The organism is Streptomyces sp. NPDC029292 (genome assembly GCF_055569295.1).
This window is the reverse complement of sequence record NZ_JBVHXR010000002.1, coordinates 486,311-529,170: the sequence shown is the minus strand read 5'-3', so window position 1 is coordinate 529,170 and position 42,860 is coordinate 486,311. Positions and strand designations below refer to the sequence as shown.

Sequence of the window (42,860 nt, the reverse complement as noted above, 5' to 3'; positions counted from 1 at the left end):
TCGCCGCACCCGCAAGGCCGCCGTCGCCACCGTCGAAGCCGAGATCCCGGCCCAGGCCGCCGAGGAGCCCGAGGTCAAGCCGCGCCGTCGCACCCGCAAGGCTGCGGCTGCCGTGGAGTCCGCGGAGAGCTGATCCCCTGTCCGATGGCCCGGTCCCACCTGCTGGTGGGGCCGGGCCATCGGTTTTTCGCCCCCTCCGCCCCTGCCCGTCCCGTACCTGGGGGCTCCGCCCCCAGACCCCCGTATCGGCCTAACGGCCTCGTCCTCAAACGCCGGACGGGCTAGAAGATCTCCAGCACCGGAGAAATTCAGCCTCTCCGGCGTTTGAGGAGCGGTGTCTGGGGCGGAGCCCCAGGACGGGACGGGGGCAGGGGCGGCGGCGTCCACCCACCGGCAGAGCGAGCCTCAAGGGGGCCCTATAGCCTCGAGGGCATGAGCAGGCCCCCCTCCTTCGTCCCGCCCGCCGGTGTCCGTGCCCACCGGCTCCCCACCGCTCGCGGTGAGTTCGCCGTGCTCGACGCGGCAGCGCGCGGGCAGGAGAGAGGGACCGTGCTGCTGCTGCCGGGGTTCACCGGGAGCAAGGAGGACTTCATCGCGCTGCATGAGCCGTTGGCGATGGCGGGGTATCGGACGGTGGCCGTGGACGGGCGCGGGCAGTACCAGACCGAGGGCCCGGAGCACGACGAAACGGCGTACGGGCAGGGCGAGTTGGCGCGGGACGTGCTCGCGCAGGCCGACACCCTCGGCACCCCGGTACACCTCGTGGGGCACTCCCTCGGTGGACAGATCGCCCGCGCCGCGGTGCTGCTGGACCCGTCCTCGTTCATCTCGCTGACCCTCATGTCCTCGGGCCCGGCCCAGATCTCCGTGTCCCAGCAGCAGCGCGTCAAGCTGCTCCGGGACGCGCTCGCCGTGATGGGCATGGCCGAGGTGTGGGAGGCGATACAGGCGATGGAGGCGCCCGAGGACACCGACACGGGCGAGCTCGACTCGGGGCTCGACGACCGCGCCGACCTCCGGCGCCGCTGGCTCGGCAACAGCCCCGCCCAGCTCATCGCGACGGGCCGCCAGCTGTGCACCGAGCCCGACCGTGTCGCCGAGCTGGCCGCCCTCGCCCTGCCGAAGCACGTGCTCTCCGGCGACCGCGACGACACCTGGCCGGTTCCCCTCCTGGACGACATGGCCGCACGGCTCAAGGCCCACCGCACCGTCGTACGACGAGCCGAGCACTCCCCGAACACGGATCAGCCCCTGGAAACGGCCCGCGCCCTCGCCGACTTCTGGAACCGCGCCCAGTGAGTCAGTACTGCGCCTGCAGGTGCTCCCAGAAGCCGTCCCGCAGAGCGCGGCGCAGATCCGCCTGACCCCGCAGCGAGTACTGCAGCAGCCCCTCGGCCTCGACCAGCAGATCCTGGTCGACCGAGCCAGGCAGATAGGGATGTCCGGGCAGCAGCTCCACCAACGCCTCGCGCCCGCGCGCGGCCAGCCATTTCGCGGCGATCTGCGCGCCCACGAAGCGCACGTCCTCCCGCGCGGGACGGCTCGCCGCCGTCGCGTCGTACGTGGCGGCGGTACGCCGTGCGACGTACGGCTTGAAGAAGTCGAGGTCGAAGGTGCGCTGGCTGTCGACCTCCCAGAGGAGCGGCTCGGCCTGGTTGCGGCCCTCGGGGGCCTCGATTCCCCACAGGTGGACCCGCGCCCCGTACCCCTGCGCCGCCTCGACCGCCGACACCAGGTCCTCGTCGCCCCCGAGGAGCGCGGCGTCGCTGATGGCGCGGTGCCGGGCGAGAGACTCCAGGTCGGACCTGATGAGTGAATCGACGCCCTTCTGCTGGTTGTTGGCGTTGAGGTTGCCCAACCGCACCTTCACGTCCGGGAGTTCGGCGATCGTCTGTTGTTCCGCGGTGTGGATGCGGCGCCGCGCGCCGTCGTACCAGTAGACGCGCAACAGCCTGCTGTCCGCGAAGATCGTGCGGGCCTTGTCGATGAGTGCCTCGATCAGGCCTTCGGTGTCCAGGTCGAAGGAGCGGCGGTCCTCGGTCCCGGCGACGAGCCGTCCCGCGGCCGCGTACAGATATCCGGCGTCGACGAAGATCGCATGGGTCGAGGGCGTCTTCGCCACCTCGGCGAGCATGCGATGGAGCAGCTCGTTCGTGCGGTCGATGCGGGCGCCGAGCATCGCGAGGTCGTCGGGTCCCATGAGGTCGTCGTTCATTGCCTCCCATTGTCCCGGCCGTCACGCTGTGAATACAACCGGTCCCAATGAGCTCCCTGCCACCACCCCTACCCGCCAGTAATTAGGTTCTCGAAAAATTTCCTTAGCGTAGGGAATGTTTGTAACACGCACCCCGTTGAATACGAACGGAAGCGGGGACACTGTCGCCTCGCGCACCACACACCAGTAGTTCTCCTCAGGAGGATGACCAGACGAAGGGAGAAGCCCATGCGCTTCGAAATCATGCGACTCGACGATGTCAATGGCACGCCCGTGGACAGCACCGTTGTAGACGCCGCCTCCGTCAACCGGATCGTTCAGCAGGCCGCCGCCATCGGGCAGCGACTGTGGATCCGCCCGGCCGATTCGTCCGCCTCATAACACGCGGACGCTTTCTCACACTTCAGAGCCCCGTACGGTACCGACGCCGTACGGGGCTCTGCGCGTGCCCGGGGCCGCACCCGAAGGCGTCCCCGCAGGCGCTCAGCTGCTCTGGATCACCTGCGTGACCCCGTTGATGATCTGCTGCACCGCGATCGCGGAGAGCATCATGCCCGCGAGGCGGGTCACCAGCACGACACCGCCGTCCTTGATGACGCGGATGATCAGCAGCGAGTACCGCATGACCACCCACAGCACGACGTGGATCGCGAGGATCGCGGTCCACACGGACACCTGCGTGGCGACGCTGTCGGCCTTCTGCACCGCCAGGATCACCGAGACGATCGCGCCGGGGCCCGCGAGCAGCGGCATGCCCAGCGGTACGAGGGCGACGTTGACGTCCTTGGTCTGCTTCGGCTCGTCCGTCTTGCCGGTCAGCAGGTCGAGGGCGATCAGCAGAAGCAGCAGCCCGCCCGCGATCATCAGCGCGGGCACGGAGACATGCAGGTAGTTCAGGATCTGGTGCCCGAGCAGTCCGAAGACCGCGATCACTCCGCCCGCCACACAGACGGCCTGGAAGGCCATCCGCCTCTGCACCTTGGCGGGGCGTCCGGCGGTGAGCGCGAGGAAGATCGGGGTGATCCCGGGGGGATCCATGATCACGAAGAGAGTGAGGAAGAGGGAGCCGAAGACGGCGACGTCGAACACAGGTGAGACCTTGCAGGGGTGGTGAAAGCTGGACAGCGGTACCGCCGCTACCGCTGTGGGCAGGCGTTCCGCAGGGCGATGGGGTCCCCCGCTCGAGCGAGGCCGAGAGTGGGGGAAGGTGGGCACAGCGACCAGCGCCGGGTGCCTCGAAAACAGCGGGAGCCGAACAGGGGAACCGGGCTCACTCCCGTGTACTTACGGGCGCGAGCCGCCACCCGCGCCGGGCACCGGAAACGCCCCGGTCGCCCGCCGGGTGATCTCCCCGTAGATCTCGGGGTCAGTGGTGAACTCCCCCAGCACGCACGTCTTACGGCTGCCGTGGTAGTCGCTGGACCCCGTGGTGAGCAGCCCCAGCTCGGCGGCCAGGCCCCGCAGCCGCGCCCGGGTCGCCGGCTCGTGGTCCATGTGGTCGACCTCGATGCCGTCGAGGCCCGCGGAGGCGAGCTCCGCTATCGCCGACTCCGGCACGGTCCGGCCCCGCTTGGCGGCGGCCGGGTGCGCGAAGACGGCGACGCCGCCCGCACCCTTGATCAGCCGGATCGCATCGAACGGGTCGGTCTCGTGCTTGGGCACATAGGCGCGGCCGCCGTCGGCGAGCCACTCCTCGGTGAAGGCGTCGGAGACGCTGTCCACGACACCCAGCTCGACCAGAGCGGACGCGATGTGCGGCCGCCCCACGGATCCGTCGCCCGCGATGCGCGCCACCTGCTCCCAGCTGATCGGCACGCCGAGCTCCTGGAGCTTGGCGATCATGCCCTGAGCGCGCGGCACCCGGTCGTCCCGCACCAGCTCGCGCTCGGCGAACAGCTCAGGCTCCTCGGGGTCGAAGAGATAGGCCAGCATGTGCATGCTGATGCCGTCCAGGCGGCAGGAGAGTTCCGCCCCGGTGACGAGGGTGAGCCCCTCGGGCAGCGCGGCGATCGCCTCGGCATATCCGCGCGTCGTGTCGTGGTCGGTCAGCGCGACGACGTCCAGACCGGCGGCGGCAGCGTTGCGGACCAGCTGGGCCGGGGTGTCCGTACCGTCGGAAGCGGTGGAGTGGGTGTGCAGATCGATGCGCACGACGCGGACTCCAGACAAGGACGGGACGGAAGGGAACGCTCAAGGATAACGGGAATCCGACGCTCCCTTGTCACACCCTCAGCCATAGAGCGCCCCCTACAGGCCCCTACGGTTCAAGAATCCGCGGCGACAGCGCCCCGCACGGCAGCAGATCCACCTCCGCGCCCGCGTCCCGCAGATCGGTCAGCACCAGCTCGTCGTACATCAGCAGCCCCGACTGCTCGGGCCACACGACCGCCCACAGCCACAGCCCGAGCGCCTCGCCCGCGAAGACGGCGCGGTCGTCGGGGGTGCCGGAGACATGCCAGAGCGGGGTGGGGCGACCGGCCGCGAGGACCTTCGTCTGGGGCGGTTTTTCGACGCTCATGTACGGGCCGGGGTCGGGCCCGTCGAGGCCCGCGTACCGCGCACCCAGGCCTACACCGAGCTCCTCGGCGACGAGGATCAGCTCCCCTATGCCGCCGAGCGGTCCGGGGCCCGAGCAGGCGACGGCGGTCGCGCGCCCGCCGCTGCGGTCGTCACCGGCGAAGGTCGCACCGGTGAACAGCCAGCCGACGGGCAGCGGCCACGGCATCCACACCGGTACCCGGGCGTGATGCACGACCACACCGAGGGCCTCGACGCTGGGCGGGATCACGGGCTGCAGCGGATGCACGGTGCCGTGCACGTCGCACTGCCAGGAGTCGGCAAAGAGGCCGGGAGCCCTGACCCGGCCACCACACTTCGGGCAACTGGGTTCGCCCCTCATAGGGCCCAACGGTCCTCCCCGTCCTTCCCCGCGTCAAGGACGATCACCCGTTCGGCGTGTGCCTGTCACGTCCGAAAAGTAGATGGCACTTGCATTAATTAGGTCGGCTAACTTATTATGTGTATACGGCAACGATCTCGTCGAGGACTGCGAGGACCACGTATGCGCACCACCACAGGAGCCAGTACAGGAGGGCCGACCGAAGCCGACCCGTTCGACACAGGAGCCGGCGGCCTCCTGCGTCAGCCGAGGGCCGTCTGGGCGACCGCCGGGGCGTCCGTCGTCGCCTTCATGGGCATCGGGCTCGTCGACCCGATCCTGCCGTCCATCGCCAAGGGCCTGGAAGCCACACCGAGCCAGGTCTCGCTGCTCTTCACCTCATACTTCCTGATCACGGCCGTCGCGATGCTGCTGACCGGCTTCGTCTCCAGCCGCATCGGCGGCCGCAAGACGCTGCTGCTCGGTCTCGCGTTCGTCGTGGTCTTCGCGGCGCTCGCGGGCACGTCCGGGTCGGTCGGCGAACTCGTCGGGTTCCGGGCCGGCTGGGGCCTGGGCAACGCGCTCTTCGTCTCGACGGCCCTCGCCGTCATCGTCGGCGCGGCGAATCCAATGGGGGCATCGCGAAGCGATTCCGGCCGGGGCGGTGGCGGGCGACGGGCGGGAGGAAGCGCCGCGGCGATCCTGCTGTACGAGTCGGCGCTCGGCCTCGGCATGGCGTGCGGGCCGCTGCTCGGCGCACTGCTCGGCAACGCCAACTGGCGCTACCCGTTCTTCGGCACCGCGTTCCTGATGGCGGTCGGCTTCCTGTGCATCACGGCGTTCCTGAAGGAGCAGCCGAAGCCCGCCAGGAAGACCTCACTGCTCGACCCGATCAAGGCGCTCGGCCACGGCGGACTCGCCTCGGCCGCGGTCTCGTCGTTCTTCTACAACTACACGTTCTTCACCGTGCTGGCCTTCACGCCGTTCGTGCTGAACATGACCCCGTACAAGTCGGGTGCGGTCTTCTTCTGCTGGGGCGTGCTGCTCGCCGTCTTCTCGGTCTTCGTCGCCCCGCGCATGCAGGCCCGGTTCGGCTCCCTGAAGGTGCTCGGCGGCTCGCTGGTGCTGCTGGCCGCCGACGTGCTCGTGCTCGGCTACGGCAGCCACACCACCGCCGTCGTCTGCACGATCCTGTCCGGTGCCTTCATCGGAGTGAACAACACCGTCTACACGGAGCTGGCGCTGGGCGTCTCGGACGCGCCGCGTCCGGTGGCGAGCGCCGGGTACAACTTCGTGCGGTGGTTCGCGGCCGCCGCGGCGCCGTACTTCGCGCCGAAGATCGAGGAGTGGAGCAACATCCACATCCCGTTCGTGGTCGCCGCGGTCACGGCGGTTCTCGGCGCGGTGGTGGTCTTCGTACGACGGAACGCCCTGACTCACGAGGCCGAGGAACTGGAGCCGAAGCACTCCACAGAGGACAGTGTCACTGTCTTCGCCAACTGACCGATTCCGGCCGGGAACTGAACCGGCATCAAGTCGGCGGAAGGGACTACTCAGTCCAGCGGGACGGACTTGCGCAGTGGATCGCGCAGGTCCGTTCCGCCGTTCAGCCAGCGCTCCTGGAGGGCGCCCGCGCCGTGCACGCGCTTCCACGCGGCCTCGTTGGGCGTCATCGGGAGCAGCGGCAGGAAACGTACGGGATCGGCGGGCTCGTCCAGCTCCAGGTCCTCGACCAGGCCGCCGGACTCCGCGACCAGGACCGAGGTGAACGGCGCGCCGGGCCACAGGGGTTCACCGACGTCGAGCGAGGCGCCGGGGGCCACGATCAGCCCCTCGACCTGCGGGGACGCGGCGAGCACGGCGAGCGGGCGGAGCACCTTGTCGGTGTCGGCGCCGCTCGGGCGTACGGACAGGATCAGCTCGGCGCGCGGACCCTTCACCGGGTCGGCGAGGACCACCGTCGGGTCCGCCATCGGCTGGGCGGACATGCCGAGCGTCGCGTAGCGGACGATGTCGCCCTCTGTGAAGCGCAGCACTTCGACGCGGTCGGTGCCGAGGAAGGTGACCGCGGCCCGCGCGTCGGGTTCGCCCAGCGCAGAGCGCAAACGGGCCTCGACCAGAGGAAGAACATCAGCCATGCGCTGAGCATAGGCCGCGTCAATTCTGCCCGCGCGCCCCGGACCTCGCGGTCAACAACGGGCAAAGCGGCGCGTTGACGCTTCAGTGCGCTGATAGTCTTGGCCGCTGGTCGGGGCAGCACGCAGAAGCGTCGCTCTCGAGCTCCGACGCACTGACGCTGACTCCCCACGGGGAGCAGACTCCCCCACGGGGGATGGATCGTCCCTTACGGGGGACCGGCCGGAGGAGGTGGGGCTGCAATGGACCGAAGTCGACCGTGCAGTACTACCCGCTCTTCCGGCCGCTGATGTAGCTCTGGCTCTGCCCGCTGCCGCCTCTCGCACTTGCGTTTGTCTGTCTGGTGCACCGACGGAAGAGCACTTCGTTTCCACCTGATCCATCTGACAGATCCGTCTGATCTGAATCAGTAGCGAAGCTGCCACCGCGACGGTGCGGTGCTCCCCGCTTTGTGGACGTGCCAAACATCCGCAGTCAGGACGTCCCCATTCCGGGTAGTTTCAACCGTCGCCCGGCGGCCTCTGTTGCGAAGGAGCCTGCCATGTCGATGATCCGTGACCTGCGCGCCGCGGTCCGCCCCCGTCCCTCGCTGCGCAAGGACAGTGGCTCGTACGACACCACCCGTGACCCGGGGACCCCTTCCGCGGTAGTCGACTGCGCCGTCTACCGCGACGGTGCCCGCGTCGAGAGCAGCGAGCAGCTGACGCCGCACGAGGCGATGCGTCAGGTGCGCCGCGACGGCGGGTTCGTGTGGATCGGCCTGCACGAGCCCACCGAGGCCGAATTCGCCGGTATCGCCGGTGAGTTCGGGCTGCACCCGCTGGCCGTCGAGGACGCCGTACAGGCCCACCAGCGGCCCAAGCTGGAGCGGTACGACGACTCCCTCTTCACCGTCTTCAAGACCATCCACTACGTGGAGCACGACCAACTGACCGCCACCAGCGAGGTGGTGGAGACCGGCGAGGTCATGTGCTTCACCGGGCGGGACTTCTTCATCACCGTCCGGCACGGCGGGCAGGGCTCGCTGCGGGCGCTGCGGCACCGGCTGCAGGACGACCCGGAGCTGCTCACCAAGGGCCCCTCGGCCGTGCTGCACGCGATCGCCGACCATGTGGTGGACGGCTACATCGCGGTCGCGGACGCCGTGCAGGACGACATCGACGAGGTCGAGACCGAGGTGTTCTCGCCCGGCCGCAAGGGCACGCCGCGCGGTACGGACGCCGGTCAGATCTACCAACTCAAGCGTGAGGTGCTGGAGTTCAAGCGGGCGGTGTCGCCGCTGCTGCGCCCCATGCAGCTGCTGAGCGAGCGCCCGATGCGGCTGATCGACCCCGACATCCAGAAGTACTTCCGGGACGTCGCCGACCACCTCGCCCGGGTGCAGGAGCAGGTCCTCGGCTTCGACGAGCTGCTCAACTCGATCCTCCAGGCCAACCTCGCGCAGGCCTCCGTGGCGCAGAACGAGGACATGCGCAAGATCACCTCGTGGGCCGCGATCATCGCCGTACCGACGATGGTGTGCGGTGTCTACGGCATGAACTTCGAGTACATGCCGGAGCTGCACTGGCGGTACGGGTACCCGGTGATGATGGGCATCACGGTCGGCCTCTGCCTCTCGATCCACCGCATTCTCAAGCGCAACGGCTGGCTGTAGAGGCAGGCTGGATAGTCTTGGCCCCATGACGGAAGAGCTGCTCGACCAGGCCCTCGTCGAGGAGGCCACCAAGAAGTCCGGGCTGATCTGGGTGCGGGGCAACGACGCGCCGGCGCTGCACGTCCAGGGCCACGATGTGCCCTCCCGCGCGCTGTGGCACGTGTGGCACGACGGCGCGGCCTGTCTGGTCGGCGACGGGCCCGGTGAGCAGCCGCTGCCGGGCCTGGTCGACGGGGGCGACGCGATCGTCACCGTACGCAGCAAGGACAAGGGCGGGCGGCTCGTGGCCTGGTCCGCGAAGGTCGTGGAGCTGACGCCGGACTCCCCCGAGTGGGACGCGGCGGTCGCCGAGCTCAAGGGCAAGCGGCTGAACGCGCCCGACGGCGAGGAGATGCCCCGCCGCTGGGCCCGCGAGTGCCGGGTGCTCCGCCTGGAGCCCCAGAGCAGCACGCGGGAATTCCCCGAGGGTTCCCTCTCGGCTCCGCCGCTCCCGACGCCGGCGACGACCCGTCAGCCGATCCCGGCCGCCCTGCCCCGCCTCCTCAGGAAGCGCAAGCGCCGCTAGAGGCTTACGAGCCGTCAGGGCTCACGACGTGGGCAGCTGCTGCCCGTAGTCCACCGTCTCCTTCTTGGCGGGCTCCTCCAGGGCGAAGTCCTTGCCCCAGTCGGTGAGGCGGAGGGTGCCCGCGTTGCCCGCACGGACCAGCAGGAGGGGGTAGGGGGTTCCCTTCAGGGAGACGTCGAGGGAGCCGCCCGCGCCCTTGCCCGCGGTGATGCGGATGGTGCGCACGCCGGACTGCTTGTGATGGCCGTCCGTGGCGAGAGTGCCGTGCAGCGTGAGGAGGCCGTCGAGGAGGACGTCCTTGTCGGTGAAGCCGCTGAAGCGCTTGTAGGCGGGGTCACCGGTCGGGACCTTCACATACATGCCGTCGAGCTTCGCCGCGGCGGACGTGTCCGCCGCGGACGTGCCGCTCTTGCCGTTCTGCTGGCTCCAGAACTCGGTGTCCGCCTTCAGGAAGAGATGCTTGCCGACCCGCAGCAGCCGGAAGGTCGCCCCCTTCGAGGTGACCGACCCGGTGCCGCCGTCGGACTTGAGGCGCATGTCGAGCGTGTACGTGATCCCGTTGGTCACGACGGTTCCGGAGAGCCGTACGGCATCCGAGGAGTCGGCCGCCTTGCGCGTCTTCGCCTGGATCGTGGCGGCGGGCAGCTTGCCCACCCCGTTCGTGCCCGCGTCCGGGTCCTCGCTACTGCACCCCGTCAGCCCCGTCCCCGTCACGACCAGTGCGCTCATCGCGCTCACCAGCGCGGCCCGGCGGGTACGACCCTGGGGAATTGCAGTCACAGGTGGGGCGCCTCTCGTGCGGGAGTCCTCGGACACAGGCTCTCAACGGCGTACGGCAGCGTACCGGTGCCGCCCCCGCCGGGCGGAGGCAGTCCGTCCGGACCGCTCACCAGGGCGTATCCGACCGGGACGGGCTAGCCTGAAGCCCACCCGAGCGGACAGAGCAGGACATAACACGCGTACGCAGCGTGTGCACGGAGAGTCGGACAGGAGCGCCCACAAGAGCGCGTACGAGGAGAAGGAGGCGCGGGCATGGCCGCAGGCGCCCCCCGGATCTTCGTCTCGCACCTCGCCGGTGTCGCCGTCTTCGACCCGAACGGCGACCAGGTTGGCCGGGTGCGAGACCTGGTCGCCATGCTGCGCGTCGGACGGCGGCCGCCCCGGCTGCTCGGCCTCGTCGTCGAACTGTCCACGCGGCGGCGCATCTTCCTGCCCATGACCCGGGTGATCGGCATCGAGTCCGGCCAGGTCATCACCACCGGCGTCCTCAACGTGCGGCGCTTCGAACAGCGGCCCACCGAACGGCTCGTCTTCGGCGAGCTGCTCGACCGGGTGGTACGCCTCGTCGAGACCGACGAGGAAGTGACCGTGCTCGACGTGTCGATCGACAAGCTGCCCGCCCGCAGGGACTGGGAGATCGACCGGGTCTTCGTCCGCAAGGGGCGCAGCGGGGCCTTCCGGCGCACCAAGGGCGAGACGCTGACCGTCGAGTGGTCCGCCGTCACCGGGTTCTCGCTGGAGGAGCACGGACAGGGCGCCGAGAGCCTGCTCGCCACCTTCGAGCAGCTGCGCCCGGCCGACCTCGCCAATGTCCTGCACCACCTGTCCCCGAAGCGGCGCGGGGAGGTGGCCGCCGCGCTGGACGACGACCGCCTCGCCGACGTCCTCGAAGAGCTCCCCGAGGACGATCAGATCGAGATCCTCAGCAAGCTCAAGGAGGAGCGCGCGGCCGACGTCCTGGAGGCGATGGACCCGGACGACGCGGCCGACCTGCTCGCCGAACTGCCCACCGAGGACGTGGAGCGGCTGCTGAAACTGATGGAGCCGGACGAGGCGGCCGACGTGCGGCGGCTGATGGCGTACGAGGAGAAGACAGCCGGCGGGCTGATGACGACCGAGCCGATCGTGCTGCGGCCCGACGCGACGGTCGCCGACGCGCTCGCCCGGGTCCGCAACCCCGACCTCTCCCCCGCGCTCGCCGCCCAGGTGTACGTGTGCCGCCCGCCGGACGAGACGCCGACCGGCAAGTACCTCGGCACGGTCCACTTCCAGCGGCTCCTGCGCGACCCGCCGTTCACGCTGGTCGGCGCCCTCCTCGACAACGATCTGCAGCCGCTCGCGCCGGACGCCGCGCTGCCCGTCGTCGCCGGCTTCTTCGCAACGTACGACATGGTCGCGGCGCCCGTCGTCGACGAGAGCGGCTCGCTGCTCGGCGCGGTGACCGTGGACGACGTACTGGACCACATGCTGCCCGAGGACTGGCGCGAGACCGAGTTCCACCTCGCGGAGGAGGAACCCCATGGCGCCTGAGCGCGAGACCCGCGAACGGGTCGCCACCGGGGCCACCGCGGCCACCCGGCCGCGCACCCGGCTCGACCAGCCGAAGCCGCGCCGGCTCCGGCTGCTGCCAGAGTGGGACCCGGAAGCCTTCGGACGGCTGTCGGAGCGCATCGCCCGCTTCCTCGGCACCGGACGGTTCATCGTCTGGATGACGGTCGTCATCATCCTGTGGGTGCTGTGGAACGTCTTCGCTCCGCCCGACCTGCGCTGGGACAACTACCCCTTCATCTTCCTGACGCTGATGCTGTCGCTGCAGGCCTCGTACGCCGCCCCGCTGATCCTGCTCGCGCAGAACCGCCAGGACGACCGCGACCGGGTCAACCTCGAACAGGACCGCAAGCAGAACGAGCGGTCCATCGCGGACACCGAGTACCTCACCCGCGAGATCGCCGCACTGCGTGTGGGCCTCGGCGAGGTCGCCACCCGCGACTGGATCCGCTCCGAGCTTCAGGACCTCGTCAGGGAGCTGGAGGAACACCGATCCGACAGCCGCGTCCTATTCCCGGCAGAACGTCCGCACAGACGTGACGTAGACGACCGCTGACGGGGCTTTCCGGGGCCCCTGTGCGGCGCCGTACCATCGTCCTTATGGCTACGGAAGACGCGGTGCGCGAAGCACTGGCGACGGTGAACGACCCCGAGATCCAGCGACCCATCACCGAACTGGGGATGGTCAAATCGGTGGATATCAGTGCGGATGGTGCGGTCGCGGTCACCGTGTACCTGACCGTGTCCGGCTGCCCGATGCGCGAGACCATCACGAAGAACGTGACGGAGGCGGTCTCGGCGGTCGAGGGCGTCACGCGCGTCGACGTGACCCTGGACGTGATGAGCGACGAGCAGCGCCGCGAGCTGGCGTCCGCGCTGCGCGGCGGCCAGGCCGAGCGCGAGGTCCCCTTCGCCAAGCCGGGCTCCTTGACCCGTGTGTACGCGGTCGCCTCCGGCAAGGGCGGCGTCGGCAAGTCCTCGGTGACGGTGAACCTGGCGGCGGCGATGGCGGCCGACGGCCTCAAGGTCGGTGTCGTCGACGCCGACATCTACGGCCACTCCGTGCCCCGCATGCTGGGCGCCGACGGCCGCCCGACCCAGGTCGAGAACATGATCATGCCGCCGTCCGCGAACGGCGTGAAGGTCATCTCCATCGGCATGTTCACCCCGGGCAACGCGCCCGTGGTCTGGCGCGGCCCGATGCTCCACCGCGCCCTCCAGCAGTTCCTGGCGGACGTCTTCTGGGGCGACCTGGACGTGCTGCTGCTCGACCTTCCCCCGGGCACCGGCGACATCGCGATCTCGGTCGCGCAGCTCGTCCCGAACGCCGAGATCCTCGTCGTCACGACCCCGCAGCAGGCCGCCGCCGAGGTCGCCGAGCGCGCGGGCTCCATCGCCGTCCAGACGCACCAGAAGATCGTCGGCGTCGTCGAGAACATGTCGGGCCTGCCCTGCCCGCACTGCGGCGAGATGGTCGACGTCTTCGGCACGGGCGGCGGCCAGTCGGTCGCCGACGGCCTCACCCGCACCACCGGCGCCACCGTCCCGGTCCTCGGCTCCATCCCGATCGACGTCCGCCTCCGCGAGGGCGGCGACGAGGGCAAGCCGGTCGTCCTGACGGACCCGGACTCCCCGGCGGGCTCGGCCCTGCGCGCGATCGCGGGCAAGCTGGGCGGCCGCGCGCGGGGCCTGTCGGGCATGTCCCTGGGGATCACGCCCCGGAACAAGTTCTAGGAGTACCCGTGCCCCGAAGGGGCGCGGGGCTGTGACATATGCGGCTCCGCCGCGTGGGCGCGACCAGCCACGACGGACCCGCGGCTGCAAACGGTCCGCAGCACCCGATCTCGTACGGGGAAGGGGGCGCCGTCAGTCACGACGGCGCCCCCTTGCCCGTACGCCCGCCGGCTAGGCGTACGCCGAGATGTCCTTGATCATGGCGAAGCCCAACCCGTACGCACTCATCCCCCGCCCGTACGCGCCCACATAGACGCCCTCCTGGGTGGAACCCGCGAGGACCCAGCCGAACTCGGACTCGCGGTAGTGGAAGGACGTGGGAACGCCGTCCACGGGGAGGGACAGCGAGGACCAGTCGGGGCCGGACAGATCGTCGACCAGGACCCACGCGGCCTCGGTCTGCTGGTCCAGCCAGTCGTCCCGCAGGGTGTGGTCCATCTGCCCCGGCCAGGTGAAGGACAGCAGCCCCACACTGGCCAGCCAGGCCGCGGAGGAGACCGAGGTGGCCTCCAGCAGGCCCGAACCGTCCGCGCTGCGGCGTACGGGGTTGGCCGCGACCGTGACCACGACCGCGAAGCGCTCCTTGTCCCCGGTCGACTCGCCGCGCACCGTGGGCTCGTCGCCGTGCCCGATCGAACCGTGCTCGACGGCACCGTCCGCCGAGGTACCGACCTGCATCAGCCAGCGCGGTCCCGTGAAGGCCTCGTCGAGGCCGTACCAAGGGAAGGGCGCCAGCAGGTAGCCGTCGACCGTGCGCCGGGCGGAGGGGACCTGTTGTCCGCCCTCCGCGGCCGGCGCCTGCGCGCCTACCCGACTTGTCGTCTCCATCTGCCGGACGCCTCCTCGCTCTCGTCGGACCGGGCGGCCCGCCCCCCTCGGGCGTCCTTATCGGTCCGCACAACAACTGGGCAGCATAGCCACACCGCTCCGAGCAGCAGGGAAACCGCCCGCCGCGTGGGTCGCGCACGCGGCGGATTCAGGCCGCGAGGGGTACCTCTGATATGCGGGTACGCCAACGGCCGTGGGGATCAGGTGACGTCCGCCACGGCCATGCGGGGGGCGTACGGCCCGGACCGCGTACGCCCCGATCGCGTATGACCGGGATCGCGTACGGCTCAGGTGGCGTCCGCGTCGTAGGGCGGGCGCTCGTCCGGGTCGGGCTTCTCGGCCTTCTTCGTCATGTCGACGGAGCCGCCGGTGCTGCTGCCCGACGAGCTCGACGGCTCGGAGTCGCGGCCGTGGACCGCGTCCGTGACCTCGGCCATCTCCTTCTTCAGGTCGAAGCCGTTGCGGATCTCCTTGAGCCCCAGTTCGTCATTGTCCAGCTGCTTGCGGATGAACCTCTTGGGATTGAGGTCCTCGAACTCGAAGTCCTTGAACTCCGGGCCGAGTTCCTCGCGGATGTCCGCCTTGGCGCTCTCCGAGAACTCGCGGATCTTGCGGATCGTGCGCGTGACGTCCTGGATCATCTTCGGGAGCTTCTCCGGACCGAAGACGAGCACGGCAAGGACAACGAGCGTCACCAGCTCGAGCGGTCCTATGTCATTGAACACCTGAAGCTCCTTGCGATGTCCTCGGTCCTCGGCCCTCGGCAGGTCTTCCGTGGTCCGGGCCGGGTCCACGGTACCCGTCGACCCTGTCCGTCCGGAACTGTCCCGGGGCTTCCGGGTTCATGTACACGGCGGGTTTTCCTGGAAGTTTGCCGTTCGGAGCTGGGTTTTCGGGGCTCGGCTGTGAAGTTCATGTCAGTTGCTGTCGGCGGTGTTCAGTCCCCGTCGGCCGAGCCGAGGACCAGAGTGACCTGCTGCTCCTTGCCACCCCGCTGGAGGGTCAGCCGGAGCCGGTCGCCGGGGCGGTGGGCGCGGGTCTTCACGATGAGCTCCTCGCCGGAGTGGACGCGCCGGCCGTCGACCTCGGTGATGATGTCACCCGCCTTGATGCCCGCGTCGGCGCCGGGGCCGCCCGCGACGACCGCCGGACCGCCGTTGTTGCCCTTCGTTCCGACGCGGGCGCCGTCGCCCGTGTAGTTCATGTCGAGCGTGACACCGATGACGGGGTGGGTGGCCTTGCCGGTGTTGATCAGCTCCTCGGCGACGCGCTTGCCCTGGTTGATGGGGATGGCGAAGCCGAGCCCGATGGAACCGGCCTGGCCGCTCTCCAGGCCGGAGCCGCTGTCGGCGGAACGGATGGCGCTGTTGATGCCGATGACGCGGGCCTTGGAGTCGAGCAGGGGCCCGCCGGAGTTGCCGGGGTTGATCGGCGCGTCGGTCTGCAACGCGTCGACGTACGAGACATCAGTCCCGTCGCCCTTCTCGCCGCCCGCCGTGATGGGCCGCTCCTTGGCGCTGATGATGCCGGAGGTGACGGTGTTGGCGAGGTCGAAGGGCGCGCCGATGGCGACGACGGGGTCGCCGACCTGGACGTTGTCGGAGTTGCCCAGCGGCATGGGCTCGAGCCCGCTGACGCCTGACACCTTCACGACCGCGAGGTCGTACCCGCTGTCGTGCCCGACGACCTCCGCCTTGGCGGTCTCGCCGCCGCTGAACGTCACGGATATCTCGCCGTCGCTGCCCGCCGGTTCGATCACGTGGTTGTTGGTGAGGATGTGGCCCCGGCTGTCGAGCACGAACCCGGTGCCGGTGCCCTCCTCCTGGGACCCGCGCACATGCAGGGTGACGACGCTGGGCAGGGCGTGCGCGGCGATCCCGGCCACACTGTCCGGAGCCCGCCCCGGCGCCTCCTTCCCGGCCTGCGGCAGCTCTACGTCCCCGATCCCCCCGTTCCGCTCCAGATAGGCCCCTACGGCCCCGCCCACGCCCCCGGACACCAGCGCGATCACCACGGCCCCGAGCACCAGCCCCTTCTTCACCCGCTTACGCCGCTGAGCCACGCTCACCACGGCTGCGCCGTTCTGCTGGAGGGAGCCGGGGGCCGCCGCCCAAGGGTCGTAGTTCTGCCAGGGGGCGGGGCTGGGGCGCATGGGGGCGTCGTGCGGGGTGCCCGGGTACGGGGCCGGGGGTATGTGGGCGCCGTGTCCGGCGGGGGTCGGTGGCGCGGACATGCCCTGGGCAGGGCTCGGTGGCGCGGACGTACCGTGCGCAGCCGGCGGCGGCACGGACGGACCCTGGGCGGGCGTCGGTGGCAGGGTGGTGCCCAGGGTGGGTGTTCCCGCCGGGACGTGCGTCCCGTGCGCGGGTGTGGCCGCCGGGTGCTGGACCGGCGGGGCAGGCGCCCAGGGGCCTGGCTGGCCGTAGGGCGGGGTGCCGTAGGGGTCGGGGTCGTGCAGCGGCTTGGGGCGGTCGCCGGGGTCGGTCGCGGCGCCGCGGCCCAGGGGGGCACCCGCGTCGACGGCCACCTGGGGACTCACGTCGCCGGCCCCAAGGCGGTCGGCCGGAACACGATCGGCCGGAACCCGGCCTGTCGGCGCCGTCTCCGAGGAGGCGGCGTCCGTCGCCGCCGCCGCGTCGGCTACGCCCTCGCCCATGGATACCGCCTCCGCCCGGAGGGCATACGCGGGAACCGCGTCGGACGGGCCACCGTCCGACCCGCCACCCGGCGCGCTCAGCTGGTGAGCCGGAGCGGGGCGCTCCAGCTCGAAGTCACCGCCGGTGTCGGCGCCGGCCGCACGCGGGGCGGCGCCGACCGCGGGACGCTCGAGCTCGAAGTCACCGCCGGTGCCGCCGTCGCGGACCTCGCTCCCGAAGGCCTCCGTGTCGGCCGCGGCGGTCGGTGCGAGGACGTCGGCGGCTGCCCCGGGCGTACGGGCGTCAGCCGCGCCCACGCCCTCGGGCGAACCTGCTCCCGTGGCCCCCGGAGGGTGCCCCGCGGTGGAATCGGGCCCCGTGCCGTGCGGCCGGGGCCGGCTCCACCACTTCGCCTTCGTGGGCTTCCCCTCGTTCATGCTCTCCCCACACCTGGCCCGCGGCACAACTCGCCGGCGGTCGCCGCAGATTGTCGACTCCGCGTCCGGGATCCCTCCTGCGGACGCGGCCCACCCCTGGATTCAACCAGGTTCACGGGCCGCCGCGCAGAGGGCGGGTCAGCGGACGATACGGGAGGTGGGGGACGGGGAGGAAGAGAAGGACGGGGTGGACGCGGGCGCGGCGAGCAGGCCCGGAGTCGTGACGTCGGGCGCCGTGGACCACGAGGTCAGCGCGAGCGGCTGGGCGTCGGTGAGCGGACGTATGAGCGGGGACATGGCGGCGGCGCCGGCGACCACCGGTGTCGTCAGCGTGTGCACGGCGTCCTGGCCGAGGTCTGCCGGAGCGGGGACTCCGGGCAGCAGCGGCGCGGACACCTCGGTCGGCGCCACGGGGCCGTCGCCGAGCGCCTGCTGGTCCTGCGCGAGCAGCGGCCCGACGGACCTGCGACGCTGCGACTCGGGAGCCGTGGAGGCCCCCGTGCCCGGCGTGCGCGTCGGCGTCACATTGCTTCCGGCGCCGGACCCGCCGCGCGCGTCCGCGGTGTCGCCGGGCACCCCGGTCGACACCCCGCCGAGCGCGACCGCGGCCAGCGACACCGCACCGGCGGCGGCGAAGGCGAACCGCAGTCCGCGGGAGGCCGAGCGCTCGGCCTCGTGACGGCTGACGTCATGGATGCGGAAGCCGCGCCCCGGGGAGGGCGGCAGTACGTCGGCGGCGTGCGGTCCCGCGGGGACGTAGCCGAAGGGCTCGCCCCTCACTCCGAAGATTCCGGTGACGCCGGGGCTGCCGGAACCTCCGGGGAGTCTTCCGCCGAATCCGGCCCCGCCCAGCGGCGAGCCGCCGTCGTCGGAGCCGCTTCCTCCGGGAAGCCCCTGAAGGCGGGCAAGGAAGCTCTCGGAGGGCGGCGGAGGGGCCATTTCCGCGAACACGTTCTTCAGTCGGCGCTGGGCATCCGCCTCGACCTTGCACTTCGCACAGGTGGCGAGGTGGGCCAGGACGCGCTCGCGCGACTCATGACAGAGTTCTCCGTCCACCAGGGCGGAGAGTCGGTCTCCCAGGTGCTGCTCAGCCGGAGTAGGACGTGATCCACTCACGCGGTCGCGCCCCCTCCCCCCAGCACGGGCACACGAGGCATCGCGAAGCCGCGGCGCTCGGCGCGGGCCTCGGGAGACCGGTGGGCAAGGGCCTTGCGCAGCTGCGAGCGGCCACGGTGGATCCGGCTGCGGACGGTGCCGAGCTTGACGCCCAGGGTCGCGGCGATCTCCTCGTACGACAGTCCCTCGATGTCACAGAGCACGACCGCGGCGCGGAACTCGGGCGCGAGGGTGTCCAGCGCCTGCTGGACGTCCGCGTCGAAGTGCGCGTCGTTGAAGACCTGCTGCGGGGACGGATCGCGGCTGGGCAGGCGTTCGGCCGCGTCGTCACCGAGGGCGTCGAAGCGGATGCGCTGCTTGCGGCGCACCATGTCCAGGAAGAGATTCGTGGTGATGCGGTGCAGCCAGCCCTCGAAGGTGCCGGGCGTGTACGTGGACAGGGAGCGGAAGACGCGGACGAAGACTTCTTGAGTGAGGTCCTCGGCGTCGTGCTGGTTACCCGTCAGGCGGTAGGCGAGACGGTAGACCCGCCCGCTGTGCGTGCTGACGATCTCCTCCCAGGTGGGCGGAGTCCACGCCTGAGACTCCGCGTCGGTGGTGAACGTCGCGGTCTGCGCGGGGGCAGCAGCGTGGAACTTGTCAGCGATGTCGGTCACGGATTTCGGCTCACCTGCCGATCTGAGTAGGCGCCGCAGCACCCCTCCCCGATCCACAGGCGCAGCCGCACCTCCCCTGTCGGCTCTGGTGGTGTCCAGTGGAGCCCCTACCATAGCCACCTCGCCCGTTAGCTCCGGATAAGCGGTTTTACGAGAATTTGATACGTGCTCATTTGGAAGCGTCAGCACTTGCCCGGCGCTCCGCTCCACGTCCGTCCCTGCGTCCTGATCCATCCACTTCCCCCCGCTCTGTTTCCCCACCCCTCTAAACGCCCGGTCCCATCTGCGGGTTCCCGGCACCAACGGATACAGTCACGGCCAGGCAACTACGGGGACAGGAGAGGGTCATTACCGGCAACCGGCAGACGAGCTGGGCGTTCGCCGACGCCTTTGTCGCCGAGGACGAAGCACTGCGCTGGGCCAGGGACCGGGCCCGCGAGGCAGGGCTGCGCTCGGTGTCGCCCGGCACGGGCGCCGCGCTGCGGTTGCTCGCCGCCACCGTGGACGCGAAAGCGGTGGCGGAGATCGGGACCGGGACCGGCGTCTCCGGAATTCATCTGCTGCACGGCATGCGGCCGGACGGGGTACTGACCACCGTGGACCCGGAGCCGGACCGGCAGCAGTTCGCCCGCCAGGCCTTCCGCGCCGCCGGCTTCGCCAGCAACCGCGCCCGTTTCATCCCCGGCCGCGCGCTGGACGTACTCCCCCGGCTCGCGGACTCCGGCTACGACCTCGTCTTCTGCGACGGCGACCGCCTGGAGTGCCTGGACTATCTCGCTGAATCGTTGCGCCTGCTGCGACCGGGCGGGCTCGTCGCCTTCGAGGGCGTCTTCGCGGACGGCCGCACGGTGGACTCGGGACCGCAGCCCGCGGAGGTCGGGCGGCTGCGCGAGCTGCTGCGCGCGGTGCGCGAGAGCCAGGACCTGGTGCCCTCACTGCTGCCTGTGGGCGACGGCCTGCTGTGCGCGGTCAAGCGCTGACACCTACTGTGCCTTGTGCGCATCTGACCTGCACCGATGCCTCAGGGGTACGTCGCTGACGGACCCCTGAGCACACCACTGCCCCGGCACCGATTACGATGCCGGGGCAGCTGAAAAGGTATGGTCGCTTCCGCGTCAGCCGACGACCTTCTTGAGGGCGTCGCCGAGCGCGTCGGCCTCGTCAGGCGTCAGCTCGACGACGAGCCGACCGCCGCCTTCGAGCGGAACGCGCATGACGATGCCCCGCCCCTCCTTGGTCACCTCGAGCGGGCCATCGCCCGTCCGCGGCTTCATGGCCGCCATGCTCGTTCCCCTTCCTGAAACCAGCTCATCGTCGCCGACGGCCCCTACGAGGGCACGCACGTCCCCTCATAGGACACACGTCACCGGCATCGAACACATTGCTTCCAGGCCATTATCCCGCATCTCAGGACCCGATGACCAACATCAGTCGGCATCGCTTGCGCAACGCGCTTGAGCAAAACCACTCAATTCGGCGATGTGACTGCGATACTGCGCCGCCGCATGGACTTCCAGGGTGCGGAATTCTTTGACACAGGTCACATGTCCCGCCCACTCCACTCCCCGTGATCTCCGCCATGCTGTCATCAGACGCAGAACGTACCGACCGGTACGACGGAGCCGCGACACCGGAGGGGACCCACCATGGCCGACACCGTGCTCTACGAGGTGAGCGACGGACTCGCGACGATCACGCTGAACCGCCCCGAGGCGATGAACGCGATGAACATCGAGACCAAGGTCGCCTTCCGGGACGCGGCACAGGCGGCCGCGGCGGACGGGGACGTACGGGCGATCCTGCTCACCGCCGCCGGTGACCGGGCGTTCTGTGTCGGTCAGGACCTCAAGGAGCACATCGGGCTGCTGGCCGCGGACAAGAAGTCGGGTTCCGGGCAGACGATGAGCACCGTGCGCGAGCACTACAACCCCATCGTGCGGGCCCTGACCGGCGCCGCGAAGCCGGTGGTGGCCGCCGTGAACGGCGTTGCCGCCGGCGCCGGTTTCGGCTTCGCGCTCGCCGCGGACTACCGGATCGTGGCCGATACGGCTGCCTTCAACACGTCGTTCGCCGGGGTCGCGCTGACCGCCGACTCCGGGATCTCCTGGACGCTGCCCCGGGTCGTCGGGCCCAGCCGCGCCGCGGACCTGCTGCTCTTCCCGCGCAGCATCACCGCGCAGGAGGCGTACGAGCTGGGGATCGCGAACCGGCTTGTCCCGGCGGATTCGCTGCGCGGCGAGGCGGAGAAGGTGGCCCGTGCGCTGGCCGCGGGGCCGACCCTGGCGTACGCGGCCCTCAAGGAGTCCCTCGCGTACGCCCTTTCCCACTCCCTGGACGAGTCCCTCGAGAAGGAGGACGAGTTGCAGGCGCGGGCGGGGGCCTCGGAGGATCACACGATCGCTGTGCAGGCGTTCGTCAACAAGGAGAAGCCGAAGTACTTGGGGCGGTGACGCTTCGCGGGGAGCTGCGGGCCGGTGGGATCTGGTCGCGCGGTTCCCCGCGTCCCTTACGGGGCGGTCCTGGCCACGCAGTCTGCCAAGTGATCGTCGACCAGGCCGCACGCCTGCATGAGGGCGTACGCCGTCGTCGGGCCGACGAAGCGGATGCCGCGCTTCTTGAGGATCTTGGAGAGGGCGGTGGACTCGTCGGTGACGGCCGGGACGTCGGAGAGCTTCTTCGGGGCCGGGCGGGCGGCCGGGTCGGGGGCGAAGGACCAGATCAGCTCGTCCAGCTCGCCGGGCGACCAGTCGGCCAGCACGCGCGCGTTGGCGACCGTCGCCTCGATCTTGGCGCGGTTGCGGATGATGCCCGGGTCGGCGAGCAGGCGCTCCTTGTCGGCGTCCGTGAAGGCCGCCACCGAGGCGATCTTGAAGTCGTCGAAGGCGGTGCGGAAGCCCGGGCGGCGGCGCAGGATGGTGATCCAGGACAGGCCCGACTGGAAGGCCTCCAGGCACAGTCGCTCGTACAGCGCGTCGTCGCCGTGGACCGGGCGGCCCCACTCCTCGTCGTGATACGCCACGTAGTCCTCGGTCGACAGCGCCCAGGGGCAGCGCAGCGCGCCGTCCGGGCCCGCGAGTGCGTCGCTCACTGGTGATCGTCCCCCGCGTCATGCTTCCGCAGCGTGGTGGCGGTGGCCGTGGCGGCCCTGGCGCCGGCGAGCGCGGACTCCAGGTCGGCGATCCGGGCATCCCGCTCGGCGATCTCGGCGCCGAGGCGGCCGAGCGCGTCGTCGACGTCCGACATGCGGTAGCCGCGCACGGCGACGGGGAAGCGCAGCATCTCCACATCCCCGCGATTCACCGGCCGGTCCAGGGGCAGCGGGTCCTGCAGCCGCTCCGGCCCGGCCTCGGGAAGGGGGGCGCTCTCGCCACCGCCCACCACGGAGACCGTCACCGCGGCGACCACGACGGCAAGCGCGACGGCCAGGAACAAGAACATGAACATCGCTGAGGTCCCCACGCTCTGGTGCCGACGCGGGACGCGTCGGCGCGGAAAGTGCTGAAAGTGTCAGGCTCCGATCGTGCCATGCGAGTCTGACAGTTAAGGTCGCAGGCGGCTTATCAGCGGGAATCACTAGGAGAGGTCACAGGGGATGCTCAGGCTGGGCAGGCGTGAATTCGACGCGCACGAGCCGGTGATCATGGCGATCGTGAACCGGACCCCGGACTCCTTCTACGACCAGGGGGCCACCTTCCGCGACGAGCCGGCGCTCGCCCGCGTGGAGCAGGCGGTGGCGGAGGGTGCCGCCATCGTCGACATCGGCGGGGTCAAGGCCGGGCCGGGGGAAGAGGTGACCGCCGAGGAGGAGGCGCGGCGGACGGTCGGTTTCGTCGCCGAGGTCCGCCGGCGCTTCCCCGACGTGATCATCAGCGTCGACACCTGGCGGCACGATGTCGGCGAGGCGGTCTGCGAAGCCGGGGCGGACCTGCTCAACGACGCGTGGGGCGGGGTCGATCCGCGGCTGGCGGAGGTCGCCGCGCGGTACAAGGTGGGGCTGGTGTGCACGCACGCCGGCGGGTCCGAGCCGCGTACCCGTCCGCATCGGATCGCGTACGACGATGTCATGGCCGACATCCTGCGGGTGACCCTTGGTCTGGCCGAGCGCGCGGTGTCGCTGGGCGTGCCCCGTGAGTCGGTCCTCATCGATCCCGGGCACGACTTCGGGAAGAACACCCGGCACAGTCTGGAGGCGACGCGGCGGCTGGGCGAGATGGTGTCCACCGGGTGGCCCGTCCTCGTCTCCCTCTCCAACAAGGACTTCGTCGGGGAGACGCTCGACAAGCCGGTCAAGGAGCGGGTGGTGGGGACGCTGGCGACGACCGCCGTGTCGGCGTGGCTGGGGGCTCAGGTGTACCGCGTCCATGAGGTCGCGGAGACCCGGCAGGTGCTGGACATGGTGGCGTCCATCGCGGGGCATCGGGCTCCGGCGGTGGCCCGGCGGGGGCTGGCGTAAGGGTTTTTCGCCCACTCCGCCCCCGCCGCCCCGTCCCTGGGGCGGCGGGGGCGACAACCTCCCACGGGACTACCTCCTCCCGGCCTCCTTCGACACCAACGCCACCGCCTCGTCCACCTCGTCCGTCAGGTGGAACAGCATCAGGTCCTTCTCGGACGCCTTGCCCTGGGCGATCAGGGTGCTCTTGAGCCAGTCGACGAGGCCGCCCCAGTACGCCGTACCGAAGAGGACGATCGGGAAGCGGGTGACCTTCTGGGTCTGGACGAGGGTGAGGGCCTCGAAGAGTTCGTCGAGGGTGCCGAGGCCGCCGGGGAGGACCACAAAGCCCTGGGCGTACTTGACGAACATCATCTTGCGGACGAAGAAGTACCGGAAGTTGAGGCCGATGTCGACGTAGGGGTTGAGCCCCTGTTCGAAGGGCAGCTCGATGCCGAGGCCGACGGAGATGCCCTTGGCCTCGCAGGCGCCCTTGTTGGCGGCCTCCATGGCACCGGGGCCGCCACCCGTGATCACGGCGAAACCGGCCTCGACCAGGCCGCGGCCGAGGGCGACCCCGGCCTCGTACTCGGGCGAGTCCACCGGCGTACGCGCGGAGCCGAAGACACTGATCGCGGGCGGGAGTTCGGCGAGCGTGCCGAAGCCTTCGATGAACTCCGACTGGATGCGGAGCACGCGCCAGGGGTCGGTGTGCACCCAGTCGGAGGGTCCGCCCGCGTCCAGGAGCCGCTGGTCCGTGGTGCTCGCCTGTACCTGGTCCCGCCTGCGCAGCACCGGTCCCAGCCGCTGCTCCTCCGGTGGCCGCTTCTTGCCCTCGGGGTTGCCAGTAGCCATGTGCGCTCCCTCCGCTTGCGGTCGTTCAGGCCCAGCGTAGATCTACGCCGGTTACGGAGGAGGGACATAGGCATGTCCGCCGTGCACCACAGCTGTTCGCCCGCGCTTCAGGTCGTCAGCCAGGCCCGCAGCCGCTCCTCGGCCTCCGGGATCAGCGAGGCCTTGACCCGCTCGTCCACCTTGTGGGCCAGGAGCTGGGCGCCGGGACCGTAGTTCACCGCGGGCACCCCGAGCGCGCTGAAGCGGGCGACGTCCGTCCAGCCGAACTTGGGGCGGGCCTCACCGCCGACGGCCGCCATGAAGGCCGCCGCCGCGGGGTGGGTCAGGCCGGGGCGGGCCCCGCCCGTGTGGTCGTCGACGACGAACTCCTCCACGCCGCAGTCCGCGAAGTAGTCGCGGACGAAGGCCTCGGCCTCCTCCTCGCTGCGGTCCGGCGCGTAGCGGAAGTTGACGACGACCGTGCACGCGTCGGGGATGACGTTGGTGGCCACGCCCCCCTCGATGCGGACGGCGTTGAGGCCCTCGTGGAACTGGAGGCCGTCGACGACCGGCTTGCGCGGCTCGTACGCGGCGAGCCTGGCGAGGATCGGGGCCGCCGCGTGGATCGCGTTGGAGCCCATCCACGCGCGCGCGGAGTGCGCCCGCTCCCCCTTGGTCTTCAGGAACACCCTGAGCGTGCCCTGGCAGCCGCCCTCCACCTGACCGTCCGTCGGCTCCAGGAGGATCGCGAAGTCGCCCTCCAGCCACTCGGGGTGGGCCTCGGCCACATGCTTCAGGCCGTTCAGATGTGCGGCGACCTCTTCGTTGTCGTAGAAGACGAAGGTGAGGTCGCGGTTGGGGGCGGGGACCGTGGCCGCGAGGCGCAGCTGGACCGCGACGCCCGACTTCATGTCGCAGGTGCCGCAGCCCCACAGCACGCCGTCCTCGTCGAGCCGGGAGGGGACGTTGCCCGCGATGGGCACGGTGTCGATGTGTCCGGCGAGGATGACGCGCTCGGCCCGGCCCAGGTTCGTACGCGCGACGACGTTGTTGCCGTACCGGTCGACCGTCAGATGCGGCAGGGCGCGCAGGGCGGTCTCGATGGCGTCCGCGAGCGGCTTCTCGTTGCCGCTCTCCGAGGGGAAGTCGACGAGCTGCGCGGTGAGCTCGGCAGCGTCCAGGGTGAGGTCAAGCGGGGTGTCGGCCATGCCGTCGACCCTAACGTCCCGGTGCGTCCGGTCCCGTCAGCGGACGGACGCACCGGGCCGCACTCGGGTTGTCCACAGCCCCACATATTGCCGACAGTGGCCTCCAGTACCTTGTACGTCGTGCCAGAGCCGTCCCCCACTCCCGTCCGGCGCGGCCGCCTTCTCCGTTTCGGAGGGGCCGTCGTGGTCCTGCTCGCGCTCGCGGGCTATCTCACCGTGCAGTACCTCACGGGAGGCACGGGCGCGCCGAGGTGCAAGGTCGTCTCGGGCAAGGGCGACGGGGCGTCGTACGAGTTCACTCCGGAGCAGGCGGTGAACGCGGCGACGATCTCGGCGGTCGGCACCTCCCGCGGCCTGCCCGAGCGCGCCGTGACCATCGCCCTCGCGACCGCGCTCCAGGAGTCGGGCCTGCGCAACATCACGCACGGCGACCGGGACTCGCTGGGCCTCTTCCAGCAGCGGCCCTCGCAGGGCTGGGGGACGACGAAGCAGATCATGGACCCGACGTACGCGGCGGGTGTGTTCTACGAACACCTGGCCAAGGTCTCCGGCTATACGAAGCTGCCGCTCACCGTCGCCGCGCAGCGCGTGCAGCGCAGCGGCTACCCGGAGGCGTACGCGAAGCACGAGCCGGACGCCACGCTGCTGGCCGCGGCCCTGACCGGCCACGCGGCGGCCACGCTGACCTGCGAGGGGCGCCCCGACGCGACCCCGGCCGGTGGCGCGGACTCGGTGCGGGCCGCGCTCGTGCGGGACTTCGGGCGCGATGTGTTCCAGGAGGCGAGCGCGGAAGTGGGCGCCGAGGGCGCCTCCGCCTCGCCGTCGCCCTCCACCGCTGCCTCCGTCTCATCCACGTCGACGGGCGGCGGGACCGTGACCGTCCCGGTGCGCAAGGACGCCACCTCCGGTACCGGCGTCCGGCAGCGCGGCTGGGAGCTGGCGCACTGGGCCGTGGCCAACTCCTCCGCACTGCACATCGAACGGGTGTCGTACGCGGGGCGGGAATGGACCGCCGGGAGCACCGACAGCGAGTGGCGTACGGCCGACGCGAAGGGCGGATCGGCCGCGGGGAAGTCCGCCACCGAGGTCCGAATCGTCACTGGGCAGTAGTACGGGTCCTCACCCTTCAGGGGGACGCGGATCGCGCTGTGTCGACGATGTGCGCAGGTTTTCGTGCACTCACTCTCGTATCCGCCGAACCCCTTGAGAACACAGGGCCGTAAGGATTCGGCAGACTTTCCGACCGGGTGCCTTTTGCCCGTATTTATCCACAGCCGATAATGCGACGCATTGCCAACTCTTTACGTCGGGCCACCGCAACCTTCGCGGGCTTCGAGCGGTAGTCACTGCGTCCGAGCCCGGAACGATCAACGGTCGGACGGTCGGCAGCCAGTCGGTCAACTCCCGGGCACGGTCGAACACTTCAATGTTCTCTCCCGTCTAAGGAGCATCATGTCCCTCCCCCTGACCCGCCGGATCGCCCGTGCCGCGCTGCTCATCGCAGCGGGAGCGGCGCCCGTGGTCGGTGCGGCCGGCTCCGCCAGTGCGGCGGCCGAACTCCCGGCCACCCCCAACCTCGGCGGGCTGACCGCCCTGGACGGGGCGAGCGTCGGCAACACCGTCGACGGCGCCACTCAGCACGCCACCGGGCTCACGGGCGACACCGGCAGCAAGGCGGTCAAGCAGGCGGTACCGGCCGCGGGCAAGACCGGCGGGAAGATCGCCAAGGCGGTGACGCCGGCCGCGCAGAAGGTGGCCGGGGACGCGGCGGGGCAGGCCGGGGGTCTGCTCGGTGACACCGCGAAGACGGCGACGGGTGGTGGTCTTCCGACGGACGCGGTCACCAAGGGTGGGCTGCCGACCGGTCAGCTGCCGCTGAAGGGTCTGCCGCTCGGCTGACGCCGAGGCTGTACGACGAAGGGTCCAGGGAGTCTCCCTGGACCCTTCGCTTCTGCTCGGCCGCTGACCGGAGCCGCACCGGACTTCGCTTGCACGGCGCCCGGCACTCTCGGCTGCGCCCACCCTCCCCCGCTCTCCGCTTCGCTCGAGCGGGGGGGGGGACCCCCGTCGCCCCGCGGGACGACTGCCCACAGCGCGAGCGGTCCGCCGCTACGCCAGGCGCTCTACCGCCGCTGCCACGCGCTCGTCCGTTGCCGTCAGGGCCACGCGGACGAACTTCTCGCCCGCCGTGCCGTAGAAGTCGCCGGGGGCCACCAGGATGCCCAGCTCCGCCAGGTGGGCGACCGTGTCCCAGCAGGACTCGTCGCGTGTGGCCCAGAGGTAGAGGCTCGCCTCGCTGTGTTCGATGCGAAAGCCGTGGCGCAGGAGGGCGTCGCGCAGGGCGGTGCGGCGGGCGGCGTAGCGCTCGCGCTGTTCGCGGACGTGGGTGTCGTCCGAGAGAGCGGCGACCACCGCGGCCTGGGTCGGGGCGGACGTCATCATGCCGCCGTGCTTGCGGATCTGGAGGAGGTCGCCGAGGACGGCGGGGTCGCCGGCGAGGAACGCGGCGCGGTAGCCGGCCAGGTTCGAGCGCTTGGAGAGCGAGTGGACCGAGACGATCCCCTCGTACGAGCCACCGCACACGTCCGGGTGCAGGACCGACACCGGGTCGGCCTCCCAGCCCAGCTCGATGTAGCACTCGTCGGAGAAGACGAGGATGTCGTGCTCCCGTGCCCAGGCCACGATGCGGGTCAGCTCGTCCTGCGACAGGACACGGCCCGTGGGGTTCGACGGGGAGTTGAGCCACAGGAGCTTCAGGTCCGTCGGGTCCAGCTCGGTCGGGTCGTCGTAGACCACGTGGTCCGCGCGGGCCAGGCGCGCCCCGACCTCGTACGTCGGGTACGCGAGGCGCGGGTAGGCGACCTTGTCGCCGGGGCCCAGGCCCAGCTGGGTCGGGAGCCAGGCGACCAGTTCCTTGGAGCCGACGATCGGCAGGACGTGGTGGTGGGTGACACCCCGCGCGCCGAGCCGCCGCTCCACCCAGCCCGTGAGCGCGTCCCGCAGCTCGGGCGTGCCCCACACCGTGGGATAGCCGGGCGAGTCCGCGGCCGCGACCAGAGCTTTCTGGATCAGCTCGGGCACCGGGTCGACCGGGGTGCCGACGGACAGGTCGACGATGCCGTCCGGGTGAGCGGCGGCCGTCGCCTTGTAGGGCTCCAGCTTGTCCCAGGGGAAGGTGGGAAGCCGGTCGGAGACTGCGGACACGGGATCGGGCTCACTTTCTCGTACGTACGACCCGTACGTGTGGCTGACACGGGCCGGCACGGGCCGACCCGGGCTGATACGGCAAACGCCTCGGTCCCGTACGGCGGCGAGGCCGTACGGGACCGAGGCGGCGCGTTTTCGCGGGCCGCTTACTGGTTCTGCGGCGGCAGCGCTGCGATGAAGGGGTGGTCGCGCTCGATCAGGCCGAGCTTGCTGGCGCCGCCGGGCGAGCCGAGCTCGTCGAAGAACTCGACGTTCGCCTTGTAGTAGTCCTTCCACTCTTCAGGAGTGTCGTCTTCGTAGAAGATCGCCTCGACCGGGCACACCGGCTCACAGGCTCCACAGTCGACGCATTCGTCCGGGTGGATGTACAAGGACCGGGAGCCCTCGTAGATGCAGTCGACCGGGCACTCCTCGATGCACGCCTTGTCCTTGACGTCGACACAAGGCTGCGCGATGACGTAGGTCACGCTGTCGTTCCTCCTCGATAGGGCGCTGGCGGGCCTTCGTAGGCTCCGCCGCCTGGCGCGCGGGAGCGCGGCGTCGTCGATGCCCGCCTCTAGTATCTCCGTTCTTGGGCATGATCCGAACAGGAGGGGTGAACTGACCTGTGGAAATCTCTGCGGCCGGCCGCCTTGAGGTCCGTATCACCGCTGCTGACGTGGGCAAACGTGTGTCTGTTCGGCGGCTGGCCGATGACGCCGCCGAGGGTGAGAAGTTCACCGACACGGTCGGTGTTCTCACATCATGGGACGACGGTGTGCTGCTGATCACACGGCGGGGTGGGGAAAGCGTCCGAATCGCGGAATCCTCGCTGGTGGCGGGCAAGGTCGTGCCCGCGGCTCCGGCGCGTCGGCGGGGCCCCGCGGCCTCGTACGAGGAGCTCGCGCCGGTGGCCGCGCGAGCCTGGCGGCCGGTGGAGAGCGAGCGGCTCGGCGCGTGGGAGCTGCGGGCCGCCGCCGGGTTCACCCGGCGCGCCAACTCCGTCCTGCCGCTCGGCGACCCCGGCGTGCCGCTGGACGAGGCGCTGACGTACGTACGGGACTGGTACGCCGCCCGTGAGCTGCCCGCGTACATCCAGACCGCCACCGGGGCCGAGGGCACGCAGGAGCTGCTGTGCGCGGAGCTGGAGGCGCGCGGCTGGACGCGTGAGGTGACGGCCGAGCTGTGGATCGGCTCGCTCGCGACGGTCGGGGACCGGGAGGCGCCCGGGGTCGTGCTCTCCCGCGAGGCGGACGAGGCGTGGCTGGGCCGGTACCAGCGCAAGGGGCTGGGCGAGGTGGCGCTGAAGGTGCTGGGCAGCGGGCCCTCGGTGTGGTTCGCGACGGTGCCCGGTGCGGAGGGGGAGGCTCCGGCGGCGATCGGGCGGTGCGTGGTGGACGGCCGGTGGGCCGGATTCGCCGCCGTCGAGGTCGCTCCGGCCCACCGTCGGCAGGGCCTCGCCACCGCCGTGATGGCCGCGCTGGCCCGCCGGGCCCTGGAGGAGGGCGCCTCGGCTGCCTGGCTCCAGGTGGAGGCGGACAACGCGGGGGCGCGGGCGCTGTACTCGGAGATGGGGTTCGGCCCGCATCACGCGTACCACCACTACCGGTGGACGCCGAAGGCCCCGGCCGCACCCGCGGGCGACCACACCGACGAGCGCACGAGCGCGACCCCGGGCAAGGAACGCGCCGGCTCGACGGGCAACCGCCCCTCCGGCGAGACCGACGGGGCGTCCCACGATCGGCGCGACGACCGGAGCGGCGGGCGGGGCCTGGTCAGCGGGCGGGCCGACGCCGCGAGCAGCGGGCGGGACCACGACAGCGGACAAGCCGACACCGGCACCGGCAGAGGCACCAGCAGCGGCAGCGGCAAGCACCGCCGCGACAGCGAGCGAGCTGGCACCGCAAGCAGCGAGCACCGCCAAGCCGGCGGGCGAGCCGACGCCACGGCCAACGGGCGGGACCGCGACAGCGGACGAGCCGGCACCAGCAGCGGCACCGGCACCGGCGAGCAGCACCAAGACACCGGTCAACCCGGCACCACGGCCCGCAAGCGCCGCCGAACCGCCGAGCACCCCGGCGATGGTGCGGGCATGCGGGCCGGAGGCCGGCGGATCGGCTACGGCGGCGAACGGTCCGCCGGGCGCGTCGGCAGCGGCGGGCGCAGAGGTCGCGGCGGTCACGCCGACCCCGGTGGCCGGAGTGCGGGCGGGCAGGGCGGCCGTCGGGCCGGAGGGCTCGGTGAGCCGGTGGTTCGGGCGGCGGGTGGCGGTTTCCGCGTCGGCGACCCGTATCGATCGGTGTAAGGGGGCACGAGGCTGCTATGCGTCCCCCTCACCCACCTGAGCCGGAGCGTGCCGCCGAGGTGCGGCGGCGGTTCGCCGACGAGGCGCGGGCCGAGCGGCCCGATCTCGCGGTGCTGTGTCTGCTGATGGGGGCGGCGGCCGACGGGTCGCTGGACGAGGCCGGGATGGACGCGGCGCAGATCGAACTGGACCGGCTGGCGGGACTATTGCCGTTCCGGCCCGGCGGTCCGCGCTCCTGGGCGGCCGCCCTCGGCGAACTCCTCGGCGGACGCTGCGAGTTCCGGGGTTCCCCCGGGGACTACCAGCGGCTGGAGTCCTCGCTGCTGCACGAGGTGCTGCGACGGCGGCGCGGCCTGCCCATCCTGCTCTCCGTGGTGTGGATGGAGGTCGCGAGGAGAGCCGGCGCACCCGTGTACGGGGTGGCCCTCCCCGGGCACTTCGTCGTCGGCTTCGGGCCGCCCACCCGCCACCCGACCACCGCCCCTCAAGGAGCTTCGCTCAGTGATTTCTTCCAGCAACAGGTGCTGGCCGACCCCTTCGACGGCGGCCGGGTGCTGACCGGCTCCGACGCCGAGCTGCTCGTCGCGGGCGCGACCGGCGCGCCGCTCGACCCGTCGATGCTCTCCCCCGCCGACCCGCTCGACGTGGTCGTGCGCATCCTGAACAACATCCGCGCCTGGGCCGCCACCCGCCCCGAGCGGACGGATGTCGCGCTGTGGGCCGTCGAGTTGTCCATGCTGCTGCCGTCCCACCCCGCCCGGCTGCGCTATGAGCGGGCTCAACTCCTCGTACAGCGTGGCGACTTCCTCGCAGGAGCCGCAGAACTCGAGGCGTACGCCGATGTGGTGGCCGCCATCGACGAACCGGCCGCGGACCGGGTGCGCCGACAGGCCCGGGCCGCACGGTCGATGCTCAACTGACAGCGGGACGAAGCCGACGGCGGATCGTCTTTCCCGGTTGCCTGCGCGGAGATCATTTCCCGGTCAAGCCCGGGCAAGATCACTGAAAAGCATTCCCGCCGAGGGGGTGACCAGGAAGCGCCAGATCCTCAACTACCGTCTCTTTTCCGCCCTTTCCGCTCTCTCATGCCTTGTTAATCTCCGCCTCTGCCCTGGACGCAACACGACCAACCAGGGCCGGAAAAACAACGGGAGAATCAAGTGCGGAAGTTGGCAGTAGGGGTCCTCGCGGCCGGGCTGTTCGCGGTAGGCGCGGGAACCGCGTTCGCAAGCTCGTGGCACACCATTCCGAAGCTCACCACCGGCGGTGCGGAGTTCAACTCCGGCCAGTACACGTTCTGGCCCGCGGGCACGCACCACGGCGCCTTCGAGTGGAAGGGCAACCTCAAGGACGCCGACAACGGCGACGGGCACAACGTGTACACGCAGGTCCGGATCGAGGGCTACGACTGGAACCGCTACAACGGGACCCAGAAGAAGACGGTCCCGCAGGACTACCTCAACTGGAGCGGCGACGAGCGCTACACCGAGGACGCCTACATACGCGTATGCCGTGACCGGGGCTCGTTGCACCCGGACAACTGCTCCGTGACCAAGCACTACCAGCGGTAGGAAGCACCAGCACGACACCGGGCCCAGGGGTGCACACCTGGGCCCGCTCGCTTCTTGGGGGAAGCCATCAGTACCTCGCAGACACGTACCTCGGAGATCCTTTCCGCCACGGGAGTCGACCTCTCCTACGGCACCCAGTCGGCCGTCCGCGACGCGCACATCTCCGTCGCGCGCGGGGAGATCGCGGCCATCACCGGACAGAGCGGTTCGGGCAAGTCCTCGCTGTTGTACTGCCTGGCGGGCGTGCTGCCCGTCGCGCGCGGGCAGGTGCGCTTCGAGGGGCGGCCACTCGGCGACCTCACCGACGACGAGATCAGCGCGCTGCGCCGCGAGCGCTTCGGATTCGTCTTCCAGTACGGCGAGTTGCTCCCCGAGCTGACCATCGAGGAGAACACCGCCCTGCCACTGCGGCTGGCCGGGCAGCGCAAGCGGCCCGCTCTCGCGGCCGCGGGCGAGGTCCTCGGACGGCTCGGGCTCGACGGGCTGCGCGAGCGCCGCCCTTCACAGGTGTCGGGCGGACAGAGCCAGCGGGTGGCCGTCGCGCGGGCCCTGGTCCACCGCCCGGCCGTCGTCTTCGCGGACGAACCGACCGGGTCGCTGGACAGCGCCAACGCGTCCGCCGTACTCAAGGAGTTCCTCGGCCTGGCCCGCTCGCAGGGCACCGCGGTCGTCCTGGTGACCCACGATCCGGCGGTCGCCGCCCAGGCCGACAGCCACTACACGATGGCCGACGGAGTCCTCGCGCCCCGGGGGTCGATGTGAGGGAGTTCCTGCTCGGCCTGCGGCTGCTGCTCGGCGCCGGCCGCGGCAACCGCATCCGCTTCTTCCTGATGGCGGCCGGTGGCTCCCTCGGGGTGTGCTGCCTCGCCCTCGTCCTCACCATCCCGGCGATCCTCGACGCGCACGACGGGCGCGCCGCCGCCAGGGAACCCAAGACCTCCGCCCACTCCGCTTCCCAGGACGCGACGCTCGTCCTCGAGCGGTCCGATCCGCATGGCTCGAAGGCCTTCACCCGGGTCTTCGTCGCCCGCGGCGAGGACGCGCCCACCCCGCCCGGACTGCGTGAACTGCCGGGCCCCGGCGAGGTGTTCGTGTCCCCACGGGTGCACGACCTGCTGCGCGCGGAGCCCGCCCTCAAGGGGCTGCTGCCGGGCCGTGAGAAGGGCCTGATCGGCAAGGCCGGTCTGACGAACCCCGACGAGCTGTACGCGTATGTCGGCACCACGCGCGCCCGGCTGACCGGCAAGGCCCGCGTCTTGACGGGCTTCGGGTACGACTACGCGCCGATCCCCGCCGTCGACCCCTCCACCCTCACCATCCTCCGCTTCGCGCTCGCCACCATCGTCCTGCTCCCCCTGGGCGTCTTCCTCTCCGTCTGCGCCCGGCTGTCCGCCGCCAGCCGTACGCGCCGCCTCGCGGCTCTGCGTCTGCTGGGCCTCAGCGTCAAGGGCACCCAGCGGGTGAACGCCGCGGAGACCGTGGTGGCGTCCCTGCTCGGCACGGTGCTCGGGCTCGGCGAGTACGGGGTCCTCAACCAGGTGATGTCCCGGACGGGGCTGCCCGAGCTGAAGTGGTACCCCGGGGACGGCGCGCTGTCCCTGTCGACCGTCGCCGTCTGCCTGATCGGCTGTCCGGCCCTCGCCTGGTTCGTCGGCCGGGCGAGCGCCCGCAACGCCGCCGCCAATCCGCTGGCGGCCCGTCGCACCGCGGTGCCCAGGCCGCCGTCGAAGTGGGGCGGCCTGCTGCTGGTGACGGGCCTCGGCATCGTGACCGGCTACTGCGCGACCGGCCTCACCGACCACCCGGCCTCCAGCGACGGCCCGGCGGCGCTGCTGATCCCGGCGGGAGTCCTGCTGACCGGTGTCGGTCTGGTCCTGACGCTGCCGCTGCTGTCCTTCGTCCTCGCGCGCAAGGTGGCGGGCGCCACCCAGTCCCTCACCCTCAACCTGGCGATGCGCCGCAATGAGGTGGAGCCCGGCAGCGCCATGCGGGTGGCCACGGGCCTGGTGCTCCTCGTGTACGCCGCCTCGCTCGCCCAGGGCATCCTCATCGAGGAGAACCAGGTCACCCGGCCCAGCAGCCCCTCGCAGGACTACTCCATCGCGCTGTCAGGCCTCACCGCACGGCAGCAGCACGACCTCGCCGACGTACGAGGTGTCCGCGCCCACGCCCTGACGATGGACTCCTGGGTCGACCTGAACGGCGGTTCGCAGGTCGAGCCGCGGGTCACCGCCCTGGTCGCCACCTGCGCCCAACTGGGCCAGTTCGTACGGCACTCCGAGGGCTGCGTGGACGGCAAGGTGCTGCGGCTCGTCGACCCGAACGCGGGCACGGACCCGGGTGTGCGCCCCGGCGCCTCCTTCCCGTACCGGCTGAGCGAGGACGGCCGGCGCAAGACGTTGGCCCTCACCCTCCCCTCCGACGGGATCACCTACAGCGCGTACGACCCGTCGGCGGTCGGCGGGGCCTCCGTCCTCGTCCCTCCCTCGGCGCTTCCGGACAAGGCCCGGCCCCAGTCGGCCCGGTACGTCCTCACCGGCAGCTCGGATCCGAGTGCCGTCCGTACGGTGCTCGACGGCATCGGTGGTGTCGCCCCGACCGCCGAGGTCGACCCCATCGGCGTCAACATCGACGGCCTCCAGCAGATCGCCGTCATCGAGACCCTGCTGGGCCTGGGCATGGTCATGGGCCTGGTCATCGGTATCGCCGCGTTCCTGGTCTCCGTCACGGACCGGGCCGTCGAACGCCGGGCGCACGTCACCGCCATGGCGCTGATCGGTGCCCGGGCGCGGACCCTGCGGGCCGTCCAGTGCGCCCAGGTCGTGCTGCCGCTCGCGATCGGGCTCGCCCTCGCGCTCGTCGCGGGCAAGCTCGCCGAGTCCAGCTACCTGGTCACCGGGGGCGGCGAGGTCTTCTGGGACTCCTCCGGGATCCCGCTGCTCGCGCTCGCCGCGGTGGGGGTGGTGGCGACCGCCGTCCTGGGGACCCTGCCGCTCGTGGGGCGGCGGATCAACCCGGAGCTGATCCGACGGGACTGACGGGCGTCGCCTGCCCAAGCGTCTTTCGCCCCCGCCGCCCCTACCCGTCCCGTACCTGGGGGCTTCACCCCCAGACCCCCGTATCGCGCTGACGCGCTCGTCCTCAAACGCCGGACAGGCTAAAGATTTTCAGCCCCTCCGGCGTTTGAGGAGCGGGGTCTGGGGCGGCGGGGGCGAAAGACCCTCCCCTACAGCCAGCCCTTCTCGCGGGCCGTCCGCACGGCCTCCGCGCGGTTGCGGACCGCCAGTTTCTGGATGGCGGTGGAGAGGTAGTTGCGGACGGTGCCCTGGGAGAGGTGGAGGGCGGTGGCCAGTTCGGCGTTGGTGGAGCCGTCGGAGGCCGCGCGCAGGACTTCGCGTTCGCGGTCGGTGAGGGGGTTGGCCCCCTCGGCGAGGGCGGCGGCCGCGAGGGTGGGGTCGATGACGCGTTCGCCGGCGAGTACCTTCCGTACGGCTTCGGCGAGTTGGGCGGCCGGAGCGTCCTTGACCAGGAAGGCGTCGGCGCCGGACTCCATGGCGCTGCGCAGATAGCCGGGGCGGCCGAAGGTCGTGAGGATGACCAGCTTGAGGGCGGGGAGTTCCTTGTGGAGTTCGGCCGCCGCCTCGATGCCCGTCTTGCCCGGCATCTCGATGTCGAGCAGCGCCACGTCCACGTCGTGCTCGCGCGCCGCGGCCAACACCTCGTCCCCGCGCGCCACTTGCGCGATCACCTCGATGTCCGGTTCGAGACCCAGCAGGGCGGCCAGCGCCTCGCGGACCATCGACTGGTCCTCGGCGAGCAGGACCTTGATCGTGCGGCTCATGCCCCGGATCCTACGGGGTGGCCGGCCCCGTGCGCCGGGGCGCCCGTCGGCACCCTGGCGACCAGCCGGAAGCCGTGCCGCACCCTCCCCCAGTCTCGGCTTCGCTCGACCGGGGGGACCCCCATGGCCTCCAGCGAGCCGCCGGCCTTCTCCAGGCGTTCGGCCAGCCCCGTCAGGCCGTTGCCGGGGGTACTGCCGGAGCCGCCCGAACCGTCGTCCTCCACGGACAGTTCGAGCACCGGGCCGTCCAGCGTCTGGCGGTGGACGAGCTCCACCACGCAGCGCCGGGCCCCGCTGTGCCGTACGACATTGGTGACCGCCTCGCGCAGTGCCCAGGCCAGCGCGGCCTCGCTCTCCTCCGGGACGCCGTCGAGGTCCGGTTCGGCCGGCAGGTCGGCGGTGACGCCCGCCGCGGTCAACGCGACCTGCATGCCCGCGAGCTCCCCCGCCAGCCGGGGCCGCCGGTATCCGGTGACGGCCTCGCGGACGTCGACGAGGGCCTGGCGGCTGACCTGTTCGATGTCGGCGACCTGCTGGGCCGCCTTCTCGGGGTGGTCGGGGAGCATCCGCCCGGCCAGCTCGCTCTTGAGCGTGATCAGGGAGAGCGAGTGGCCCAGCAGGTCGTGCAGGTCCCTGGCCAGCCGCAGCCGTTCCTCGTTCGCGGCAAGCTGGGCGACGGTCGCCCGTGCCTTGCGCAACTCCACCGTCGTACGGACCAGTTGCCGTACGCCGGTCATCGCGAAGCCGATGAGGACGACGAGGAGGACGAGGTTGCGCGCGTCCTGCTCACCGCCGTGGAGGCCGACGAGCAGCATCGCGACGGCGGTCAGGGGGATCGTCCAGTACGCCACCCGCAGCGGGAACGTCGTCCCGCAGGCGACGGAGACGTACACGAAGAGGCCCAGCCAGGGCGGGCCGAGGGACAGGCACAGCACGACGGCGAGCACGCCGAGGGCGACGACGAGGACGGCGACGACCGGGCCGTTCAACGCCTTGCCCATGTTCCGGAAGACCAGCGTCAGATAGATCCCGACGAAGGCCGCGAGGCCAAGCCAGCCGGCCGCGGTGGCGGCGGGCGTGTGATGGCCGGACGCCAGGTCGTGGACCGGTGAGCTGAGAAACACCAGCCAGATGACGATCCACATCGCCTTGCGCAGCGCCTCGCGCACGTTGCGCGGTGACTGCCCTGTGCGCACCAGCCACTGCGCCCGGGAGTCGTCGGGCAGCGGGTCTTCCGTCATGGCACTCACGCCTTCAGCGTGTCCTTCCGGTACAGCCACGCCGCTCCGCCCGCGAACAGGACGAAGGAGACGGCGAGGATGGCGATGTCCTTGGCGTGCGGGGCGTTACCCAGCTCTATGGCCTGTCCGAGGGCAGCGTACGCGTGCGTGGGGAGCCACTTCGCGATGGACTGGAGCCAGTCGGGGAAGGTCGTCGTCGGCATCCACAGGCCGCCGAGCATCGACAGCCCGAAGTAGACGATCATCGTGATCGGGCGGACCGCGTCCCCGGTCGCCAGATAGCCGATGGCGACCCCGAGGGCGGCGAAGACGAGGCTGCCGACCCAGATCGTGCCGGTGAGCGCGAGCCACTGCCAGGCGTCCAGGCGGACGTTCTTCACGGCCGCCGCGACCACGAAGACGATCACGATCGACGGCAGGCTGATCACGGCGGCACTGGCGGTCTTCGCGAGGACATAGCCCCGGCCGGGGAGCGTGGTCAGCCTCAGCTGCCGCACCCAGCCGCTCTCGCGCTCCTTGGCGATGCGCTCGCTGTTGCCCATCAGAACAGCGGTCAGGGCGCCGAAGGACGCCATCGAGACCATGAAGAAGGTCGGGAGGGTGAGGCCCGTGCCCTCCACCTTCGTCGTGCTGTCGGCGCTGCCCGCGATCAGCAGGAACAGGGCCGAGGGGTAGATCACCGAGAAGAACAGGAACTTGCGGTTGCGCAGGGCGCGGGTGATTTCCAGCTTGATGAGACCGTTCACTTGGACTTCGCCTCCTCGGCGGCCGTGATGGCTACGAAGGCCTGCTCCAGGCCGAGCCCGGCCACTTCGAGATTGCGGGGGTAGACACCGAGCCCGTACAGGGCGTGCACGGTCGCGTCGGCGTCGGATGACTGGATGCGGACGGTCTGCCCTGATACGTCTATCGACGTGAGGAAGGGCAGGGCGCGCAGCGAGGCCTCGTCGATCGGGCCCTCCAGGTCGAAGGCGACGCGGCGGGCGCCGGCCTTCGCCTTGATCTCGGCGGCGGTGCCGTCGGCGAGGAGCCGTCCGCGGTGCAGTACCAGCACCCGGTCGGCGATCGCGTCGGCCTCTTCCAGGTAGTGCGTGGCGAACAGGACCGTACGCCCCTGGTCGGCCTGTTCGCGCATGGTGGCCCAGAAGGCCTGGCGGGCGGAGACGTCCATGCCGGTGGTGGGCTCGTCGAGGACGATGAGGTCGCTGTCGCCGGCCGTGGCGAGGGCGAAGCGGACGCGCTGGGCCTGGCCGCCGGAGAGTTTGTTGACCTTGCGGTCGGCGATCTGCGAGATGCCCGCGCGGGCCAGGACGTCGGTGACACGGAACGGCTTCGGGTGCAGAGCGCAGGCGAGCTTCACCAGCTCGGCGACGGTGACCTCGTCCATCAGGCCGCCGCTCTGCAGCATGGCGCCCACCCGGCCACCGACGATCGCCTCGCGCGGGCCGGTGCCGAACACCCGCACCGCGCCGCTGTCGGCCTGCTTGAGTCCGAGGAGCAGGTCCAGCGTGGTCGACTTGCCCGCCCCGTTCGGACCCAGCAGGGCGACGGTCTCGCCCGGGTGCAGGTCGAGCGTCAGCCCGTCCACCGCCCGGACGCTCCCGTAGGCCTTGGTCACTGATTCGAACCCGACCACCGAGGTGGTGGTCGCCGCTGTCGTTGTCATGTGGTCCATCGTGGCGACGGAGGGGGTGACGTCGGCAGTGCCGCCTGTCGCGACTGCGGGATGACAGATGTCATACGGCCCCGGCCCTGCGCCTCGCGGACACCTCGGGGCAACGCTGCATCGGGTCTTGGCGTACGACGAGAGGGCATCCGGCCATGGAAGCCATGGCCGGATGCCCTCTCGAATGCCCGACGCGACGGGGCTAGCTGGGGTTCGTGTCGATGGTGACGTCGCGCCCGGCGGTTGTCGTGGCGCGCAGCGCCAGGCCGAGGGCCGAGGCCACGTCCTCCGGACTCACGGCCTTCTTGCTGCCGTCGCCCTTGGTGATCGTGACGCCGTCGAAGGCGCCGCCGTACAGCCCCTTCAGGGCAGCGAGGTCGTAGTGCTCGACCAGCTTGCCGTTGACCGCGCGGACACTCAGGAACTTCCAGATGGAGTTCTGCGGGCTGAAGGAGATGAAGTGGGTGGCATCCGTGCGGACCGTGACGTTCGCGGACATCGCCGGCTTCGCGAACTTCGTCATCATCCGGTCGACCTCGGTGTTCGCCACCGTCGGCTGGCGCGTCTTGGTGGCGACCTTGACCGGGGTGACCGTGTCGGTCTCCACCTGGGCGCGGTAGGCGTCCTCGACGGCCTGCGTGGAGGACGCGACGTCGATGCCCTTGCCCGCCTTGCCGTACACGGCGACGGCCTTGCCCGACACGAACTTGATCGTGCCGTCGCTCGCCGAACCGGAGCCGCCCGCGGCGCGCTCCAGGGCGGCCTGCAGCTTCTCCTCGTCGACCGGCATGCTGGGTTCGACGACGCGTTCCTGGCCGAACAGCGAGCCGATCACGGAGACCGGGTTGTAGTCACTGCCCGCGGCGGCGCGAACCGTGTCCTGGGTGTCGAACTGGAGCCCCGCCTGGTCCGGCTTCAGCGAGACCGTGTCGCCGTCGACCGACAGCTTGAGGGCCTTGTTCGTACGGTTCCCGAAGGCGTCGTCGAGCTTCTTGACGGCCTCGTCGCGGGTGCCGCCGCCGATGTCGACGCCGAGCACGGTGGTGCCCTTGGGCACGTCCGAGTGGTTCATCAGGAGCCCGGCGCCGTAGGCGCCACCGGCGAGGACCACCACGAGGACGCCGAGCAGCGCGGGCTTGTTGCGGCCCTTCTTCTTGGGCCGCTTCGCCTCGGGTGCGGGCTGCTGGACCGGCTCAGGCAGCTTCGGCGGGGTGTGCGGCAGCGGGCCGTCGGGGTGCGCGCCCGGCCCGAACGGGGAGTTCTGGGCGGGCGATACAACGGGGATGCCGCTGGTCAGGGTGTGTCCGGAGACATTCTCCGCGGCGCCGCCGTAGCCCTGAGCGCCCGGCTCGGGTGCCGGCTTCTGCGGCGTGAGGATCGCGGTGTCGTCGCTGAGCCCACCGCTGAGGGGGCCACGCGGGCCGCCGGGAACGCCCGGACCACCGCCGGGACCACCCGGACCGCCGGGACCACCCAGGCCGCCGGGACCACCCGGACCGCCGCCGGGATATCCCTGGCCCGCGCCAGGACCCGCGGCCAGGCTGCCGGGAGCCGCGCCGGGACCGGTCGGCGGCGCCAGCGGGCCGTCTCCGGTGACCGGACCGCCGGTCGCGCCGACGGGGCCGCGCTGCCCGCCCTCCGAGAAGTACGGCAGGTCGTCGCGGCGCGGTTCACCGCCGCCCTCGGGTCCGATGGACGGGAAGGAGCCGGTGTTGCTCAGCGCTCCCGAGACGTCGAAGGAACCGGTGCCACCGCCATGGCCGGGCGCCACGGGTCCGGCACCGGTGGCACCGGGCAGCCCGGCGCCGTTCGTACCGCCGCCGGGGCGCGGCCCGTTCGCCGCGCCGGGCCGGGCGCCACCAGGGGCCCCCAGCGGACCGGAGCCGTTCGCGGCACTCGGCCGCGCACCGCCGGGAGCACCAGGAGCTCCGGGAGCTCCAGGGCGACCGCCCTGCGGCCCCGCCGAGCCCGCGGCACCCGCGGGACCCGAACCGCCCGGCAGGCCCGCTCCGTTGGTGGACCCACCGCCCGGCCCGCCCTTGGGCGCACCGGACTTGCGCGGCGCGAACCAGTCGCTCGCCTTCTCCTCGGCCGCGGGGGCAGCCCCGGCGGCACCGTCCACGGACATGGACGCGGTGGTGGACGCGGCCGGAGCCGTGGACGCGCCCGTGGGCGACGTCACGCCCCGCGGCGCCTCCGCGGCACCACCGACGCCGTCGACGCCCTCGGCGGACGCGTCCGCGTCCCCGACCGGCGTGCGCACGACGACGGGCGGAATGGGCCGCGATCCGGGGATGTTGATCCGGATCCGGGTCGTCAGCGTGGTCTCGGTCTTGCGCTCCTCCGGCGGGTTGCCGGTGGCCGAACGGCCCGCGTCAACGCCGCTTTCGGAAGCCGTGGGGGTCCCGTACGGCGGCGTCCCCGACGGGTACGCGGCTCCACCGCGCCCGTTGGGCCCGGAGGACGAACTGTCAGTTTCACGACTCAAGGCAGGTTCTCCCGGTTGGCTCCGCCGCCCGTTTACTCGACCTCATCTCGGGCAGCTCGGCGGCGCGCACCACCATACTGGCCGTGTCCGGCGCGCAAACCTCGCCCGCGAAGGAAACCCCCACGGGACCCGCACCTGTCCGATACGGCGAAGTGGTACGTCACTTCCCAAGTCGGACGGCGGAGCCGCCCGGTTGCCGCCCTTGCCCAAGGGTGGCGCACATCACAGCGACAGCCATGCCGCCGAGCAGGAAGAGGTAGGAGCCGAGTCCCGCACCGAAGAGGAAGTCCCCTTCCGGACGGCTGGCGGTGAGCAGGACGACGGCGACCATCCAGCCGGCCGCGGGCGCGACGGCCCCGGCTCTGGTGCCGACCGCGTGCGCCCCGCCCAGGAAGAGCCCGGCGGCGCCGGCGAGCGCGAGCAGCAACCCGCCCGGGAACCAGCCGGATTGCACCAGCGCCCCGGCGGCCCCGATCACGGCGCCGAGCACGAAGAGTCCCGCGTAGGCGGCGATCCGCCCGCCCGAGGGCCGGTTCAGCGGCTGGGCGAGCATGCTCCCCCGCGGTCCCGTCGTACTCATCACACGCCCGCCTCTCGCTGATCGGTCGCCACGCCCTCGAAGAGGTCCCTCTCGCGCGCCTTCGGCCGCTCCCCGCGCACCAACTCGTAGTACTCGGTGGTGAACAGCGGCTGCGCGAGCTCGTTCGAGAGCACGAACCAGGGCTCGGCGACCTCGATCTGTGTGGCGTGCGCGCGCATCGCGGCGGCCTTGGCGGCGGCGTGGGCGGTTCCGTCGACCTCGGTGGTGACCACCGAGTCGTCGACGACACCCGGTACGTCGTCGAGGGCGGCGGACGTGGTCCAGGGCAGCTCCGGGAGCGCGTCGCGAAGGCGCCCGAACCCCTCCT

42 protein-coding genes and 1 pseudogene (1 of these 43 cut by a window edge) are annotated in these 42,860 nt (G+C 71.2%); 18 read left to right on the top strand and 25 right to left on the bottom strand.

The window, feature by feature from the left end:
• Positions 1–432 precede the first annotated feature (432 nt).
• Positions 433–1,299, top strand: a complete 867-nt coding sequence (locus tag ACZ4WS_RS07295; protein WP_467977990.1) for an alpha/beta fold hydrolase — start codon at positions 433–435, stop codon at positions 1,297–1,299.
• A 1-nt stretch (position 1,300) separates the two neighbouring features.
• Here the strand turns inward: ACZ4WS_RS07295 and ACZ4WS_RS07290 are convergent, their stop codons facing one another.
• Positions 1,301–2,215 carry an NYN domain-containing protein gene (locus tag ACZ4WS_RS07290; protein WP_467977988.1) on the bottom strand — a complete coding sequence of 305 codons (915 nt, stop codon included), beginning with the start codon at positions 2,213–2,215 and terminating at the stop codon, positions 1,301–1,303.
• Between the two features lie 228 nt (positions 2,216–2,443).
• Between ACZ4WS_RS07290 and ACZ4WS_RS07285 the strand changes: the two genes are divergently transcribed.
• Entirely contained in the window at positions 2,444–2,596 is a 153-nt protein-coding gene (locus ACZ4WS_RS07285; protein ID WP_168530098.1) for a hypothetical protein, read from the top strand.
• 102 nt (positions 2,597–2,698) lie between these two features.
• Here the strand turns inward: ACZ4WS_RS07285 and ACZ4WS_RS07280 are convergent, their stop codons facing one another.
• From ACZ4WS_RS07280 to ACZ4WS_RS07270, 3 genes are all read right to left on the bottom strand, one after another.
• A complete protein-coding gene (locus tag ACZ4WS_RS07280) occupies positions 2,699–3,304 on the bottom strand; it encodes a MarC family protein (RefSeq protein WP_467977986.1) in 606 nt (201 codons plus the stop codon).
• 195 nt (positions 3,305–3,499) lie between these two features.
• Positions 3,500–4,366, bottom strand: a complete 867-nt coding sequence (locus ACZ4WS_RS07275) for a PHP domain-containing protein (RefSeq protein ID WP_467978343.1) — start codon at positions 4,364–4,366, stop codon at positions 3,500–3,502.
• Between the two features lie 106 nt (positions 4,367–4,472).
• Positions 4,473–5,114 carry a DUF6758 family protein gene (locus ACZ4WS_RS07270; protein WP_467977984.1) on the bottom strand — a complete coding sequence of 214 codons (642 nt, stop codon included), beginning with the start codon at positions 5,112–5,114 and terminating at the stop codon, positions 4,473–4,475.
• A gap of 162 nt (positions 5,115–5,276) precedes the next feature.
• On the opposite strand from ACZ4WS_RS07270, the gene ACZ4WS_RS07265 reads away from it, so the two are divergent.
• Positions 5,277–6,596, top strand: a complete 1,320-nt coding sequence (locus ACZ4WS_RS07265; RefSeq protein ID WP_467977982.1) for an MFS transporter — start codon at positions 5,277–5,279, stop codon at positions 6,594–6,596.
• 50 nt (positions 6,597–6,646) lie between these two features.
• Here the strand turns inward: ACZ4WS_RS07265 and ACZ4WS_RS07260 are convergent, their stop codons facing one another.
• Entirely contained in the window at positions 6,647–7,231 is a 585-nt protein-coding gene (locus ACZ4WS_RS07260; protein WP_467977980.1) for a suppressor of fused domain protein, read from the bottom strand.
• A 539-nt stretch (positions 7,232–7,770) separates the two neighbouring features.
• Between ACZ4WS_RS07260 and ACZ4WS_RS07255 the strand changes: the two genes are divergently transcribed.
• Together ACZ4WS_RS07255 and ACZ4WS_RS07250 are read left to right on the top strand one after the other, a co-directional pair.
• Positions 7,771–8,883, top strand: a complete 1,113-nt coding sequence (locus ACZ4WS_RS07255) for a magnesium and cobalt transport protein CorA (RefSeq protein ID WP_467977978.1) — start codon at positions 7,771–7,773, stop codon at positions 8,881–8,883.
• A 25-nt stretch (positions 8,884–8,908) separates the two neighbouring features.
• The gene (locus ACZ4WS_RS07250) at positions 8,909–9,448 is read left to right on the top strand and encodes a hypothetical protein (protein WP_467977976.1); all 540 of its coding nucleotides are present in this window, start codon (positions 8,909–8,911) and stop codon (positions 9,446–9,448) included.
• 21 nt (positions 9,449–9,469) lie between these two features.
• Here the strand turns inward: ACZ4WS_RS07250 and ACZ4WS_RS07245 are convergent, their stop codons facing one another.
• Positions 9,470–10,228: a hypothetical protein gene (locus ACZ4WS_RS07245; RefSeq protein ID WP_467977975.1), complete on the bottom strand. Its 759-nt coding sequence runs from the start codon at positions 10,226–10,228 to the stop codon at positions 9,470–9,472.
• Positions 10,229–10,480: 252 nt separating this feature from the next.
• Between ACZ4WS_RS07245 and ACZ4WS_RS07240 the strand changes: the two genes are divergently transcribed.
• The 3 genes from ACZ4WS_RS07240 to ACZ4WS_RS07230 are packed head-to-tail and all read left to right on the top strand — an operon-like array spanning position 10,481 to position 13,510.
• Entirely contained in the window at positions 10,481–11,758 is a 1,278-nt protein-coding gene (locus ACZ4WS_RS07240; protein ID WP_467977973.1) for a magnesium transporter MgtE N-terminal domain-containing protein, read from the top strand.
• On the top strand, positions 11,748–12,332 hold the full coding sequence (locus ACZ4WS_RS07235; protein ID WP_467977971.1) for a DUF1003 domain-containing protein: 585 nt from the start codon (positions 11,748–11,750) through the stop codon (positions 12,330–12,332). The genes ACZ4WS_RS07240 and ACZ4WS_RS07235 overlap by 11 nt, the downstream gene beginning before the upstream one ends.
• A gap of 44 nt (positions 12,333–12,376) precedes the next feature.
• Positions 12,377–13,510, top strand: coding sequence for an Mrp/NBP35 family ATP-binding protein (locus ACZ4WS_RS07230; protein ID WP_467977969.1), 1,134 nt, complete (start codon positions 12,377–12,379; stop codon positions 13,508–13,510).
• A gap of 171 nt (positions 13,511–13,681) precedes the next feature.
• On the opposite strand, the gene ACZ4WS_RS07225 is transcribed toward ACZ4WS_RS07230, so the two are convergent.
• The 5 genes from ACZ4WS_RS07225 to sigE all read right to left on the bottom strand — a co-directional run bounded on the left by ACZ4WS_RS07225 (position 13,682) and on the right by sigE (position 19,225).
• The gene (locus ACZ4WS_RS07225; RefSeq protein WP_467977967.1) at positions 13,682–14,338 is read right to left on the bottom strand and encodes a hypothetical protein; all 657 of its coding nucleotides are present in this window, start codon (positions 14,336–14,338) and stop codon (positions 13,682–13,684) included.
• A gap of 287 nt (positions 14,339–14,625) precedes the next feature.
• Complete coding sequence (locus ACZ4WS_RS07220) at positions 14,626–15,063, bottom strand: sec-independent translocase (RefSeq protein WP_467977965.1); 438 nt, start codon at positions 15,061–15,063, stop codon at positions 14,626–14,628.
• 212 nt (positions 15,064–15,275) lie between these two features.
• Positions 15,276–17,411: a S1C family serine protease gene (locus ACZ4WS_RS07215; protein ID WP_467977963.1), complete on the bottom strand. Its 2,136-nt coding sequence runs from the start codon at positions 17,409–17,411 to the stop codon at positions 15,276–15,278.
• A 138-nt stretch (positions 17,412–17,549) separates the two neighbouring features.
• The gene (locus ACZ4WS_RS07210) at positions 17,550–18,527 is read right to left on the bottom strand and encodes an anti-sigma factor family protein (protein WP_467977962.1); all 978 of its coding nucleotides are present in this window, start codon (positions 18,525–18,527) and stop codon (positions 17,550–17,552) included.
• Positions 18,524–19,225, bottom strand: coding sequence for an RNA polymerase sigma factor SigE (gene sigE / locus ACZ4WS_RS07205; RefSeq protein ID WP_467978342.1), 702 nt, complete (start codon positions 19,223–19,225; stop codon positions 18,524–18,526). Before sigE ends, ACZ4WS_RS07210 begins: the two co-directional genes overlap by 4 nt.
• 239 nt (positions 19,226–19,464) lie before the next feature.
• Here sigE and ACZ4WS_RS07200 point away from each other — a divergent pair, with 239 nt between their 5' ends.
• Positions 19,465–20,163: an O-methyltransferase gene (locus ACZ4WS_RS07200; protein WP_467978340.1), complete on the top strand. Its 699-nt coding sequence runs from the start codon at positions 19,465–19,467 to the stop codon at positions 20,161–20,163.
• Positions 20,164–20,298: 135 nt separating this feature from the next.
• Here ACZ4WS_RS07200 and ACZ4WS_RS07195 read toward each other — a convergent pair whose 3' ends face one another.
• On the bottom strand, positions 20,299–20,466 hold the full coding sequence (locus tag ACZ4WS_RS07195; RefSeq protein ID WP_003966491.1) for a DUF3117 domain-containing protein: 168 nt from the start codon (positions 20,464–20,466) through the stop codon (positions 20,299–20,301).
• A gap of 363 nt (positions 20,467–20,829) precedes the next feature.
• On the opposite strand from ACZ4WS_RS07195, the gene chcB reads away from it, so the two are divergent.
• The gene (chcB, locus tag ACZ4WS_RS07190; RefSeq protein WP_467977960.1) at positions 20,830–21,633 is read left to right on the top strand and encodes a 2-cyclohexenylcarbonyl CoA isomerase; all 804 of its coding nucleotides are present in this window, start codon (positions 20,830–20,832) and stop codon (positions 21,631–21,633) included.
• A gap of 56 nt (positions 21,634–21,689) precedes the next feature.
• Here the strand turns inward: chcB and ACZ4WS_RS07185 are convergent, their stop codons facing one another.
• Together ACZ4WS_RS07185 and ACZ4WS_RS07180 are read right to left on the bottom strand one after the other, a co-directional pair.
• Positions 21,690–22,271, bottom strand: coding sequence for a DNA-3-methyladenine glycosylase I (locus ACZ4WS_RS07185; protein WP_467977958.1), 582 nt, complete (start codon positions 22,269–22,271; stop codon positions 21,690–21,692).
• On the bottom strand, positions 22,268–22,627 hold the full coding sequence (locus tag ACZ4WS_RS07180; protein ID WP_467977957.1) for a DivIVA domain-containing protein: 360 nt from the start codon (positions 22,625–22,627) through the stop codon (positions 22,268–22,270). Before ACZ4WS_RS07180 ends, ACZ4WS_RS07185 begins: the two co-directional genes overlap by 4 nt.
• A 148-nt stretch (positions 22,628–22,775) precedes the next feature.
• Here ACZ4WS_RS07180 and folP point away from each other — a divergent pair, with 148 nt between their 5' ends.
• The gene (folP, locus tag ACZ4WS_RS07175) at positions 22,776–23,636 is read left to right on the top strand and encodes a dihydropteroate synthase (protein ID WP_467977956.1); all 861 of its coding nucleotides are present in this window, start codon (positions 22,776–22,778) and stop codon (positions 23,634–23,636) included.
• A gap of 69 nt (positions 23,637–23,705) precedes the next feature.
• Here folP and ACZ4WS_RS07170 read toward each other — a convergent pair whose 3' ends face one another.
• Positions 23,706–24,467 (bottom strand): LOG family protein, encoded by a 762-nt coding sequence (locus ACZ4WS_RS07170; RefSeq protein ID WP_467977954.1) that lies wholly within the window; start codon positions 24,465–24,467, stop codon positions 23,706–23,708.
• Between the two features lie 107 nt (positions 24,468–24,574).
• Positions 24,575–25,654 carry a succinyl-diaminopimelate desuccinylase gene (gene dapE / locus ACZ4WS_RS07165; RefSeq protein WP_467977952.1) on the bottom strand — a complete coding sequence of 360 codons (1,080 nt, stop codon included), beginning with the start codon at positions 25,652–25,654 and terminating at the stop codon, positions 24,575–24,577.
• A gap of 120 nt (positions 25,655–25,774) precedes the next feature.
• Between dapE and ACZ4WS_RS07160 the strand changes: the two genes are divergently transcribed.
• Positions 25,775–26,764, top strand: coding sequence for a heavy metal transporter (locus ACZ4WS_RS07160; RefSeq protein WP_467977950.1), 990 nt, complete (start codon positions 25,775–25,777; stop codon positions 26,762–26,764).
• 342 nt (positions 26,765–27,106) lie between these two features.
• Positions 27,107–27,553: an ATP-binding protein gene (locus ACZ4WS_RS07155; protein ID WP_467977949.1), complete on the top strand. Its 447-nt coding sequence runs from the start codon at positions 27,107–27,109 to the stop codon at positions 27,551–27,553.
• Positions 27,554–27,763: 210 nt separating this feature from the next.
• Here the strand turns inward: ACZ4WS_RS07155 and ACZ4WS_RS07150 are convergent, their stop codons facing one another.
• Complete coding sequence (locus ACZ4WS_RS07150; protein ID WP_467977947.1) at positions 27,764–28,858, bottom strand: bifunctional succinyldiaminopimelate transaminase/glutamate-prephenate aminotransferase; 1,095 nt, start codon at positions 28,856–28,858, stop codon at positions 27,764–27,766.
• A gap of 149 nt (positions 28,859–29,007) precedes the next feature.
• A complete protein-coding gene (gene fdxA, locus ACZ4WS_RS07145; protein ID WP_018089397.1) occupies positions 29,008–29,328 on the bottom strand; it encodes a ferredoxin in 321 nt (106 codons plus the stop codon).
• Positions 29,329–29,468: 140 nt separating this feature from the next.
• Between fdxA and ACZ4WS_RS07140 the strand changes: the two are divergent.
• From ACZ4WS_RS07140 to ACZ4WS_RS07120, 5 genes and pseudogenes are all read left to right on the top strand, one after another.
• Positions 29,469–30,453 (top strand): annotated as a pseudogene (locus ACZ4WS_RS07140) (GNAT family N-acetyltransferase); the annotation flags it as partial.
• A 709-nt stretch (positions 30,454–31,162) separates the two neighbouring features.
• Positions 31,163–32,065: a transglutaminase family protein gene (locus tag ACZ4WS_RS07135; protein WP_467977945.1), complete on the top strand. Its 903-nt coding sequence runs from the start codon at positions 31,163–31,165 to the stop codon at positions 32,063–32,065.
• A gap of 240 nt (positions 32,066–32,305) precedes the next feature.
• Positions 32,306–32,716 carry a hypothetical protein gene (locus ACZ4WS_RS07130; RefSeq protein ID WP_467977943.1) on the top strand — a complete coding sequence of 137 codons (411 nt, stop codon included), beginning with the start codon at positions 32,306–32,308 and terminating at the stop codon, positions 32,714–32,716.
• Between the two features lie 54 nt (positions 32,717–32,770).
• Positions 32,771–33,478 (top strand): ABC transporter ATP-binding protein, encoded by a 708-nt coding sequence (locus ACZ4WS_RS07125; protein ID WP_467977941.1) that lies wholly within the window; start codon positions 32,771–32,773, stop codon positions 33,476–33,478.
• On the top strand, positions 33,475–35,754 hold the full coding sequence (locus tag ACZ4WS_RS07120; RefSeq protein ID WP_467977939.1) for an ABC transporter permease: 2,280 nt from the start codon (positions 33,475–33,477) through the stop codon (positions 35,752–35,754). The genes ACZ4WS_RS07125 and ACZ4WS_RS07120 overlap by 4 nt, the downstream gene beginning before the upstream one ends.
• A gap of 188 nt (positions 35,755–35,942) precedes the next feature.
• Here the strand turns inward: ACZ4WS_RS07120 and ACZ4WS_RS07115 are convergent, their stop codons facing one another.
• From ACZ4WS_RS07115 to mshB, 7 genes are all read right to left on the bottom strand, one after another.
• The gene (locus ACZ4WS_RS07115) at positions 35,943–36,557 is read right to left on the bottom strand and encodes a response regulator (protein WP_467977937.1); all 615 of its coding nucleotides are present in this window, start codon (positions 36,555–36,557) and stop codon (positions 35,943–35,945) included.
• Positions 36,554–37,798, bottom strand: a complete 1,245-nt coding sequence (locus ACZ4WS_RS07110; RefSeq protein ID WP_467978338.1) for a sensor histidine kinase — start codon at positions 37,796–37,798, stop codon at positions 36,554–36,556. Before ACZ4WS_RS07110 ends, ACZ4WS_RS07115 begins: the two co-directional genes overlap by 4 nt.
• 5 nt (positions 37,799–37,803) lie before the next feature.
• A complete protein-coding gene (locus ACZ4WS_RS07105; protein ID WP_467977936.1) occupies positions 37,804–38,544 on the bottom strand; it encodes an ABC transporter permease in 741 nt (246 codons plus the stop codon).
• Entirely contained in the window at positions 38,541–39,464 is a 924-nt protein-coding gene (locus tag ACZ4WS_RS07100; RefSeq protein WP_467977934.1) for an ABC transporter ATP-binding protein, read from the bottom strand. Before ACZ4WS_RS07100 ends, ACZ4WS_RS07105 begins: the two co-directional genes overlap by 4 nt.
• Before the next feature lie 202 nt (positions 39,465–39,666).
• Complete coding sequence (locus ACZ4WS_RS07095) at positions 39,667–41,952, bottom strand: hypothetical protein (RefSeq protein WP_467977932.1); 2,286 nt, start codon at positions 41,950–41,952, stop codon at positions 39,667–39,669.
• 160 nt (positions 41,953–42,112) lie between these two features.
• Positions 42,113–42,532, bottom strand: coding sequence for a DUF6113 family protein (locus ACZ4WS_RS07090; protein WP_467977930.1), 420 nt, complete (start codon positions 42,530–42,532; stop codon positions 42,113–42,115).
• Positions 42,532–42,860 carry the 3' end of an N-acetyl-1-D-myo-inositol-2-amino-2-deoxy-alpha-D-glucopyranoside deacetylase gene (gene mshB / locus ACZ4WS_RS07085; protein WP_467977929.1) on the bottom strand. Its footprint extends 577 nt past the window's final position, so 329 of the gene's 906 nt are visible here — the last part of the coding sequence; the start codon falls outside the window, past its right edge; its stop codon occupies positions 42,532–42,534. The genes ACZ4WS_RS07090 and mshB overlap by 1 nt, the downstream gene beginning before the upstream one ends.

Excerpts from the sequence above, each read along its gene's own strand:
- ACZ4WS_RS07295 (WP_467977990.1), top strand. The coding sequence starts at position 433 with ATGAGCAGGCCCCCCTCCTTCGTCCCGCCCGCCGGTGTCCGTGCCCAC.
- ACZ4WS_RS07290 (WP_467977988.1), bottom strand. The coding sequence starts at position 2,215 with ATGAACGACGACCTCATGGGACCCGACGACCTCGCGATGCTCGGCGCC.
- ACZ4WS_RS07285 (WP_168530098.1), top strand. The coding sequence starts at position 2,444 with ATGCGCTTCGAAATCATGCGACTCGACGATGTCAATGGCACGCCCGTG.
- ACZ4WS_RS07270 (WP_467977984.1), bottom strand. The coding sequence starts at position 5,114 with ATGAGGGGCGAACCCAGTTGCCCGAAGTGTGGTGGCCGGGTCAGGGCT.
- ACZ4WS_RS07265 (WP_467977982.1), top strand. The coding sequence starts at position 5,277 with ATGCGCACCACCACAGGAGCCAGTACAGGAGGGCCGACCGAAGCCGAC.
- ACZ4WS_RS07260 (WP_467977980.1), bottom strand. The coding sequence starts at position 7,231 with ATGGCTGATGTTCTTCCTCTGGTCGAGGCCCGTTTGCGCTCTGCGCTG.
- ACZ4WS_RS07255 (WP_467977978.1), top strand. The coding sequence starts at position 7,771 with ATGTCGATGATCCGTGACCTGCGCGCCGCGGTCCGCCCCCGTCCCTCG.
- ACZ4WS_RS07250 (WP_467977976.1), top strand. The coding sequence starts at position 8,909 with ATGACGGAAGAGCTGCTCGACCAGGCCCTCGTCGAGGAGGCCACCAAG.
- ACZ4WS_RS07240 (WP_467977973.1), top strand. The coding sequence starts at position 10,481 with ATGGCCGCAGGCGCCCCCCGGATCTTCGTCTCGCACCTCGCCGGTGTC.
- ACZ4WS_RS07235 (WP_467977971.1), top strand. The coding sequence starts at position 11,748 with ATGGCGCCTGAGCGCGAGACCCGCGAACGGGTCGCCACCGGGGCCACC.
- ACZ4WS_RS07230 (WP_467977969.1), top strand. The coding sequence starts at position 12,377 with ATGGCTACGGAAGACGCGGTGCGCGAAGCACTGGCGACGGTGAACGAC.
- ACZ4WS_RS07225 (WP_467977967.1), bottom strand. The coding sequence starts at position 14,338 with ATGGAGACGACAAGTCGGGTAGGCGCGCAGGCGCCGGCCGCGGAGGGC.
- ACZ4WS_RS07215 (WP_467977963.1), bottom strand. The coding sequence starts at position 17,411 with ATGAACGAGGGGAAGCCCACGAAGGCGAAGTGGTGGAGCCGGCCCCGG.
- ACZ4WS_RS07195 (WP_003966491.1), bottom strand. The coding sequence starts at position 20,466 with ATGGCGGCCATGAAGCCGCGGACGGGCGATGGCCCGCTCGAGGTGACC.
- chcB (WP_467977960.1), top strand. The coding sequence starts at position 20,830 with ATGGCCGACACCGTGCTCTACGAGGTGAGCGACGGACTCGCGACGATC.
- ACZ4WS_RS07180 (WP_467977957.1), bottom strand. The coding sequence starts at position 22,627 with ATGTTCATGTTCTTGTTCCTGGCCGTCGCGCTTGCCGTCGTGGTCGCC.
- folP (WP_467977956.1), top strand. The coding sequence starts at position 22,776 with ATGCTCAGGCTGGGCAGGCGTGAATTCGACGCGCACGAGCCGGTGATC.
- ACZ4WS_RS07170 (WP_467977954.1), bottom strand. The coding sequence starts at position 24,467 with ATGGCTACTGGCAACCCCGAGGGCAAGAAGCGGCCACCGGAGGAGCAG.
- dapE (WP_467977952.1), bottom strand. The coding sequence starts at position 25,654 with ATGGCCGACACCCCGCTTGACCTCACCCTGGACGCTGCCGAGCTCACC.
- ACZ4WS_RS07155 (WP_467977949.1), top strand. The coding sequence starts at position 27,107 with ATGTCCCTCCCCCTGACCCGCCGGATCGCCCGTGCCGCGCTGCTCATC.
- ACZ4WS_RS07135 (WP_467977945.1), top strand. The coding sequence starts at position 31,163 with ATGCGTCCCCCTCACCCACCTGAGCCGGAGCGTGCCGCCGAGGTGCGG.
- ACZ4WS_RS07115 (WP_467977937.1), bottom strand. The coding sequence starts at position 36,557 with ATGAGCCGCACGATCAAGGTCCTGCTCGCCGAGGACCAGTCGATGGTC.
- ACZ4WS_RS07110 (WP_467978338.1), bottom strand. The coding sequence starts at position 37,798 with ATGACGGAAGACCCGCTGCCCGACGACTCCCGGGCGCAGTGGCTGGTG.
- ACZ4WS_RS07100 (WP_467977934.1), bottom strand. The coding sequence starts at position 39,464 with ATGACAACGACAGCGGCGACCACCACCTCGGTGGTCGGGTTCGAATCA.
- ACZ4WS_RS07090 (WP_467977930.1), bottom strand. The coding sequence starts at position 42,532 with ATGAGTACGACGGGACCGCGGGGGAGCATGCTCGCCCAGCCGCTGAAC.